The organism is [Leptolyngbya] sp. PCC 7376, from assembly GCF_000316605.1.
GTDB lineage: Bacteria > Cyanobacteriota > Cyanobacteriia > Cyanobacteriales > MRBY01 > MRBY01.
Genome location: NC_019683.1, coordinates 4,552,745 through 4,610,415, shown reverse-complemented (window position 1 = coordinate 4,610,415; position 57,671 = coordinate 4,552,745). Strand labels below are relative to the sequence as shown.

Sequence of the window (57,671 nt, the reverse complement as noted above, 5' to 3'; positions counted from 1 at the left end):
TGCAATCGACTGATCATATCCGAGAAATACTGATTTGTACCCATGGGAATGTTGATGCAGCTTGTTCACGCTTTGGCTATCCACTCTACAAAAAAATCCGTTCTGAGTATGCCATTCAAACTCATCTCTCTACCAAAAAAACACCGGAGCTTAGAGTTTGGCGATGTAGCCATTTTGGAGGACATCGCTTTGCTCCCACTTTGATTGAGCTTCCCAGTGGACAATACTGGGGACATCTCACCAATGACAAAATAGATCAAATTCTTGCCCGTCAAGGTGATGTCACTAAGGTAAAAAATAACTATCGTGGCTGGTCAGGATTAAATAAATTTGAACAAATTGTTGAGCGTGAGCTTTGGCAAAAATATGGTTGGGATTGGCTGACCTACGAACGTTCTGGTAAAACCCTCCGTAAAGGTGGACTAACTGGTATGCAGCGTTTAATTTATCCGATTGCTCGATTTATTCCTTTAAAACCTGTTCAATTGCTATTAGATCAATGGACAAATAAAGCCACTTGGGCAGAAGTCGAAATCAAATTTTCAACTCCAACTCAGACAGATAATAGTACTTACCGTGCTCGTGTTGAACAAAAATCATCTGTAATGACTGCATCTCAATCTCCAAAGGCTGGACAAAAAATTGAACTAAAGTTTTTACCGCAATACTCAACTTATCAATTAGATAAATGAGAAGCTGAAAATATCTATGGATGAACAATCGTTTGTCTGTTCACTCTACGAAGACTTCGTAGAGATGAAAGCTTGTTATTTTTGTCAATGCTGATGTTCTAGTGTCGCTACTTTACGACCCATTGGAATGCAAAGTGGTGTCCCTGCCAAAGGGTCTTTAATAATACGGCAATCTAGACCAAAAACTGTTTTCACTAATCCTTCTGTCATCACATTATGGGGCTCACCTTGAGCATAGACCTTCCCTAATCGCATCGCAATAATATGATCCGCATATCGACAAGCTTGATTGAGTTCATGTAAAACCATAACGACAGTGCGGCCTTCCCGTTGGTTAAGATCATAGAGTAGGTCTAAAACCTCGATTTGGTGGGCTAAATCAAGAAAAGTTGTGGGTTCATCTAGCAATAAAATTCGAGTATTCTGGGCCAGAGTCATCGCAACCCATGCTCGTTGTCTCTGACCTCCTGATAGGCTATCAACGGCACGACCTGCCAACTCTTGTAATTCGGTTTCGGCAAGAGCAAGTTCAACTTGTTTCTCGTCTTCTGCACTCCATTGTTGTATCCAACTCTGATAAGGATAACGACCCTGAGCAACTAACTCTCTAACGGTTAAGCCTTCGGGGGCAGTAGGGCTTTGGGGCAATAAACCCAACTGTTTTGCCACTGCTTTGGTTGGTAATTTGAAAATGGATTTGCTGTCAAGATAAACAACACCGGATTGTGGTTTGAGTAAACGTCCCAGGCCTTTGAGAAGTGTTGATTTTCCGCAACCATTAGGACCCACAAGGATTGTGATTTTTCCTTTGGGAATAGCTAAATCAAGCTCGTCAATAATTATTTTGCTATCGTACGCAATGGTAAGTTTGCGAGTCGTGAGGGCGATCGCCTGTGGCATGTCAGTGAGGGTTGGGGAGTGCATGAAATTTGATGTTTAAAAGTACTTTTTTGATTTTGGATTTGAGGATTAACGCCAGGTACGAATCAGTAAATACAGAAAATAAGGGGCACCAACAATTGCAGTAATGATGCCGCAGGGAAGTTCAATTGGTGCAAAGAGCAAACGTCTGATGAGATCCGCAACCACGACGATTATGCCACCTGTTAATGCAGCTGTCGGTAACAGTCCTTCATGAGATGGCCCTACTAAATGCCTAGCGATATGAGGAGCCATCAAACCTACAAATCCAATGCTACCAGCTGTGGCGATTGCCGCACCAGATAATGCCACGGCATAAAATATAGCAGCGAAGGAGAAGGTTAGGACATAGAACAGAAGGCTATTCTGATGGCATCGAACAAATCCTCAGTCTTCTTGATGAGCTTACTTACCTCCTTCTTTAACCTCCCCCAAAACTTCTCTATCTTGTTCAGGTGTGGTGAGTAGGGTGGCAAAAATATCACTTCACATCCTGCCTTCGCCACCAATGTTTGTATTCTTTCCTTTGGATGAACACTGGCATTATCCAGAATAATAATTTGACCCGGAATCAACTCTGGCACTAAGCAATCCTCTACCCATTGGCAAACTAAGGCGCTGTTGGCATAGCCCTCAAATACCATCGGTGCTATCTGCTCTCCCTCTCGCCATCCTCCAATCACGCTAACTCGTTCTGTACGATGACCTAACTTCTCTGCGATAAACCTCTCTGACTTATGGCAGTAGCCATACCCATAATCTAAGGTATTATCAAATCCACTTTCATCGATATATACGAGTCGTTCTTGGACATACTGCTTCAGTTGTGCCACAAATGCTTTTTCTAATTCTTTATCTCTCTCTTGATATCGATAGGTCTTTTTTTTCGAGTAAATTCAATTTTCCGTAGAGCTTCACGTCTGGATGCATCACTAATAGACTCTGGCCATTTCTCCGCCATTTCCTTCTGGGTTAGATGCCCATATTTCTCTGCAAAAGCACGAAAAGCATCTAGATCATTAATCTTCGGTTGAGGGCCTCGACGGTAATCTGTCTTCGGAGCGACTGAACCGATTTTCTCTCGTCGTTTCAGCCACAGGTCTAGCGTATTTCGGCTAATACCAAAGAAGCGACAGATATCACTTTTTCGTTCACCTTTATCGAAGGCGGCAACAGCTTTTAGGCGTAAATCAAGACTATGGGGAGCAGGCATGGCATCTATGTTTATTGCTTCTATCCTATTCTGTCTTAACCCACTCCTTGCCTGCTATAGTAGCCATCCCCGTTGCCATTCGAGACGAAGGCCTATCGCTAAATTATCACCCAGATTGAGAGCATTGAGTTCGCGACTTAAAACCCAAGACATTAGTCCGAAAACTCCCAACCAAGGCATAAAAGCGGCACTGTCAAGTTAAGTGAAAGGTTTTCACGACAAGGATTTTGTCAGATGAGTCAATGAATCATTGCTACAAAAGACATCGCTATCCCAGCGAGATCATCTGCCATTGCATCTGGCTCTACTACACATTTCCCTTGAGCTACCGCGATGTCCAAAAGATGATGCAATACCGCGGCATTGATATCACTTATGAAACTATCCGCCAATGGTGTCATAAGTTTGCTCAAACCTCTGCCAACCACCTTCGTCGTAAGCGAGCTAAGCCAGCAGATATAGCAGTAGCCATTTAGTTTAATACGTCATGTGAACCTCAATTCTGAGTCTGTCTGCAAAACCATTATGGAGTTTAATCTATCTGGCGACTGCTATAAATGGCATCTATAGCAATGGCCAGTTGGTTGAGGGAGTAGTATGGGAGTTGTGTGAAGTAAAAATGCCAGTTGCTTATAGCGAGGACCTACGTTGTAAAGCTCTTGCTGCCGTGGAGCGAGGTATCCCCAAAAAAGATGTCTGTGAAATGTTCAATATTGGTCGCAATAGTCTTTACCTTTGGAAACAATGTTTAGAAGAAACAGGGAGCTACAGCGCGAAAACAGGGTATCAGAAAGGCTATGGTCATAAAATCACAGACTTGGAAGTATTCAAAAGCTTTGTGCAACAGCATGCAGACAAAACCCAAGCAGAAATGGCAGAGCTGTGGCCTGGTGAAGTGAGTCGTCGTACCATCTCCAGAATGTTGAAGAAGATAGGTTTCACTAGAAAAAAAGAGAGTTTCAAGAGAGTAATGTTAAACGCCAATTGCGCAGTAGCTCAATACTTCCATTCACTCTAAATTTCGCAAACAGTGCCATGCTCAAGTCCACCATGTGTTTTGATTTAGAGACGACCTTCGTCCTGCGATGAAACCGAGCAAACCAATGGCGATTGTCTGAGTTGTTTCTCTCAATTGCTATTGTCTCTTTCTTGCTAATGACATGAAAAGCATCTGGGTGATTCTCTAATAGCTGTTGATAGGGTTTCCAATTATCGGTGCAATAGACAGTGATTTGCCATTGCGAGAACCGCTCTAGTAAATGACCTAAAGTTCGACTATCACGACTTCCCAATTCCCAGTCAATGAGTCGCCCAGTATTACGGTCATATGCTTTCCAGACCCAAAGTTTGTTTTTTTCTCTTGGATAAAATGCCATAGCTCATCTAGCTCCACCACGACAGCAGACTCAGGAGTGGGCTTTTCATAATTGGCTTCACCGAAATCTCTTACCCAATTGAGCACTGATTGAGCTGATACACCGAGAATCTTGGCTGTCGCATTCATGGACATACCACTCATATACATCAATACAGCTTCTAATTTCATCCAGAGAGGCTTGCCCCGCTCTTTAGAAAAGCTTGTAAATTGATAATTGCACTGATTACACTTAAATCGTTGACGATTTTTAGCGAATCCACTTTTGATGATGTCTTGAGCATTACATTGGGGGCAGTGAATTGTCATAGCGAGACTTCCAAGGAAACGACTCACTCCATTTTGCTATAGCATTACTTACTTGAAACTCTCAGAAAATATTGGTGTTGTGCCCCAAGAAAATCTCCTTTACAAAACCCTGAGCTGTGCCGAAAATCTGCGGTTCTTCGCGAAAATCTATGGTCTACGCGGCAAGAACTGTAACAAACGTATGGATTATTGTTTGGAGGCAGTAGAGCTGGGCGATCGCCTCTATTCTCAGCAATCAAGCTATCGAGATGATAAAAGATAAAGCTTCGGATTTTGATTGCCAGATATTTTTCGGTACTGAAACTGATGGGCAAGGTAATTATCACAGAAGGATTTTCAGTAGGGCTTTGATCTTTTAACCTTCAAAAAAAATATTCATGAAACATTCATAAATCATTCAGTATTTTTTCTGAAAAGATATTTCACGATCATAAAGACAAGCTTAAAAATTCAGTGATTTCACTTATGAATTTTGTATCAACATTAGATACTAGGTAGTAGAGAATATCTACCTAGGTGAAATCATGCTTCAACTCAGACTGAACCACCCAGAACAAGAGAGTCCAGCTATTTCTAAAAGCTTGGAATTTCGGGATGAGTTACCTCAATCTTTTACTGAGGATTTAGGGGATGGAGTGAAGCTCGATATGATCCGGATCCCTAAAGGAAGCTTCATGATGGGCAGCTCTGATGCTGGTGTTAATGAATACCCTCAGCATCAGGTTGAGATAACTGAGGCGTTCTATCTCGGTCAATATTTGGTAACCCAGTCGCAATATGAAGCGGTAATGGGCATAAATCCATCCAAATTCAAAAAAGGTGGTTTCCATCCAGTTGAGCGAGTAAGTTGGGATGATGCCCAAGCTTTCTGCCAAAAACTTTCTGAGCAGAGTGGCCGAAAATATCGCCTGTTAAGTGAGGCGGAATGGGAATATGCTTGCCGTGCAGGAGCAGATACTCAATATTCTTTTGGCGATGAACTCACAAAGCAACAGGGGAACTTGATGCAAGGTTATGTAGCTGATGTGGCAATAACAGTCGCTAAATGGCTAATACCTGGGTTGGCTGGAACAACTGAAGTCGGTCAATATCCCCCTAATGATTTTGGGCTGTACGACATGCATGGAAATGTTCAGGAATGGTGTGAAGACAGCTGGGAAGATAACTACGAAACGCCTAGAAATCAAACTCCCGTTACGAATTCTAGTGAGCTAAGAGTTCTACGTGGCGGCGCTTGGGATTTTATTTCCTGGGGCTGTCGGTCTGCTTTCCGTGACACCCATGCTCAGGACGATAAATCCGATGCCATTGGTTTTCGAATTGCCTGCTCGTCCACTGCGATGGCATAGACCAAGTCGATAATCTTAAATTCTGGATGAAGCCGATCGAAAATTAGTCTTCATCGCAACCCCTGCAAGATCTTTTGTAGGGGTTAATTATTTGATGGCGGTTCCAAACTCAAATGAAGGAGCGATAACTCATCGCATGTCTACAGGAATGTCGCTTTTATCGATTGGACTTGGAGGAAATAAGTTGGTTAATGCTTGAAGAGTAGACGCTAGACTAACCGTAGGATCTTCTAGTGAGCATTGATGTTAGAGATTAATAACCTTCAAAAAACCTACGGTAAACGACAGGTCCTCAAAGGCTTAACGCTGCATATCCAAGCCGGAGAGATTTATGGTTTGTTGGGGCCAAATGGTGCAGGGAAAACCACCACAATCAATATTCTCTGCAATTTACTCAAGGGCGATCGCGGTGAAATTCGGATTGCGGGTCAGTCGGTTTCCGAAGCAACAAAAAAAATTATTGGTGTAGCCCCCCAAGAAAATCTCCTATATAAAACTCTGAGTTGTGCCGAAAATCTCCGATTTTTTGCCAAAATCTATGGGATTCGCGGCAAAAATTGTGACAAGCGTATTGATTATTGTTTGGATGCGGTGGGGTTAGGCGATCGCCGCAATTCTCCAGTTGAATCTCTGAGTGGTGGAATGCAACGGCGGATGAATGTGGCTGTGGCATTAGTGCATAATCCGCAACTATTGATCCTTGATGAACCGACCACCGGACTCGATATCGAAACCCGCTATGACATCTGGGCTTTAATCCAACAATTGCGTGCCGACGGTATGACGATTTTGCTGACAACCCATCTTCTGGATGAAGCAGAACGATTATGCCAACGAATCGGAGTCCTGAAAGGTGGTCAAATTGTTGCCGAGGGAACCTTGCCAGAGCTACGCAAAATGATTCCCGCCAAAGAAATTGTGTTGCTTCGCACCGATGCAGAAGATGCGGCGATCACCCGAGGAGAGGCAGCTGGATTTACGAAACGAAATTATGGCGGGGACTTAGCTTTTTGGTTACCCGACCAACTTGAACTCAAAGAAATTCTCGATATTTTTGACGGGATTCCCCTCGACTCTATTTCTCGGCAGCCTGTCCAGCTCGAACATATTTATATCGAAATCACAAAACATTCCGTAGCAACCCCGGCTCCCCCTGAAGTTGTGTAAAACAGTAATAGTCTTTCCTTTAAAAAATGATGTTGAAATCTTTCTTCGCGTCCACGGCGATCGCCCTTTCTGTTTCCCTGGCACCAATTAGCGTCTTTGCCGAATCCGAACCGATTCACCCTGAAACTATCTCGGCGGAAAAATTGGCTTTGATCGATGAATTACGAGTGCTCACCAAACGCGACGAAAATGCGACCCAAGTGCTCGACATTATGATGAGCCAGATGCAAGAACAAGCCAGCGTGATGAGTCAAGGCTTATTTGGAGAAGACGCTGACCCTGCCATGACCGCAGTATTCGATGAAACCTTTGCGCGCATCATGGATCGGATGTATACCTTGATGCAGGAAAAAATTGACTTCGTTGCTGTCCAACAGGAGATTGATCTGAAGCTTTATGACGAATATTTTTCAGAGCCAGAACTCGCTGATTTAATCGCTTTTTATAAAACACCCACTGGCCAGAAAACCGCTGAAATTTATCCGCAGCTGACCCAACGTTCGATGCAGTTGTTTGGTGAAGAAGTCACTCCCACAATGATCGAAATTCAGCAGCAGGTATTGATGGAAGAGTTTGCAGAGTTTGGTTTTATTCAAGGTGGCTCAGCACCACAAAACTTGGAAGAAGACGGCATGACTGAATCGGAAACTGAGGCGACAGATACTGGTTCCGATGAGTCTGCTATGTAGGGCGATCGCCACAGGGGATCGTAAAATAGCTGCACGAAAATAAACTTGAGCGGTTCCCTGCCCTATGAACGACGAAATCACCGATTCCAAACAAGAAGAAATCCCAGAAGTCTTACCCAGTCCCTTACGCTGCTGGACTGGGACAGCCGTTGCCGGCAGCATGTCCTTTGCCGCTTACCTTGTCACACGTAATGTCATTATCAATTTCGCAAATAATCCCCCCACAGGGAATACTGTTGCCATGAGAATTGCCATTACAGTAAGGACACTCCTGATGGGTATTTGTACTATGGCAACGGCTGTATTTGGCATGATTGCCATAGGACTGTTGTTATTAGGGATTAAGTCTTTGCTAGCACCAGATGAAGAAACTGCATCTGGGGAATCGTCCTAAATTTTTTTTCGACTAAAATTAACCAGCCCAAATTGTAAAAATATTTATTAAAAATATTTAAAATTAACGACTATGGAAATTCTAGATATTGCGATGGGTATTTCCGCTTTACTAATCGTTGGCAGCGGTTTGTTTATGCTCTTTCAAGGAACGACCGCGATGAATGCTGATGATGATTGATGCCACAACTTGCAAAAAATAAAGGTAAGCCTCAGGCTCGTAGGGGTTTCACACCTTTAACTAAGTTTTTGGACATGGTGAAAGGTGTCGATTCCCCTAGTAAGCTGCTGGTGAATGTGGGAGCTGCAATCCTATTCCTGCTGAGCATGATGGTGATGGTGGGTTGGTTTGCTCGCTACCCTCGTTTAATTCAGATTAGTCCAGCCTATGTGCCGATGCAGTTTAATACGGCCTTGGGATTTTGCTTGATCAGTCTGTCATTGTGGGCACTCAACTACCAAAAGCAGGCGATCGCCAAAGTTTGTGGCAGCTCAACCTTGCTGCTAGGCTTTTTGACTTTGACCCAATATATTTTTCAGATGGATTTTGGCATCGATGAATTCTTTATCGATCATTACATTGATGTCGCCACCTCCCATCCAGGTCGAATGGCACCCAACACAGCTTTGAATTTTTGCCTGAGTGGTTTATCAATTCTCCTCATTCTTCGCCGTAAACTGACACTGAATTTTGTCTTTTTCGCCTCTACTTTTGGGGCCTCAGTAATGGGTCTAGGCTTTGTTGCCTTGCTTGGCTATTTGTCTGGTGTAAAAACAGCCTACGGTTGGGCACAGTTAACCCATATGGCGCTCCATACATCGATTGGCTTTATCTTGGTGGGGCTATTACTCGTTGTCGTAATCTTGCATATCAGTCTCCGGAGATTGCGTCAGCTCCCATTACTATTTTTGCCGATGGTGGCGGGGGTCTCAGGCATTGTAGTTACTGTCGCTCTCTGGCAAGCACTTGTCGCTGCGGAGTTACAGTTATCAAAATCCTATGGTATTCCTGACCAAAATATTATTGCCGAATTGATCCTCATTTTTGGGATTGCATTGGCATTACTCTTGGCGATCGCCATGTGGTTTTTGGGGAAATTTCGTCAAAAGATTACCCACTTGCAACAAGCCCAACACCGCATTCTACAGCTCAATAATCAGCTCAAAAAACTGTCATACATTGATTCGCTGACGAGTATCCCTAATCGTCGAATGTTTGATCTCACCCTTGAAAAAGAATGGGGCAGAGCCTTGCGGAAGCAAACACCTTTAGCACTCGTTTTTATTGATATTGACCATTTCAAAGCCTATAACGATTTTTATGGTCACTTGCAGGGAGATATTTGTTTGCAACGGATCTCAAAGGTGATTGCTGTTGCGGCACGACGGACAACGGATATGGCGGCAAGATATGGCGGCGAAGAATTTGTATTGCTTCTCCCTGATTCCACTGAGTCCTACGCCCAGGCGATCGCCAATGATCTTGTTGAGGCTATCGAAAATCTTAAACTTCCCCATTCCAAATCACCCACAGCGTCTGTGGTGACCATTAGCGCTGGCGTTGGGATAACTATTCCGACGCAAACGGGTAATTATGAGCAATTAATTGATAATGCTGATCAAGCTCTCTATTCCGCTAAAGCTGCGGGTCGCAATCAGGCGATATTTAAAGATTAATGCTGTACTAATTTTGTTTAGAAGCTGTTGGCAGAGCCGCCACAATTGCATCCAGCACACGACCAACAGGCACTAAATCAATTCCCAAATTCTCCTCAGAAAGTTTTTGTCCCTTTGGGATAATGGCTCGCGTAAACCCTAGTTTTTTTGCTTCTTTGAGACGAGTTTCAAGGTGTGACACCGGACGGACTTGTCCCCCTAAACCCACCTCTCCGACCAAAATTGTTTTTGGATCTACCATGCGATCACGGAAACTTGCGACTAATGCCACTGCCATCCCTAAATCAACGGCGGGCTCTGAGACCGTTAATCCCCCTGCCGCTGCGACATAAGCATCTAATTTTGAAAGGGGAATACCAACCCGCTTTTCGAGGACAGCCAAAATTTGCTGGAGCCGAGAATAGTCCACGCCAGTTGTGGAGCGCCTTGGGGAAGAATAACTGGTGGGACTAACTAATGCCTGCAATTCCACTAATAATGGGCGAGTTCCTTCGCAAGCGACAACCGTTGCAGTGCCAGGGGTTTCTTCTTCGCGATTGCCGAGGAATAATGCTGAAGGATTTAAGACCTCTTCTAAACCTTGCTCGCACATTTCAAAAATGCCGACTTCATGGGTTGCTCCAAAACGATTTTTCACTGACCGTAATAATCGGTGAGAAGCATAGCGATCGCCCTCAAAATAAAGCACCGTATCTACTAAATGCTCTAAAACTCTCGGCCCGGCGATCGCCCCCTCTTTTGTGACGTGACCCACAATAAAGAGCGTAATATTTTCCCGCTTTGCTACCTGCATCAGAGCTGACGTACATTCTCTTACCTGGGACACTGAACCGGGTGCAGAACTGAGGGACGAATAATATAACGTCTGGATACTATCGATCACCGCCACTTGAGGCCGTAGTGTTTCCAGCTCCGACAAAATTGTTTCGAGGCCAGTTTCCGTCAGAATATAGAGATTTTCCTCAGGATTATCCTCCGCTGATTTGAGGCGATCGCCCCGTAATTTTATCTGTTGACCAGATTCCTCTGCCGACACATAGAGAATGCGCGGTAAATTTTCGCTAAGCTGATAAGCAACCTGCAACAACAGCGTTGATTTTCCAATACCCGGGTCACCACCGATTAACACCAGAGAACCCGGCACAATCCCACCACCGAGCACCCGATCCAGCTCCCCATAACCTGAACCAAACCGTAACTGTTGACTCGTATCAATCTGATTAAACTTCAGTGCAACTCGTGGCTTTGGCGTTGCAGATTTCCTTTTGCTCGCTGAAGGTTTATTGTGCCAACTGCGATTTACTCCAGAGGAAGTTGCTTTTTCGCGAATTTCTTCCTGTAGTGATCCATAAACTCCACAGCTCGGACATTTTCCGAACCACTGTCGCGCTTCAGCACCACACTCTCGACAAACATGAACCGTCTTTGCTTTTGCCATGGAATTGTTAAGTTAAATGTAAAAAAAATACGGTGTGATCGCGCTAAAAGTCCGAAAAAAGAGTGACATTCCAAAATAAATCTTAAAAAAACACTTTTTTCCCCGAAAAATGCCCCCTAAGCCCCCATGAAACCTCAGTAAAGCGATATTCTTATAGCAAGAGAACTTTAATTAATAAACTTCAACATCACTTACCTAAAGTCAACAAGGAGCGTGAAAGAATTTGGAAAATCATAAAGAAAGAATTCTCGTCGTTGACGATGAAGCGAGCATTCGACGTATCCTCGAAACTCGTCTTTCCATGATTGGTTACGAGGTAGTCACCGCAGCCGACGGCGAAGAAGCATTAGGAACCTTTACAGACGCAGATCCAGATTTGGTTGTGCTCGATGTCATGATGCCGAAGCTCGATGGCTATGGCGTCTGCCAGGAACTCCGTAAAGAGTCCGATGTCCCTATTATTATGCTCACAGCTCTTGGTGACGTTGCTGATCGAATTACTGGTTTGGAGCTTGGGGCCGACGATTATGTCGTGAAGCCTTTCTCTCCTAAGGAATTAGAAGCAAGGATTCGTTCTGTACTGCGCCGCGTTGACAAGAATGGGATTACTGGTATTCCTAGTTCTGGCGTCATTCACGTCGGTTCTATTCGTATCGATACCAACAAGCGTCAAGTCTATAAAGGTGATGAGCGCATCCGCCTCACAGGTATGGAATTCAGCCTACTTGAGCTATTAGTTAGCCGATCTGGTGAACCTTTCTCCCGTTCAGAAATCCTTCAAGAAGTTTGGGGCTATACCCCTGAACGTCATGTGGATACTCGTGTTGTGGATGTTCACATTTCGCGACTCAGAGCCAAGCTTGAAGATGACCCGAGTAATCCAGAGCTGATTTTGACTGCGCGTGGAACTGGCTATCTTTTCCAACGTATTCTCGAACCAGGTGATGAGTAAAGATTGTCTTAGGACGAGCCTTTATTTCATCAACTTAATTCAGCTAACAAAATAGATCATAGTAGTATGGCAAGAATCATAACTATGGTCTTATTTTTTTATAAACATTCAGTCATCAGTGTTGTTTAAGAGTTCAATTACTAACAATAATGTAAATATCATTGATGACATGATCTGGTGAATTGACACCATGTCATGAAATTGCTGTTCTCACTGGTTGAGTGGGGACAATTTTTTATAGGAAAAACACAATATCTACTAGTAAGGGATCTGGCTTCTTCATGTTTGAAGTTCTGTAGAGCAGATCTGAAATTCTTTATAATTAAATAAGCTTTTGTTTGGCTCGATCTATCGATTTAGTCGTCATGACAGAAACAGTACTGTAAATTCCCGTCCGCGCTGATATGCCCAAACCGATCATTGAAGTTGATAGTCCTCTCCGTGAAGGCGATCGCCGCATTCTTGTATGCCAAAATACATCCTGCGCAGCCAAACAATCAGCTGAGATCTTAGCAAAGTTTCAGGATGAGCCTCTACCGTCAAATTGTCATGCTTATCCAGTAGGCTGCCAAGGACAATGTAGCGTTGCGCCAACTGTTCGAATTGTGCCCGATGAAACTTGGTATTGTCGTCTTACGCCAGAAGATACCTCCGCTATTTGTGATGCTTTGCGCGAAGATACTGTTGTCGAGGAGAAGTTAAATCCCCGTATTCATCGTTATAGCCATTATTAATCGGTTGGATGAGCAGTTTGCAAATATAGGAAAGTGAAGCAAGAAAGGTGATGGGAGAGTATGAAGACTTGATTTGAGGCAATGATCAAAGTTTTTACTCCTTTGTCTTAACGGTCTACTTCCTTGCTGCCTTTTTCAGAAGAATGCTCCAGATCACACGGCATCTCAATTATAAATCTGCTTCCCCCATCGGCCAGTGATTGACAATAAAGAATGCCATCATGTTTCTCTGTGATGATTTGATAACTGATGGACATGCCGATGCCTGTTCCCTTTCCAATAGGTTTAGTCGTGAAGAATGGATCAAAGATTTGTTGGCGAATTGCCTCTGGAATCCCTGGCCCATTGTCATCAATGTAAATCGTCACTCGATCAATCCCAACTCGCTGAGTGTGAATTTTGATAGTACTGGGATTTTGCTCGAGCACTTCTATAGGCCGATCATGATCGCGCTCATCTAAAGCATCTAAGGCATTAACCAAAATATTCATAAATACTTGATTCAATTGCCCTGGATAACATTTCACTAAGGGTAAATCACCATACTCTTTTTCAATTTGAATTCTTGGTCTGTCAGAAGTCGCCTTGATCCGATGTTCTAGTAGCAACAGTGTGTTGTTAAGCCCTTCATGAATATCTACTTCTTTGAACTCTGCCTCATCAATACGAGAGAAGTTTTTGAGGGATATCACAATCTGACGAATGCGTTTTGTCCCTACTGTCATTGAAGTCAGGATCTTTAGAGAGTCCTCCTTCAAAAAGTCCAGATCGATGTCCTCAATTTTCTCTTCAATATCAACGGATGCAGTGGGATAGGTCTCCTGATAAAGTTCAACCAGCTCAATTAAATTTTGGGTGTTCTCAGTCAGTGGATTAATGTTGCCGTGAATAAAGTTCACTGGGTTATTAATCTCATGGGCTATACCTGCAACCAATTGCCCCAGGGAAGACATTTTCTCGCTTTGGATTAGTTCGAGTGTTTGTTCGTCAACCCGCAGTTGCAATTGTTCTTTCTGATCAACCAATGCTGCAGATCGAGACTCAATCTCCCCAGCCATATACTCAAATGATCGGATCAAGTAATCGATTTCCTCGATTTCTGAATGCTTGGGAAATTCAACCATTTTCCCTTGAGCCAGATGGTGTGAGAGTTTAGCTATAGCAGCAAGCGGCTTGACTACCTTGGCATTAATGCTAATAAAACCAAGCAGAAGGACAACGATGACGATGATGAATTCAGAGACATGCCAAATCTGAGCCGTCAACGTTGTCGCTTGGTATTTCGCCTGTCGCTTCGCCAACAGAGAAGACTCTTCTTCAATGAAGTTGTCAAGGATAGGACGCATATCGTCCATAAATTGCTTTCCCACGTCAGTTTTGACGAGCGCCAGAGCTTGATCTTTCTTTCCGCTGTTTGTCAGGTCAATCGTCTCCTGCAATTCCGCAAACTTCTGTTGCATCAATCCCTGGATTGTTTCTAATCGTTGCTGTTGAGCATCGTTGTCACGGGTTAGAAATTTAAGCCGGTTTAATTTTTCTGTTCCTCCTTGCCTGCCTGTATAGTAAGGCTCCAAATATGCCGGCGAATCCGTCAACAGAAATCCTCGCTGCCCGGTTTCTGCGTCCACCAACTGCTTATCTAAATCGGCAGCGGTAGTGATTACCTCATGGGTGTGCGTCACCCAATAGTTATCTTCTGACGCCCGTTTTTGCCCGGCTACGAACACAATTAAATTGATCACACTAATCAGCGTTATAAGCAGGAAAAACGCTTTATAAATGTTCGTAATACTTATTTTTTTTCTTGTTCGGCGCATTTTTATGAAAATTCTATTGATGTAAGGCAAAAGGTTTTTAGATGGAACCAAAGTATTGTTTCGTCTCAGTTCCCAAACCTAAAGAGAAAGTTTATGAACCATGATTACTCAACTGAGCCAACCTTCTCTATCTATTAAGTCAAAAGGATGAATACCAACAAAGTCAAAAGCTGACTAAGTGTTGATTTGAACAACTGAAGAGCGACAAAATGAGTGCTGCATAGCGACGTTTTCATGATTTTGACATCATTAATGTCTGAGACTAAATATCTCGATCATATCGGTAACATCGTCCACCGAATTCTATTATTTAAGGAACCTTATTGCTTAAGTACATGGCGCTTTCTAATAGTGTGATTAGTACATTTTAAGCTGTTGTAATACTTCTTGAAGCATGGTTTCGCGATTATTTCTTACATGAGTGATTTCGCGATCTCCTGAGGAAAGTAATCAAAGTTAGTTTTCTAATCACATCTGAAATGGGACTTGCATAAAAATCAGCTACGTTAAAATTTAAGGCGATGATAATCAGATCGTTGTGGTTTGTCTACATTCCTGGCAAAGAACAAGTTCTGAACTCTTTGGCAAAGGAGGTCGTTCTTCCAGAATGTAAGCTGTGATTTTATGGGTCTATTAGTTGCAGAGCTTGCAGTTGAGCTTTGGCTTTTTGCAAGGACTCAAACCATTCTTTTTCGGGTTCGCTATCGGCAACAATTCCAGCTCCCACCTGTCCATAAACATCTGCTGGGCGATCGCCTTCATTGGGAACCAGCAGCAAAGTCCGAATCAGAATATTCAGATCGAGGTTGCCGCGCTGATCTAGATAGCCACAAGAACCATAAAATAAGCTCCGACGTACTGGTTCTAGCTCTTCGATAATTTCCATGCAGCGAACTTTTGGACAACCTGTGATTGTGCCGCCGGGAAACATGGCGCGAATTAAATCAGCTTCGTCTTGGGCGGGATCGAGTTGACCTTTGACATTACTCACGAGATGGATGACATGGCTATAGTGCTCAAGAATAAATTGTTCATCGACTTCGACTGTGCCCCATTTGCAAGCGCGCCCCAAATCATTACGCTCTAAATCCACTAGCATCGTATGTTCAGCGCGTTCTTTGATATTGCTCGACAATTCTTGACCTAAAGCTTTATCTTCGGCGGGGGTTTGGCCTCTGGGTCGAGTTCCACCAATGGGTCTTGTTTCCACAAGATTGTCTGTTTTTTTTACTAATCTTTCCGGTGAACAACTAATCATTTCTCCCCAGGGCGATCGCCAATAACTGGCGAAGGGTGAGGGATTAATTTCATGGAGTTTTTGGTAAATATCCCAACCACAGGTTTCTGTTTGGGTATGGAATCGCAAGGATAAGTTTGTCTGAAAAATATCTCCAGCTTGAATATATTTTTTCGCTTGGGTAACAGCTGAAGTGTAGGCTTGGCGATCGCTCAAAAATTCGAGAGGAAAAGTTTTTTGCTTGGTGCTATCAGGAATAGAAATATTAGGTTGTTGCAGTTGTTCTTCCAGTTCATCTAAGGATTTTGAATTCATGGCAGCTAACCAAAGAATTTGGTTTTGGTGATCAAGAACGGCAAAGGATGCTGGCTGATACCAATAGGCAACCGGAAATGGCAATTCATCGCGATTCTTGCTGGGTAAAGATTCAATTTCCCACGCTAAGTCATAGCCCAACCACCCCAAATATCCCCCATTAAATGGCAAGTGCTCAACCTCGGTATTTGGCGTTGGTTTTTCGTCCAATAATCCTCGTAAGGTTGGTAAAATCTCACCAAGTTCTGGCGTTAAAATTTCACCTTTTGGTCGTCCCGCACAAATGGAAAATCGAGTGAGTTGCGGAAAGGCTTTGGGGGTTGGGTAAGGACTTTCGAGAAGGGTGGCGATCGCCTCATTCTGAAAAAGCTTGGCAAAAATTTCGGAACCAGTCCGTGCCGCGAGGGGCTGCGATCGCCAGTGCCACATAAATAAAACCTAAAGAAAATCTAAAATGGGTGCTGCTAGGATTTTGACATATTTTTCTTAGACATATCCCTTCGCTGAGCCTGTTGCCATGAATACGCCGAGTCATTACGTTATCAATCTCGCTCTACTGGGGAACACAGTCGCGCCAAATGCCAATGTCGCCATCACCTTAGGAGCTATTGCGCCGGATGCTCCAATTTTCATCTTTTACGCGGTGGCTAAATTTATCTATAGATTGCCTGAACAGCAGATTTGGTCAGAGGCATATTTCTCTGCACCTGTGCAATTTTGGGTAAGTCTCGGTCATTCTTTCCCCGTGGCGATCGCCGGATTACTGCTAAGTATTTATTTCGAATGGCGGCTAGGAGTTGCGTTTTTTGCAAGCATGATTGGTCATTCCTTGCTTGATATTCCGGTGCACCATGATGATGCCCATCGGCATTTTTTTCCGCTCACCGACTACAAATTTATTAGTCCCTTGTCCTACTGGGATATCAATCATCATGCCCGAATAGTCGCTGGATTTGAATTGGCGTTTGTTGCAATTTCTACGCCTTTTGCCCTTGGACTTCTAAAAAATAAATTTACTCAAGGCTTGGTACTGTCAATTGATCTGGTTTACATATTTGCTTATTTTCGTTTTTTTGTATTTCGTTAATTGATTTGATTTTGTGGGCAATGCCACCCTACTTTATGCTGCGATATCGTCGTTATTATCGGTTGGGAAGCTGTGTGTTTTTGACCATTTGGACTCACCAGAGACGACCGATTTTTTGGAATGCAGATAATGTTCATAAACTGCGGTTGGCGATCGCCGTCTCAATTAGTCTTCAGAAGATTTAGTCCATATAGTCTTGGAAATTTTGGCGAGGATTATTAGGTACCACAATTAGTCCTTTGGGTTTACCTTGTTTGTGAGGGCGAATCGGTTTTGATGGGGCTGGATTGGGTTCGGTTTGCTCCTGGGACGGTTGGGTGGCCTCGACGGCAAAGACTTTTGGAGAGGCAAGAGTTCTTTTTTTGTCTTCGACAGGAACTTCAGACTCGCTATAACGAGCTTTAAGGAACAGGATAAAGTCAAGGGCTTCTCGCTGGAGGGGTTCTGGTAAGTTCTCGATTTCCTTAATAATTTGTTCTTTGGGTTGCATGGTGGTTCCTGAATGTTGGTGATGTTGAGCCAGGTTTTCCCCCTATGCTTCTAATAATAATTGTAAGGGCATTGTCAACTTAACTGAAGATTTCAGAAAAATAGTGGCTACATTTCTGAAATCTTCAGTTAAGTGGATTTTGAGCAGGGAGAAGTGAAGCGAATCAGACGCAACAGGAGTCGTGATTCTTTTAAGATGCGATTGGTTATGGTTCATACTTTGAGTTCTCCGGTGATGGCTGGGTGGAGATTCAAGGCGATTCTAGTGCTGTACAGAAAGCGACATTTCTCCATGTATTGACTAAGGTTTCACCAGAAGGGCGACTGAGTGATTCAGCACAGAACCTAAAGATTCTAGACCGCAAAGATCAACTACGAAGTGGCAGAACGAGAATGACTCGTCACGAGCAATCTAAGCTATCATCGAAAATCATCAATACTCTTTACTCAGAATTCAAGCGTCGCTTTTGCTTCTAAAAAAGGGTAAGTCAACTAAGTTAGAGTAAACGGTCTCCATGCACGAAATGGACATGACCAAAGCATTGATCCTTACGATCAAAGATTGGCAAACTTCACAACCCGAACCAGTCACTATCGAAAAAGTCCATCTCATCGTCGGCGAATTCACTTGCGTCGAACCCGTCAGCTTAGAATTTGCATTCACTGCCCAAACAAAAAATACATTCCTGGATGGCGTGGAACTCGTGATTGAGGACATTCCCCTCGTTGCCTACTGTCATCCTTGCCAAAAGGAATATAAACCGGCCATTGGTTTGCAATATGCCTGTCCCGATTGTGCCCAACCGATGGAAGATATTCGCTCTGGACGCGAACTAAAAATCGATCGAATCGAATATTCTGCCACTTCAAAATCTCTGACTTAGATTTTTTCGCAGATCAATATCCACCACACCATATTCATTAGACATTAATAAAAATGCACCAAACCTTCGATGCTGCCCTCGGCGTAAATCTACTCCACGCAAACCAAGATCTCGCTGATCACAACCGTGAACATTTTGATAAATGGGAATTAACCTGCCTCAACATCATGAGCAGTCCCGGTGCAGGCAAAACGGTCTTATTGGAAAAGACCCTCGCTGCATTACAAGAAAAACTAACAATGGCAGTCATTGAAGGGGATATGACCACTGAGCTAGATGCCGATCGCCTGCGTCAATACGGAGTGCCAGTAATTCCGATTAATACAGGTCGTTCCTGCCACCTCGACGCGAAAATGGTGTCTGGTGGTTTGCATCGTCTCGAACATGATTATGAGCCATCAAGTTTTGATTTATTGCTTGTAGAAAATGTGGGAAATCTTGTTTGTCCAGCGGAATTTGAAGTAGGTGAACATGCAAAGGTTGCATTACTTAGTGTAACGGAAGGAGAAGATAAACCGCTGAAATATCCAGTGATGTTTCAAGAGGCAGATTGTCTTTTAGTTACAAAAGTTGACCTCGTGCCTCACCTTAATGTGAAAGTTCAAAATATTATCGACAATGTGCGCCAAATGAATACCCAGGCTACAATTATCCCCGTTTCCGCACAAACAGGAGAAGGTTTAGATGCTTGGTATGACTGGGTTCTAAAAGCTTGCGCGCAAAAAGATGTAGTAAAAGCTACAGCGTAATTGGGTTTAAGAATAGATAAAGGTTCAGCAAGGCGATCGCCCGAAATATTTCTATCTATTCCCCCATGCTAAAACTGCCTAATGTTCTATTGCGTCCTGCATTATTTGTTGCGGGGGCTGCGATTACCCTTGCGGGTTGTCAACCTGCACCAACTCCCGTAGACGAAGAAAGCACTTCAACTCCTGAAGAAACCACCACTGAAACATCTGAAACGACTGAGACAGAAACAGTCACCCTTGGCTTTAGTGCTTGGCCCGGTTGGTTCCCATGGCAAATTGCTGAAGAGAAAGGTCTTTTCGAAGAGAATGGTGTCGATGTCAATCTAACTTGGTTTGATGGTTATCTTGATTCGATTAATGCGTTTGCCGCAGGTCAACTTGATGCCAATACCCAAACACTGAACGACACGATTAGTTCTGTGGCGGCAGGTTCGGATCAAGTGATTGTCCTTGTGAATGACAACTCCACTGGTAATGACCAGATTATTGTCAGCGAAGAAATTAATGCGGTTCTGGATCTTAAAGGGAAGGCGATCGCCATTGAAGAAGGTACGGTTGATCACTTCTTGTTATTGCTTGCCTTAGAAGAAGAAGGCATGGGTTCAGATGATGTGGAGATTAAGCCTTTAGAAACAGGTGCTGCTGCTGCTGCATTTGTGGCGGGTCAAGTGGATGCTGTTGGTGCATTTGCCCCCTTTACTACCCAAGCTCTTGAGCGCGAAGGCAGCAAAACGCTCATTTCTTCGGCTGATTTCCCTGGTGCAATTCCGGATCACCTTGTGGTTAGCCGTGAATTGATTGATGAGAATCCTGAGGCAGTTCAAGGTTTGATTGATACTTGGTTTGCGACCCTTGAGTTTATCGAGGAGAATCCAGACGAGGCTATTGAAATTATGGCTGAGCGCGCCAATGTGACCGTCGAGGAATACAAAGAGTACGACGCCGGCACAACGATTTTCAGCATTGAAGATAACCTTGAGGCTTTTTCTTCAACAGAAGAAAGTATGACTTCCCTCACCTATGCAGCTAATGAAATCAATACTTTTCTGGTTGAAGCGGGCTTAGTGGCAGAAGCCGCAAATTTAGACAATTTATTTGACTCTAGTTTTGTAGAAGCCTACGCCGAGAAGTAATAAAACGGAGCATCTACCGCCCTCCAACTGGAGGGTTTCTTGTTGTTTTAAATCACCTACTGTGCGGCGATCGCCATGATTACTAAATCTCCCCTGGAACCGAAAGTCCAACGTCCGACGCGAATGCTAAAACCTTCCCTGTTTTGGGATATTACCTCTGGCATTCCGAAGCAGCTCCGTTGGTCTTTGATGGCAATTTCGATTGTGTTGCCGTTAATTCTCTGGGGGGTGATCGCCGCGCAGGGTTGGGTGAAACCTTTATTCCTCCCATCTCCCGCTGCCGTCGGTGGGGCGATCGCCGAACTGTGGCAAAGTGGCGATCTCCAAAAAGATATTATCTATAGCGTTTTGCGAGTCTTGGCTGGGTTTACCTTTGCCGTGATTGTCTCAATTCCCCTCGGCATTTCGATGGGAGTGTTTGCCAGTCTGCGCGCCTTATTTGAGCCGATTATTGGCATTGTCCGTTATATGCCAGCACCCGCGTTTATTCCGCTGCTCGTCCTCTATTTTGGCGTCGGCGAAACCCCGAAAGTTTTACTGATTTTTATTGGCACCTTATTTTTCAATACCTTGATGGTGATGGATGCCGTCAAGTTCGTTCCCAAGGAATTAATCGAAGCCACATATACTCTCGGTGGAACAAGGCCACAAGTGGTTTTTCGTGTGATTTTTCCCTATGTTCTCCCGAAAATCATTGATGCTGGTCGGGTCAATATTGCCGCTTCTTGGAACCTCGTGATTGTTTCAGAATTAGTTGCAGCAACAGAGGGATTGGGACGTAGGATTAGCGTTGCTCAACGATTCCTCAATACCGAACAAATTTTTGCTGGTCTAATCGTCATTGGTCTAATCGGTTTAACGATTGATCTGTGTTTTGTCTGGATGCAACGGCTAATGTGTCGCTGGTCTCTTGATTAACTCTCTGACCTGAATTCTGACGATCTTGAAGCAATTTTTACGAGGAAAGCCATGCATTTAGAAGTTAACCAGCTCTACAAATATTTCACGACACGCCACGGCAAAATTACCGCTCTCAAAAACGTTAATCTCCATGTGGAAGATGGCGAATTTACTTGTGTGGTGGGTGCTTCTGGTTCAGGCAAATCAACGTTACTGCGCATTGTTGCTGGACTCGAATCAGCCTCCGAAGGAGAAGTCACCGTCGATGGCCAAAAGATTATTGGGCCCGGTGCAGACCGTGGCATGGTCTTTCAGCGCTATACCCTCTACCCTTGGTTATCGGTCTTAGATAATGTGGCCTTTGGTTTAAAGTTGCAGGGCATTTCAAAACGAGAGCGTCACGAAAAGGCTTTGTATTATCTCAACGTGGTGGGTCTAAATCTGTTTAAAGATGCTCTCCCAAAACAGCTTTCCGGTGGCATGAAACAACGGGTGGCGATCGCCCGTGCTCTGGCATCAGAACCCAAAATTCTGCTCATGGACGAACCTTTTGGTGCGTTGGATATTCTGACCAAAGAAAATATGCAGCAATTCATGTTAGAACTCTGGGAAAAAACAAAAACGACAGTGCTACTCATTACCCACGACGTTGAGGAAGCGGTATTTCTGGGGCAGCGAGTTTATGTGATGACCGCCCACCCCGGACAAGTACGAGAAGAAGTGATTGTTAACCTGCCCACCGACTCTGGCTACAAAATCAAGCGATCGTCGGAGTTTCTTGATTACAAATATCATCTGATGGAATTAATGCGAGGAGATAGTTCAGATAAAGTAGCAACTCCTTAAATGCAAATAAACTTCGCAAATGTGATTGCGCCCCAAACATAACTGTTATCGTGAGTATGCCCGTACTCCAGACCTAGCATTACCATGAGTGATCAACCTGATTTCCGCTCTCCCAGCGAAGCTCAACAAGCTCTCCAAAAAGAAGCTCAGCTTCCACTCACCGGTTGGCAACAAGAAGTTGACCGAGGCTTAGAGTTAGGACTAGAAGCCGCTGCAAGCATCAATGATCGCAGCATTCCTACTTTTTCAAGAGGTGAGTTGCCACACTATGCAGGCATCAATACCTTCCTGAAAGCTCCCTACGTCGAAGATGTTCGCAAAGTTGGGGAATATGACATTGCCATTATGGGTGTCCCCCACGACTCAGGTACGACTTATCGTCCAGGTACGCGCTTTGGCCCCCAAGGTATTCGTCGTATTTCTGCCTTATACACTCCCTACAACTTTGAGCTAGGTATCGATCTGCGCGAACAAATCACCCTTTGTGATGTGGGTGATGTCTTTACCATTCCCGCCAATAACGAAAAATCCTTTGACCAAATCTCTAAGGGTGTTGCCCATGTCTTTAGTTCGGGCGCATTCCCGATTATTCTCGGTGGTGACCATTCTATTGGCTTCCCAACAGTACGCGGCGTTTGTCGTCATTTAGGCGATAAAAAGGTTGGCATTATTCACTTTGACCGTCACGTTGATACTCAGGAAACAGACCTTGATGAACGGATGCATACTTGCCCTTGGTTCCATGCGACCAATATGGCAAATGCCCCAGCGAAAAATTTGGTGCAACTGGGAATTGGTGGGTGGCAAGTGCCGCGCCAAGGGGTAAAGGTTTGTCGGGAGCGGTCAACCAATATTTTGACAGTGACTGATATTACGGAAATGGGGATTGATGCCGCCGCAGAGTTTGCACTCGAACGTGCCCTAGATGGTACTGATTGTGTGTATATCAGTTTTGATATTGATTGCATTGACGCAGGATTTGTCCCCGGTACTGGTTGGCCAGAACCCGGTGGTTTATTGCCCCGTGAAGCGCTCGCTCTCCTTGGCAAGATTGTCCAACGTGCGCCTGTGTGTGGGTTAGAAATCGTGGAAGTTTCACCGCCTTATGATGTCAGCGATATGACTTCTCTTATGGCAACTCGCGTTATTTGCGATACGATGGCGCATCTTGTTTTATCTGGTCAGCTTCCTCGCAAGGAAAAGCCTGCGTATATCCATGAAGAATGCAATATGGATGTGGATGAGGCTTGGACATAAGAGAAGAAAAACTAGAGGCGATCGCCTCTAGTTTAATGCTGCTATTTTTGCGAGTCACTTTTCATTCATTTTGTTAACTCGTATTTAGTGCCAAAGCTGAACTCCCCTAGAGTTAAAAGTAGAGAGTGTGCGACTACCTAGGGATATTAAAATGCTGTGCTTTCATCCTGCTTGTCAAAATATCGACAATGCCCAGGGCAGTCATTTTTGTTCAGCTTGTGGTGCGCCTTTATTTCTAAAAGAACGCTATTGGGCGATCGCCTTGTTAGGGAGTGGTGGCTTTGGTCGCACATTTAAGGGAATTGTACAGCGCAATCCTAATGTTCAGGGGAAAAGTTGTGCGATTAAACAGCTCAATATTCCGACTGTTGCACCGTCTTCTAGACAAAAAATCCTTGAACTTTTTGAGCGAGAAAGTCAGTGGCTATATCAATTAGAAGAACATCCTCAGATCCCAAAGTTTATTGATTACTTTAACGAGGCGGACAATCTTTATCTCATTCAAGAGTTGATTTTAGGAGATACATTAACCTCGAAAATTGAGACGAAATCTGCTCCTATCACAGAGATTGAAATCCTCGATTTTCTTCAAGAAGTTGTTGGGATTCTGAAATATATTCATCAATATAAAATTATTCATCGCGATCTGAAACCCGACAATTTAATTTATCGAGACACTGATAAAAAATGGGTCTTAATTGATTTTGGTGCCTCAAGAATTTTGTCTGAAACAGCACTTTTAGGTGGTGCAACCATCATCGGAACGCCTGAATATATGGCCCCAGAACAACATCGTGGCAAAGTTGTGCAAGCCAGTGATCTCTATAGCCTCGGCGTTATCTGCATCGAACTCATCACAGAGCAAACAACGCTAGAGATGTTCGATTTTCAGCAAAATCAATGGCTATGGACAAAATTCATCCCAACCGAAAAACAACTCAGCAAAGCGTTTGTGTCACTCATTAATGATCTAATTGCGCCATCATTGGGCGATCGCCTCAAGTCTGCAACTCAAGTCGAACAGAGAATTAAACGCATTCGCCGCCGACTGAAAAGTACTGGTTTAGAATCATTTATTCCACCAAATTCTGGTTTTGTCCCAAAGGCCAAATACATTAATCCTGCTCATCAGCCGACGATGCCATTGGAGCAACCAAAAGCGCCTAACTTTAATGGGAAACATAAACTAGCCCAGAAGATTCAGATTCAAGAGCCAGCATCAAAATCGATTCCACAGGAAATTATCCATTACCAACAGCTAGAAAATTATTTAAAGTGGCGACGTTGGCAGGCTGCGGATAATGAAACCTGGAAATTAATCAACAAATCTATCCATAAAAATGAGAAAAAATTTCTTTTTCCCCAGGATCTGCCCCATATCCCCTGTGAAGTATTACTCACCATTGATCAGCTGTGGCTGAAATACAGTAAAGAACGTTTTGGATTTTCGAAACAGCTTGAAATTTACCGACAAGTTAATGGTAAATATCCTCAGTTTTGCCATGAACTTGGATGGGAAATTGTGCCACGTTCACGTAACGTCGTCGCCGATTTCCAATTTAAAACAAAAGCGCCGCTCGGACATTTACCATCGCGCCAAAAAATGGGTGGTTCTTCTCTCTGGAAAAATACAGAGATTTTCTATGAACACTTTGCTCACTGCACGATAGACATAAATTCAGGTGGCACATGATCCGTTAGCCAAACGCCATTATTACTGAGGAAAAATTCATGGCCTTTCATATGCATTGTCCGAGCCGTAATACCTAAGACTACAACTTTGCCATGGCGCTGACCAACGGCTTCGGCGATCGCCAAAGTTGGAGAGAGATGGACATGATGCCGCTGCATTTTTTTGAGGCCTTCTGCTTGGATTGCCTCTAAAAATCGTTGTGCTGTACCGTGATACAAAATTTGTGGTGGCAGCTGTGACTCCAAAGCTAAATCAATATCAATCGAATGACCTTGATTTGCGCGAATTTTCTGACCATCAGCACTGAAAGCGAACCGTTGTTTGTCATTGGTAAAAACAACTTCTTGCAAAAGCTCTAGGGAAATATTCCGGCCAGATTGCTGAATAGCCAACAATAATTTATCGACGTTAATCCAACCCTGTTTGTCCAGAGTGATACCGATTGCCGCCGGATGATGACGCAAGACATAGCTTAAAAATTTACTAGTTGCGACTAAATCTGACTGCATGGCGATCGCTTTTTTCTTGTCTGTATTTTGAATGTATAGGCTCAAAAATTAACGATAGACGCTTACAGTAATCTGAGGTTAAAGGGGTAGCGATACATTTGCCCTTCCTTTGCTTTCATCGCCGCATTAACGACAACAACGACTTGGAAAACGGCGATCGCCACCAAAGCAATGATTGCTGCAAAGAGGCCGATTCCTGTCGCCAAACTGATAATCACCGCAAAGAAATTACCGTCTGTTGCTCCGGCAATAAACATGAAAAAGACGAGAACAGCGACAATTAGCGCCAGAACAATACCGGCTACTGCGCCATAAATTGACATTGAGATCTGGAAATTTAGCGACTCTTTTCCATGCTCATCAATTAATTTAGATTCATCTTTTTTGAGATACCAGATGCCTGCTGGGGCCAGAATATTTAAAAATGGAATAGCTCCAATCCCGATCAAGGATAAGGGAATCCACGCCAAACTCGCCACATGACAGGCGATCGCCCAATTCTTTTCCTGTTCTGCATCCATCATCGATAATGTCCTGCCAACGCTTCACTTCAACTATAAGAGCAAATAAAAAAACTCTCCATCCCAAAACAGAGACAGAGAGACAAAACATTATCAATTTGAATAATGACCAAATTCGAGACTAATATCTAAGCTGCAAATTTAATCTTGAGGAAATCATCTTCCATCTTCGCGCCAGAAGGCTGGAGAGCCGCTAAAGCCTGAGGCAAAACTAAATTTCGACGGTGGTTACCAATACGAACATTCAGCTCATCCCCAGTTTTATTAAGTTGGATTTGCTCCTTCGGAATACCTGGTAGATACAACTCTAGGCTATAGGTTTTATCATTTTGAACCATCCGCATCGTATCTTCCTTGTGATAAACCTGCGTTGGATCTTCGTCACCATAAAGCGTTGTCTTAAGACGTTCAAGCGCCGCTAAACCACACAATTCTTCAGTGTAGAGAGGCACCTCTTTCACAGGCAAAGGATGGAAATTGTCGTGGATTTCTTTTTTATAAATCTTTTGATTTTCCTTCCACTGAGCAAAGAACGGATCATTGACGCTGTCAGGAATAATGCGGTTGGCCACTACCATATCCGTCGAGACATTATAGAGACTCAAATAAGCATGGGCGCGCAGGGATTCTTTGATCACCATGCGTTCAGGGTTCGTCACCAAGCGTACAGAAGTGACAGTGTTGTCCGTTAAAACTTTTTCGAGCGCTTCAATCTGCTCATAGAACTCATAGGGCGCATCCATGACTTCTTTATCAGGTAGAGAAAAACCAACCAATGGTTTCCAAATAGGCTCTACGAGGGGACGGAGTGCGACAGACATGCCTTGCAATGGCTTATAGAAACGACGCATATACCAGCCACCTACTTCTGGCAAACTGAGGAGGCGTAATGCTGTTCCTGTCGGTGCTGAGTCAATGATGAGAACATCATAGGTGCCTTCGTCATAGTGACGCTTCATTCGCACCAAACCAAAAATTTCGTCCATGCCAGGTAGGATTGCCAGCTCTTCTGCTTGCACACCATCTAGACCTCTAGCCTGAAGGACTTCGGTGATATAGCGTTTTACTGCGCCCCAGTTACCTTCGAGTTCTCTGAGGGCATCAAGTTCGGCTCCCCATAGGTTGGGCTTAACTTCGATTGGATCATGACCCAACTCAATGTCATAACTATCAGCGAGAGAGTGGGCGGGGTCAGTACTCAGGACAAGGGTTTTGTAACCAAGCTCCGCACAACGCAGACCTGTAGCTGCTGCAACAGAGGTCTTACCGACACCTCCCTTTCCTGTCATTAAGATTACGCGCATGGTGCGTTTGTCCTTTATTAAAATCGTTTTTACATTTCTTTACTAATTATCCCCCACGAGCTTTACTTTTCGCTATCGGTAAAGGGATAGACTGCGAAAACCTACTGGTGACTTCATTTAGACATCAGTTTGAGTTCGACTAAGATCAGGAGGAGAATTTATCACCGAAACAAATCTGAAATGACTTCGTTTACGATGGATACGTAAGTGTCTACCTCGATGATCAAAAGCTACTGCCTAAGAACAGATATAGGTTGACTCTTTATGAAGCGATCGCCTCTATTGCGAAAAGCCCGATTTTTACTACAGCGCCTTCTCTCCCAGAAAATCATTTTGGTACTGACGCTGTTATTTTGCGTAGGCACGACCTTGACTATTTTTAGTGTGTGGCAGCTGTCAGAGCATTTAATTCAATCACAAGCCTTACAAAATGCGGAGGTCTCAGTCGAGAATCTCAAAACTGCACGAACGCTCTACAGTGACAGTGTTGTGGCTCGCATGAGAGAGCAACCGGGAATCACAATCACTCATGATTATCACAACATGGATGGGGGGATTCCGCTTCCGGCTACCTATTTTATTGAGTTGGGGGAGGAGATTAGTAATTCTCAAAAGGGCAGTGGCGTTCGTCTTTTTAGTAATCATCCTTTCCCATGGCGTCAAGAAACAGGTGGAGCAAGGGATGATTTTGAGCGGGAGGCGATCGCCTTTTTAGAGACTAACCCCGAAGCTGCCTTCTCTAATATTGAAACGGTAACGAATCGCTTATCTTTGCGCTATGCTGTTGCCGATGTGATGAAACCGAGCTGTATCGCTTGCCATAACAGTCATCCCGATTCCCCAAAAAGAGACTGGAAGGTGGGTGATGTGCGCGGCATTATTGAGGTGGTTCAACCGCTCGATGGTCTGATTAGTCAGACCCAGTTTGATTTATTCAAACTAGTCGCCTTCCTAATCAGTCTTTTTGTGCTGGGTCTCTCTGGTTTAGTGATTGCTATTCGTCGTCTCAATAAAATCACTGAAAACCTTGAACTTGAGGTGATTGAGAGGACTGCGGATCTTGTGGATGCAAATCAACAACTCCTTGTCGAGCAAGAAAAGTCAGATAATCTCTTACTCAATATTCTGCCACCACAGATTGCAACCCAGCTAAAAAATGGCAGTGAACCTGTTGCAGATGGTTTTGGGGATGTCACGATTTTGTTTGCTGATATTGTTGGGTTTACCAAGATGTCAGAGAGTTATCCTCCCCATGAGTTGGTCGCTTTATTGAACGAAATTTTCTCTGCTTTTGATACGCTCTGTGAAGGTTTGAGACTGGAAAAAATCAAGACTATCGGGGATGCCTATATGGTTGCTTCGGGTTTGCCAGAACGAAGACCCGATCATGCCGTGGCGATCGCCGAGATGGCATTAATGATGCAACAGGAATTGCAACGTATTAATGCTGAAAAAAATATCAACATTCGCCTCCGGATTGGCATCAACAGTGGCCCGGTCGTTGCAGGGGTGATCGGCAAGAAAAAATTTATTTATGATCTTTGGGGAGATGCCGTCAATACCGCGAGTCGTATGGAATCCCATAGTTTGCCAGGCAAAATACAGGTGACGGCTTCCACCTATGAACTTCTCAAGAATCGCTTTGAATTTCAGGCTCGTGGTGAAATTGAAATTAAAGGCAAAGGAAAAATGAAGACCTATTTTCTCGAATCTTCTCCAGTGCCAATGCTCTAGGCTAAGCGGTTCCGGTTTTTTCGATGTCGTTTCTCAGGCGATCGCCCGTTATCTATTCACACTCGATAGAATCGAAGAGTGCATTTCGATTTATGTGTAATTATCTCCAATTGCCAAAATTTTACGGAAGCTGATTTCCACGGAGAGAATACATCAGCATTTGACGACCGTCTTAATAACCTCCTCAATGTCCCAGACGCATCACGGACAAATTTTTTATGCAGCGATCGCCTAGCCTTCGTAAAATCCGACTCACGTTGCAGCGTTTTCTCTCCGAAAAAATCGTCTTAGCATTAACGCTGTTATTTTGTGTGGGGGCGACCTTAACGGTCGTAAGTGTTCGGCAATTGTCGAGTGAACTCATCGAATCCCAAGCCAGTCAGAATGCCGCTATTTCTCTTCACAATATTCAAGTAGCACGCACACTTTACAGTGACGATGTTGTTAGGCGTATTCGGGATATCCCTGGGATCACTGTTGCCCACAACTATAAAGATATTGAAGGTGGTATCCCCGTACCCGCTACTTATTTTATTGAGTTGGGAGAAAAAATTAGTGAAAACGAACAAGGCGTCAATGTAAGAGTTTATAGTGACTATCCCTTTCCCGGGCGTGAAGAAACTGGGGGTGCGCGCGATAAATTTGAACGGGAGGCGATCGCCTTTCTAGAGAAAAATCCCGACAAAGTTTTTTCAAATATCGAGTCCTTTGCAGATCGTTGGTCTCTCCGCTATGCCGAAGCCGACATAATGAAAGCGAGTTGTGTCGAGTGCCACAATAGCCATCCAGAGTCTCCCAGAAAAGATTGGAAAGTGGGTGACGTGCGGGGCATTGTCGAAATTGTTCAGCCTCTCGATACTTTAGTCCGTCAAACGCGCTTGAATCTGGCTAGTTTGGCGATACTGCTAGTGAGTTTGTTTGTGTTGGGGTTAACCGGCCTAGTTATTGCCATTCGTCGCCTCAACAATGTTTCAAAGAATTTGGAGTTACAGGTTATCGAACGCACTGGAGACCTGATCGATGCCAATCAAAAACTCCAGCTTGAACAAGAAAAATCTGAGAATCTGCTGTTGAATATTTTGCCGCCAACAATTGCGAGACAGCTTAAGGATGGCAGTAAACCTGTGGCCGATGGTTTTGGTGATGTAACCATTCTCTTTGCTGATATTGTTGGCTTCACTCAATTGTCTGAAAACTATCCTCCTCGGGTATTAGTTGATTTACTCAACGAAATTTTTTCTGCTTTTGACAATCTCTGTGAAAGTCTTCATTTAGAAAAAATCAAGACTATTGGCGATGCATATATGGTTGCTGCCGGGTTGCCAGAACCTCGCGAAGACCATGCTGTGGCGATCGCCGAAATGGCATTAGCAATGCAACGAGCCGTCAAAAAAATCAATGAAAGAAGAGGGATGAACCTGAACATCCGCATTGGAATTAATAGTGGCCCAGTTGTTGCGGGAGTAATTGGCAAGAAAAAATTCATCTATGACTTGTGGGGAGATGCTGTCAATACCGCCAGTCGGATGGAATCCCATGGTTTACCGGGCAAAATTCAAGTGACAGCCGCCACCTATGAACGCATCAAAGGACGTTATCAATTTGAGGAGCGTGGTGAAATCGATATCAAAGGCAAAGGAAAAATGCACACCTATTTTCTCGAACCCTCTCCAATCCCTATATCCTAAATTCGGCTTAAGCTAGACGATTTAGACTCTTTTCAGTGATCGCCCATAGCCTTCTCTGGGATAATTTGCCCTGGCAGAAAAACCGAACAGATTTATTGTTGACTTATTCCTAAATAAGAATTATTCTGGTTTACAGAAAGCAAATATCTTTCACTGTTATCAAACTATTAAAAGAGGTCAACATGGCTAAAGTACCTGACGTAGTTTTCAAAACCCGCGTACGCGACGAATCAGTAGAGGGTCCTAACCCTTACCGTTGGGAAGACAAAACTACTGCTGACATTTTCGGCGGCAAGAAAGTTGTTGTATTCTCTCTTCCTGGTGCTTTCACACCTACTTGCTCTTCTAACCACCTCCCCCGTTACGAAGAACTCTACAGCGAATTCGCAGCTAATGGCGTTGACGAAATCATTTGTGTATCTGTAAACGATGCATTCGTCATGTTCAAGTGGGGCAAGGAAATCGGTGCTGATAAAGTATTCCTTCTTCCCGATGGTAACGGTGAGTTCACTCGTAAGATGGGTATGCTCGTTGACAAGGCAAACCTCGGTTTCGGTATGCGTTCTTGGCGCTACTCTATGCTCGTTAATGACGGCGAAATTGAGAAGATGTTTGTTGAGCCTGACTTCGCTGACAACTGCCCCACAGATCCTTTCGAGGTTTCTGACGCAGACACAATGCTTGCCCATGTTAAGGGTGAGTCTGCTCCTGGCGTTTCTGCTCCCGTTAAAGAATTTGTTGGCTAGTTTTCCACACTGACAGTCACTGATTAAAGTTCTTTAGACTTAAGGGCAGGAGGGTATAGGAAAAGCCTTCCTGCTTTTTTAGTAGATGGCGATCGCCGATATTATTCGGTTTTCGTGCATTTACGAGACAATCATCTCTACTTTCTATCTATTTTTGTTTATTTCGCGGGGATATGTGCGATGAAGCTCTCCAGTAAAAATCTAGAATCACGCCTTGATACCGTTTATGACGCCATCGTTGTTGGTGGTGGAATGGGAGGCTTATCCGCAGCTATCTACCTCGCGAGGTATGGTCTAAAATGTCTGGTCATCGAAAAAGGCCGTGGGCGATCGCTCTGGATGCAGGATCTCCGAAATTATGTCGGACTTGATCCCGAAACACCTGGCCGTGACATTATCAGACAAAGTAAAAAAGATGCTCTTCACTGGGGTGCAGATACCCTCAATGGTTACGTAGAAGATGTAACCGATGAAGGAGAGACTTTTGCCGTCAAGGTCAAAGTTGGTCGTAAGGACAGCACCTATCCAGTCTTCCGCAGTAAATATGTCATTGCAGCCTCAGGCATTATGGATAATTTGCCGAAGACTGATGATATGCAGAATGTCTATGATTATGCAGGCTACACGCTTCATGTGTGCATGATCTGTGATGGCTATGATATGTGGGATCAGAAGGCCGTTGTCATTGCCGGTACAGAAGGCCAGATTAATGCGGCTTTCGTTCTGAATTGGTTCACACCTTATCTCTCTGTGATAACCCACGGTTTAGTCGATGTGAGCGATGAGATGAAGGCAAAACTCGCAGCCCATGGCTATCCTCTCTACGAGCAAAAAATCACGAAATTCCATGGCGAAAACCACAAAATGAGTGGTGTGGAATTAGAAGATGGCACAATTGTTGAAGCGACAACGGGCTTAATTAATATGGGTTCGATTTACCACAACCATTATCTCAAAGGCATTGATGGCTTGGAGTGGAATGGTGAAAATCTTGTCACGAACGATATGTGCAAAACAACTCACGATCGGATTTTTGCGCTGGGAGATCTGAAGCAAGGTTTAAATCAGGTTTCTATCGCTGTTGCTGATGGCACTCTCGCAGCGACACAAATTTGGCGTAATATTCGCCGTGCTGCAAAGCCTCGCAAATGGGAAGAAAATATTTCTGCCTAATTGTTACCGCTGCAATGCAATCTGAACTTTGAATTAGATAAAGTCAGAAAAAAGATGAACCTCTTCCGAACCGGGAGAGGTTTTTATTTGGAATAATCAGGAATTTTGGTGGGCAATACTGAGGTATCGAAGGCGATCGCCGTGGAAATTTATCGTGTCATCCTAAAATTAGGCATTAAAAAGCCCCAAAAACCTAAATATAGAGACATTGGGACTTGAGCAACAATTTCTTTCTCGCTAGTAAATCTATCAAATTTTTTTTGGATACACCACAGTGATAATACTTAATTGATCAGTGACAAAATGATCATCGATGTGAGTTTGTTCCAATTATCTTTGGTGATTTGTCTTAGACGAGAGCGTTTAAAAAGTCGTCATCCAGCTCATAGCCAAGCATTTGGGCGATCGCCTTAACACGAGATTGAGGCTGAATCCCAAAATTAGGGAGAGTCTCACTCAGGGAAAATACTTTGTTCATCACAAAGATTTCAAGGGCTTCGGGATTAAATTGGATGCCTTCGGTGCGGTGAAACTGATGAGGCACTAACATCGCGGTGTAACGAGCAAGTTCACCTTCTTTCCAGTTCAGCAGAAATAAAAACCAAGGTAAGAGCGCATCGAGACGGACGAACCAAAGGCGTACTTCTGGAATTTCTGAGAGTTCGCGGGGATCGTTTTCATCTAAGGGGAAATCGATGAGGAGGCGATAGTTTTGTTCGGAATCAGCGAGTTGCTCTTCCAGCAAAATGGATTTCACCAAGATTTGGATCGGCTCAAGGTTGAGCGCAAGGATATCTTTTTTTGGGATTCGGATGTCTGCCATGTCTGCTGTGGTCAACAATTTTTATATTGTAAAGCTTGCAGATGATCACTTAGTTCGCCAAGGCTATGGAAATTGTTAGTGCGATCGCCATTTTTGAGAGACCAGCACTCAGGATTTAGATGAATGTCTAACGCTAAATCAGTTGGTTCTGTCGTCACGGCATAGCCTAACCGTTCTAAGGCACGAATTGTCCATGTGGCAACTAAACCTTCTCCGTGCAATTGGATAGGCGATCGCCGTTGATAGTTGAGTTGAAATTGGCCACTTTCTTGATTGAACTCAAATGTGTCGCTGCTAAACGTCTCACCCAGATCGCCGCGTAATACTAATTCCTCTGGTGTGCCAACAATTAAATTTCCTGACTCGGTGATTAACCACAGTTGATCCGCGCTGCGTAGTGCCAAATCTAAATCATGGGTAGACATTAAAACCGCTCGTCCTTCTGCATGGGATAGCGATCGCAATAGTTGCATGACCTCTACCCGTCGTGGCAAATCGAGATAGGCCGTCGGTTCATCTAGGATTAATAGTTTTGTCTGCTGAGCTAAGGCACGAGCAATCATCGCTTTTTGCCGTTCACCATCGCTAATTTGTGTAATTGATTTCTGACTGAGCTTGCTTAAACCAACTGCGGCGATCGCCTGTTGCACAATTTCATGATCACCCTTCCCTAAACGTCCTTGCCAATTAGTGTAAGGATGCCGTCCCAAACCGACGAGTTCTTCGATAGATAACCAATCGAGTTCAAGACGATCTGTAAGGACTAAACTTAACTGCTTAGCCCGCTGCTCTGGCGACAGCTCATGTAGATTTTGACCCTGTAATTGAACGGAGCCAACTATAGGCTCCCGCAATCCTGATAGCGTTTTTAAGAGGGTGGATTTCCCTGCCCCATTTGCGCCGATCAAACAAACAAAAGAGTTTGATCGCAAACATAACGATAAAGACTCAAATAGTAATCGCCGTCCGTAACCCACCGCTAAATCTTGGGTGACCAATAACGGCGATCGCATTACACTTTTTCCTTTTCCTGAGCCTTTCTCTTAATCTCTTCCTGCGCTTTCACCCTAGAACACATCCAATCATGGGGTAACGCTGAAGGCCAACCCATAAGACGCGCTTCCGGACAAATGGTGGTAATGGTCAGTTGACAATCGATCAGCTCAAACCCTTGTTGCTGACATTGTTCAATACTGTGCTTATTAATTGAGACATCTTCAAATTCCACCGTCTTATTACATTGCACACAGACTAAGTGGTGGTGATGCTCTTGAGATTGATTTAGCTCATAGTGCTTATGGCCTTCCGCCAACTCTAGCTCTCGTAAAATTCCCATGCGTGTCATGAGTTTGACACTGCGATACACAGTAGACAAACTGATCTTTTCCCCCTGCTCCAAGAGCCTCATATGCAGATCCTCTGCGCTGAGATGGTTTCCCTGGATCAAATTTAGAAACGTATTAAGGATTTTTTCTCGTTGTGGCGTAAGTCGCCATCCTTTGGAATTTAGCTCAGCTTTTAGCGCACTAACATCGTAGGAAGGTACCAGCATATTTTTTCAACAAGTTCTGCTTATTGACAATAATACTTGCCCTTCTTGATTTTGGCAATAACTACTCCTTATTGAGAATAATTCTTTTTCTCTATGTTCTTTAGGAGAAAAAAGGCATAGATAGAATATAGGTGATGATGAGCTGAACACCTTTTATTCAAGGTGTTTTAGCCGGTTTTGTGGTTCGTTAATAGTTTTGTGAATACTTGATAGGATGCTAAAGATTAACAAGTGATTCTGAGATAGTTTAGCTATTGTCTAGGTTTAGAGCTTCGCAATAACATTTCTATCGCTTAATCTCCATATTTTTTTTATGATGAGAATCCAGAAAAAATGAATGGACTCCGTCCAAATATTGTTGGCGATAACAGCGAGTAATCATTACCATTAGCCTCGAAAAACCATTTATAGAGTAGCTATTTGGTGTTATTTGATGACAAAGCTGATCTCCGGGCGATCGCCACTATACAATCAGTGATATAACCGATAAAACCGACGCATACAGAATCAGGAAAGCCCATGGCAACCCAACGTCCAGTCCTCCGTCGTGGAAGTGGCATCGACAACCGACAAGATCGCGATGATGTGAAATATCTCCAGTCTTTTCTGAAGGAAGCAGGCTTTTTACCCTCCACAGCGCAAGTTGACGGTCTATTTGGTATGAGTACCGAATCCGCCGTTAAAGCCTACCAACTTTCTAATAAACTCACCAATGACGGTATTGTTGGCGCGACGACATGGGAATCTATCGAAACTTATCGGCGTCTCTTTCTCGAACAAAAACCAACCTTACGTTCTGGCGATGGCTTCGGTTCCGTTGCCCTGCGTGATGATGTCCAAGTTTTGCAAACCCTCTTAATTAAGGCTGGATTTCTTCCTCCCGAAACAGCAGTTGATGGATTTTTTGGCTTGCAGACAGAACGAGCTGTTGAAGCATTTCAGAAAGATCAAAAATTGACGGTAGATGGTATCGTCGGCGCAAAAACATGGGATACCCTCGAAGATATCGTTCAACAAAACTCAACCAATTCACCATCACCGGGCAATGACCCTAGCTTTGTCATTGATCCACCTTCTCCAGAACCCACCCCAACACCGAGTCCTACTCCGGTCCCAGTACCTGTTGCGACTCCAGAGCCGACTCCTGAACATGTCCCCGTAACTCAAAATCCTGTATTGCGATTAGGCGATGGGATGAATTCCCCAGATAAGCAACCAGCCGTAAAGCGATTACAGTTATTACTGCAACAGGCTCGTTACTATTCTCGTAATGCTGAAGTCGATGGTCAATTTGATGCCGATGTTGATACTTCAGTAAAGGCCTTCCAAAGGGACTCTGCCTTATTTATGGATGGTATTGTTGGCCCCAATACTTGGCAAGAATTGGAAGATCTTGCCCGTGATATGGGAGAAGTGGTTCCGCCACCAGTTACTCCTAGTCCAACGCCGACTCCAACCCCAACACCCACTCCGACTCCGAATAGCGATTATCCAGTTCTTAAGTATCGCGATGGTATTGACAGTCCAGAAAAGAAAGAGGATGTCCGTCGTTTGCAGACATTGTTGCAGGAAGCACGTTTCCTCTCGATTGAGGAAACCATTGATGGTGAGTTTGATCAAAATGTCAGAACATCCGTAAAGGCTCTCCAAAACTTTGTTGATCAAGAAGTTGATGGCATTGTTGGTGTCGAGACTTGGCAAATATTAGAGCAGTTGGCGGCGGAGCAAAAGCGCAAGCAGCCTGTTTTGCAATACCGGGATGGTATTGATTCTCAGGAATATATTGATGAGGTCAAGCAACTCCAAACGTTATTGATTCAGGCGAGATTTTTACCGGAAACTAGTGTCGTTGATGGTCTGTTTGGCAAAGGCACAGAAAATGCGGTCAAGGCAGTGCAGCGACAATATGATTTGTTGGCGACTGGGGTTGTGGATGAGTCAACTTGGAAAGCTATTCGTAAGGCGATCGCCGCCACTGATGACGGCCCAGTTGTAGCCCCCACTCCTACGCCAACTCCCTCACCGACACCGACTCCCACCACTCCTCCCCCTGTTACTCAGATTAATCCCAATATTCCGAAGCCTCTTTTGCAACGAGGAGCTGGTATTGAAACGACGCAACTACGCGAAACAGTGAGTTATTTGCAAACATTGTTACAGCGAGGTCTATTTATTCCTGCGGGAGCAGTGATTGATGGTCAGTTTGGACGTCAGACAGAAAATGGTGTGAAATTTTTCCAGGTTCGTCAAAAGCTTGTAGCTGACGGTATTGTTGGTCCTTCCACTTGGCGCGCCCTCGAAGAATTTATTACAAAACTCGAAGCCACTGCAGCCCAATGGTCGGTCACGATTCCCCCCGACGAACCGGCGAGTATCCCCTCCAACCCCAGTAGTCGCAGTTATCCAACGTTGCAAAAAGGAGATGGTATTTCTGCACCTAATTTGAGACAGGATGTCAAACTCTTGCAATTGTTGTTGCAACGGGCTGGGATTTTACCGTCGAATGCCGTAATTGATGGCTTTTTTGGTTCAGGAACAGAACAAGCGGTGCGTACATTGCAACAGCAGCGTAATTTAATTGTTGATGGCTTGGTTGGTCAGCAATCTTGGATGAGTCTGTTTCAGCAGTGGGTCAGTGTGTATCAACCGCCTCGCCCTCTACTTTTCTACAGCGATCGCCTGATTGCATCTTTACCAGATAGTGGGATGCGCCGTTTCGCTGCATCATCTATTCCCCTCATTCTCGAAGAATGTCAACGGGATGGGGTCGTTGATTTAGGACAAATTGCCTATATACTTGCCACTGCTCGCCATGAGTCCCGACTGGGACAGTGGATGCTCGAATTTGCCAGTGGCACAGCCTATGAAGGACGTCGTGATCTTGGCAATACTCAACCCGGTGATGGTGTTCGCTACAAAGGACGCGGCTTTGTGCAAATTACGGGCCGACTAAACTATACGCGCTGGACTGATCGCTCTGGACTGAACCTCCTAGGAGATCCCAAGCTCACCGAAGAGTATAATATCGCTGCTATAATCTTGGTTCTGGGAATGCGGGATGGTTCCTTTACTGGACACAAGCTTGACGACTATATTTCCGGCGATCGCCGAGACTTTGTGAATGCCCGCCGTATCGTGAACGGTATGGATAAGGCCCAACTCATTGCCGGATATGCTAGAGATTTCTTTAAGGTGATGTATTGAGAGAGCTATTAAAACGACTCCTGCCCGAGAAAAAAGCCCAAACAGGTCTTCCCCGTCGCCGTAAAAAAAGTAAAGTCAAAATCAAAACGGCTGAAGAAATCGCCATCATGCGCCAGTCGTCACGGATTGTGGCGACTGTTCTTAAAGAAGTTAGCGAAATTATTAAACCTGGCATGACCACTATGGACGTGGATGCCTATGCGGAAAAACGTATCCGAGAAATGGGCGCAACTCCTAGCTTTAAAGGCTACTATGGCTTTCCCGCATCAATTTGTATCTCTGTTAATGATGAAGTTGTCCATGGCATTCCGCGCGAAGATAAGCGCATTCACAAAGGCGATATTGTCAAGGTAGATACTGGCGCATTTTTTGAAGGCTATCACGGCGACTCTTGTATCACTGTCGGCGTTGGCAAAAAAATAAAACCTGCTGCCAAGCGACTCATGAAAGCGGCGGAAGAAGCTCTTTATAAAGGGATCGAACAAGTTAAACCTGGTAATTCTCTGCTTGATATTGCAGGTGCTGTTGAAGACCTTGTGATGGAATATGGCTATTATGTCGTCGAAGATTTTACTGGGCATGGCGTTGGCCAAGCTCTCCATGAAGAACCTTCGGTCTTTAACTTCAGAACCCGTCAACTACCAAATGTCATTCTAGAACCTGGCATGGTTTTGGCCATTGAACCGATTGTCAATGCCGCGACGAAAGAAACGATTACTCTAGACGATAAATGGACAGTGATTACGCCTGATAAATCACTTTCAGCACAATATGAACATACAGTGCTGGTGACGAAAGATGGCTATGATATTTTGACTGATCGCAATCTCGTCTAAATTTGAGTTTTGAAAACTCCTCATACAGCTTGTTATATACAGCGAGTGTATGCGTCGAGGTAAATCTGCACAATAAAAAAGCGGGTATAGTGCCCAATGGGCTACCCACTTTTAACGCCACGAATCAAAAGCTATCTTTCTGAAGAAATTTGTCTACAGATTATTTACCAGCTCACGCATTGGTGTGCGCTGTTTTGTTGAACGCTGTTGTGGCGATCGCTGATTACTTGGCTCTAATCCAGTAGAGTGTCTACCGCTAAAGTCATTATTGGCAGAAGGATTAACGACATCAGGATTAAAGCGATAACCGACATTCCGAACCGTTTGAATCAGGCTAGGTTGCCGTGGGTCACGTTCAATTTTTTTTCGCAATGACAAGACATGGGTGTCAATAGTCCGGGGGTTATCAATAGCATCTGGCCATGCCCTTTGCAGGAGTTCGGAACGGCTGAGGGGTTCACCATCTGCTTGTGCCAAAACATAAAGCAAGCTAAATTCCTGCGGAGTTAGGTCAATATAAGTACTCCGGAGTAAAACCCGTCTTTGAACTAAGTCAATCCGTAATTCACCATAATCGAGCTGGAGCGGAGCATTAGTTGCATGGATACGACGGGTTAATGCTTCAACCCTCGCGAGGAGTTCCTGCATCCCGAAAGGCTTAGTGAGGTAGTCATCAGCGCCTGCTTTGAGGCCTCTGACAATGTCTTTCTCTGTATTCTTTGCGGAGAGAACTAAGATAATGACTTGGGTGTTTTGCCTTAGCCAACGACATAGTTCGAGGCCATCACCATCAGGTAAATCTGAATCCAATAAGACCAAAGAAGGCATGTGCTGCTCAAAAATCCGACGGGATTGTTGAAGGTTTGCAGCTTGATAAATGGCATAGTCAGCTTGTTGTAAATGCCAGCCTAATAATGACCTCAGGTGAGGATTTCCTTCGATAATAGCAACAGAGATTAAAGTCACGATAAATTTGACTTCCATGCGATTTGTAGGACAACTCTAACAAACTTAATGCTATGTGACTGTAACAGTGGTTACGTCTCTAGCTTTTCAAGGAAGTTATTTAAGTAGATGGTTTGGTATAGGTGTGTGATCACCCCTAAAAAGTCTTAACCGTGGGATTTTCTCCTGTTAATCTAGCGACTTAATTCAATAGATATTTTTGGGCTAGATCTTTAAAGGTTAAAGGAAGTGAAAGATAAAGGGATATTTGTAGGATTTGTCTTCGTCTTTCAGCACAGCAAGAATTGCAATGATTGGGAGAATAAAGCTTGCAAGAGCAGCTAATCCAATAATTAGAAAGCCAATCAGGATAAAGGTTGTAACCCCACCAATGGCGAAGATAATCCACATATTGAAGTGGAAATTTAGGGCTTCACGAGCATTGGCTTTAACGACGGGATCATCTGTGGTTAATAAGATACCAATCGGGATCGCAATAGATAAGCCTGTGTAGTTGATAAATGTGGCACCATGGCAAAGAGCCGAGAGCAATTTTCTTTTGTCTGGATCGAAGTTCATTATTAGATTTGTTGATGTATAGAAATAAATTTATTGTGTAGTCGAAGTGTCAACACTTCCCTCAATTTTAGCGATTAATTATCAAGTCGATAGATGATTTTTCCGTCACTGGTACGATTATCGATCTGTAAAAATTCAGACCGAACTAAGTGTTCAAGGCGAGCTTCTAAGATACTTCTGGGGACATTTTCAATTTCGATAAAGCAGTCTAATAGAGTGATTTCTCCCTTGTTTAGACAGAGTTTTAGGATGCGACGATCAATTTTTTCTGCGGCGATCGCCTCGTATTGGGTGTTTGGAGAAATTGGAGAATTGGAGGTTGAACGATTTTTATCTCGATATTCGGTGGATACGGCTTGTTCACCATTGATATTGACAATGACTTGAGGAACATCACCAGGATTATTCGTTAGGTGTCGGGATTCGTAGCCAATAAGGGTTTTGCTGTTGTATTTTTTGTCGAAGTCAGCCTGGGGCATACTCAGCAGTAATAAGGCTTCTACGAGACCTGCAAGGGTAGGAATATAGGTCCAGAAAAAAATAGCATAGACGATTCCCCAGCCTGTTTCGCCTAGGTAGAATTTGTGGACTCCAACCCCACCAAGGAAAAAGGACAGGATCGCTGCTGAGTTCTTATTTTTCATGAATTATGGAGAGTCAAATCTTTGTGGAAGCGATCGCCGAGCATCACTCCCACTTTCTATTTTAGAACTGACTTAAAAAAGTTTAGAACTGACTCAAAAAACGCATATCACTATTGTAAAGGTGGCGAATGTCATCGAGTTTATGCAAGACCATCGCAATTCGTTCTGCACCGAAGCCCGCTGCAAACCCAGAATAAACTTCCGGATCATAGCCAACCGCCTTCAGAACATTAGGATCAACCATGCCACAGCCGCCCATTTCAAGCCATTTACCGCGCCATTTCACATCAAATTCGGCGGAAGGTTCTGTGAAAGGAAAGTAGCTGGCACGTAATAAAACGTCAGTGTCTTCGCCCATGAGCTCTTGGAAAAATGCTTTGAGAGTACCTTTAAGATCGCCAAAGTTAATCTTTTTATCGATAGCTAAAATTTCGATTTGGTGGAAAACGGCAGAGTGAGTCGCATCGACTGTGTCACGACGGTATACACGGCCGGGAGCAACAATGCGAATGGGTGGCTCGTTGTTTTCCATATGGCGGATTTGAACAGAAGAAGTATGAGTCCGCAGGAGGCGATCGCCAGGAAGATAAAACGTATCCTGCATATCGCGGGCAGGGTGATCGGGAGGAGTGTTAAGCGCTTCGAAATTGTAATAATCCGATTCCACTTGAGGGCCTTCCGCAACGGTGTAGCCTAGCCCCACAAAAATATCGAGCACGCGATCAATTGCGCTTTGTAGTGGATGTTTGTGACCAAGGGGACGACCAACACCAGGCATTGTGACATCTAGGGTCTCAGCTTTAAGTTGTGCCGCAATTTTTGCTTGCTGGAGTTCGTTGAGTTTGCCTTCCAGCTGACCTTGTAAACCTTCTTTGACTTGGTTCGCTACTGCACCAACTTTGGGACGTTCTTCTGCAGATAGTTTTCCCATACCTCGCAAGATTTGTGAGAGCTTCCCTTTTTTGCCTAAAAAGCTGACGCGTAATTTATCGAGTTCATCTAAATCTCCGACAGTGGCGATCGCCTCCTCTGCCTCTTGTTGTAGCGTTTGTAGATCAGATTCAATTTGGGTCAAAGTGGAAGTGGTCATGCCAGCAGGATTTATGACTAAACTCAATTAATATTTTTAAGACCCTAACAGTGTAAACCTTCCCTGATAATAAATAACAGGTCAAATTCTGCTTGTTTAAAGTCCATGCCATCAGTGTCTTCCGCCGCGCAACAACAATTCAATATTTTAGTTAGTAATGATGATGGTATTTCTGCCCTCGGGATCCGTATCCTCGCCAATACCCTCGCTGCGGCAGGCCATCGGGTGACGGTGGTTTGTCCTGATCGTGAGCGATCTGCCACAGGCCATGGTTTAACCCTCCATCGCCCCATCCGCGCAGAACTTGTGGAAGGTATTTTTGAGCCAGCAGTAACAGCTTGGTCTTGTTCTGGAACGCCTTCTGATTGTGTAAAATTTGCCCTGAGTGCAGTGGTTACGGGAGATGAAAAACCTGATTTTGTTTTATCGGGAATTAATCATGGCTCCAATCTCGGCACAGATGTGTTGTATTCAGGCACGGTATCGGCAGCAATGGAAGGTTTACTGGAAGGGATTCCAAGCATTGCATTTAGTCTGTCCAGCCATACAAGTCATAATTTTCAACCTGCTGCGGATTTTGCTTGCCGTTTACTTCAGCAGCTTCCTCAACAGGCGATCACCCCAGCCGTTTTATTGAATGTCAATGTGCCAGCTGTACCGAGTGATGAGATTAAAGGTGCAAAAATTACGCGACAAGGACTACGCCGTTACATCGAGCAATTTCAAAAACGCCATGATCCCAGAGGTAATGTTTACTACTGGTTAGCTGGAGAAGTGATTGAAGAATTGCCCCAGCCAGATGTGTGCAATAACAATGTGTCCGGAGATATTCCTTCGGATGTGGAGGCGATCGCCGATGGATTTATTACCATCACGCCACTGCAATACATCATGAATGATCTACAAACGATTCAGTCGTTGTCCAGCGTGGATTTATTTGGCTAATGGTTAGAGATCATTAAAAAGACGGCGATTACCATCCCAACGTTTCAATTGAATTTGGTTATTTTGATCTTGGAAAACCAAAGCTGCAGTGCCACCATCCTGTAGGTCGGCGATCGCCCGGAGCTTAATTGGTTTTGTTTCATTCAGCTCGCTATAGAGCAGGTCGCCAGTATCTGCAAAAACTAAGTTATAGGCGGTTAAAGGGTCATTTTGATTGGCCACTTGAAGTACGTTTGGAGTTGCCAACTTGCCCTTTGAATCTAGGTGGATGGTCAAACGAGCTTCAGCATGGTTATTACCAGTGAGTTCTATTGGAGAAACTTGTAAAGCACCAAACTCAGCTTTCAGAGTGGCGAGATCTGGCAAAGTTGATTCAGAACGTAAATTGTCAGCGCGAAGATGCCGCCACAGATTGGCAACAATTAGGTCTACCCAAGCGGGTTCAATCGCCCCTAAATCTCTGATGCTGAGGGTATTCGGCGTCAGCCAACGGAGGGTCGTCGGACTATAGGCAAAAGCCTGACGAGCAGCTTGAGTTTGAGTGCCTTCAACCAGGAGTTGGAGTTTGCCATTTTGGAATTTTGCACCTCGTACTTGCCCAAAAGCTTGGCTAATAGGCTGCCGGAGATCAGCTTGCCCAATGTGAAGCGTCGTATTGTTATTGAGACCCAAGCTTTGCCAGAGGGATTGACCTGGGACAAAGTTGGAGAGGTCGAGATTGAAAGGAGCCTGCTGCCATTGCTGGCCATCAAAAAAGCGATTGACGTCGAGAATATGCCAGTTGCGATTTTGGTCGAGGGCGATCGCCTCAGTTTCAGGTTGCAGCCATTGATTCGGCTGAATATTCCGCACAGCCCGCAGTTGACCCATCACTTTACTGTCAGCACTGAGGGCACGAGGCTGTCGACTGAGGGCTGTTTCAACATGGTCGAGGGTCGTTTTAATTTTGGCTTGCAGCTTTTCGTCAAGCTGTTGGTGCTCCTGTAGGGAGGCGAGCGCCTCTTGTGAGCCATTTTGAGCCGTGAGAGAAAGGAATTGCCAAATAGTTACGGCATCACGGAAAGGGTTAATGGCATGGAGGGCATCAAGACGCGGTTGAAGATCTTTGCCATTCGCTTCGAGGAACGCCACCACCGTACTGACAACTAGGGGATCATCAAAATTATTTTGTAATAAACGGAGCGCCTCATTCACATCCCCCGCTCGCAGACAATGGCCAATTGTTTGACCAATATTGAGAGTAGTGGATTCGCATTTTTCTGTGAGTTGCTTCGCGTGATAAGCGACGAGCTGGAGTTGGGTTTCTGCTGCGGTTGTCCATTGCTCCGGCTTAACGGTTTGCTTGATTTCGACTAACTGCTGCTGAGCAACAACCCATAGTTTTAAACGAGCTAAGGCGATCGCCTCTTCATAAACCGGTAAATCTAGGGCGACTGTTTCGATACTGATTGGGCTCAGAATCGGTTCTTTGTAGCTGGGTTCGACACGAAAAATCTCAAATTCTGGCTCAAGGTTGCGGCTTTGATCCACCACAAATTCTTGATCCCGATCAATAAAAACCTGTTGCCATTGGGGACTATTACCCGCGGCACTCTGCCAAGGGAGAACGCTAATCAGTCGTTTTTCGTAAGGGTTGTAATGGAGCAAGACTCCGTAGCGATCGCCTGAGGTGATTTCTGTCCCTGCACTGACACCTTCGAGAGATAACCATTGGCTATCATCTCCCTCTCGCGGCAATAGTTTGAATTCAGAAAAATGATTAAGTGTGGACTTTCCAAGGCGCACTTCACTGAGCAAACTGTAGCGTTCTTCGCCGAGGACATCCCCTTCGACAAAATACACCCGCAGGGCGGCGATCGCCTCACATTGAGTGTCGCAGTCTGCAACCGTCCGCCAGACTGGCACCAGCATCTCTTCATCGAGAAAAATTGGTGCGCCAAGACTCAACTGCTCTTCTTGTAACTCGGCTTCGATTTCTGCCAAGTTTTGCAGAGGATTACTGAGGGCAATCGGCACATGACTCCACTCTGGCAAAAAGCGATTGAGCCATAAAATTGAGTTCGGGTCGAGCAATAACATTAAACCCAGCCATAACCCCACAAAAATGCTACTACCAGCGCCAATTAGCACGGCGATTGCTCCAAACTTAGGCCAACCGAGAGATGGTCGAGAAGGGAGCTGGAGTTCCGGCAATGTGTTGTTGGATTTGGCAGAAATCATAAAAAACGCTTAGTCGAAGTCGAAGGTCAGCAAATGCCATGTTTTAACCAATGTAGCCGCATTTTCGGGGAACTGTAACGATATTTAAGTTTCTTTGTTCTGTTGGTTAAAATCCCAGTCCAAAAGTACCAAAAAAATTTGCGATTACTACGGTTTTGATGCTGTTTCTGTGAATAAAGAACTGATCGAGGTTTGCCATCTTCAGGAGTTGTACCAGTGATAAATGTTTTTTCGGCAAAAAAAAGAGTTGTCCTTTCATTATTTTTGACATTAGGTATTCCTTTAATCTCTGGCAGATGTCTCGCCGAATCAGAATCACCATACTATTCACCCGCACAGTTCACCGAAAACCAGGTTCCTTCCAGTACTAATCAGTCATTTCAATGGCAACCGGCAATAAACCAAGACCAGCTCAATTCCGTTTTTATTCCACCCCCTCGCTCATCTCAGCAAAGCTCAACCTACGTTAACTATCGTTATACAACCACTCCAGCTCCAGAACGTGGCGATCGCCCCCAACTCCGAGAAATTATGCGTCTTACCCCAGCAGTTTTACCTTATTTTGTTACTGAAAATTGAAAAAGCAATCCAGTTCAAACTAATCGCTAAAATTAATGGCTTACAGTTCCATCAAATTGGTATTTGTTTTCGCGGCCTCAAGCTTCAATAAAATTTTGCCCTTAAGTCCCTCATAGGCTTCCTTCAGCCTTTGTTTACTGGCGGATGGGTTCGAACCTTTCAATTGTTGTCCGTGGTCAGCCCAGCGAATGAGTTGCTGTCGTTGTCTGGTGGCGATCGTTGCTTTGGTCAAATGATGATATTGTTCAGGTTTCCCGAGGGCGAAGAGCAAAATACAATAATCACCTTTCTGCGCCAACGTGCGGGCGATTTGTTGGCCAACAGTCGTTTTTAGATCTAGATAGCAAGGCAGCCATTTTGCCCCAAACTCACTGTTATAAAGTGCCGTAATCCACAGCAACATCGGATGAGGTACTTCGATACAAAGGAACTGGTTATAACGACTATTTCTAGATCTTTTGAGCAGCTCCTCTTCATCCAGCATTCCCCATAAACTAGGAATCGCGCGGTTCTCCTCATTAATCACATGAGGAAAGACAATTTTTTGTTGAGGTTTATCCGCTGGCCAAGATAACTTCTTGCAAATATCGATAGTCGCTATCGTGACATCGTTACTTCTATTGGCACTGAGATCTGGGGAATAGGATTCTGGTGCGAGGGGTGTAGTGGCAGAGATGATGCGCGTATCTTCATCTGGTTCTGCAACGGATTCATCTGTGACACTAATAGGGGTCAGGGCGATCGCCGTATCTGGCTTAGATGAAACTTTTGGTAGAGGACGGCCAAACTGCTCCACTAACGGTTCCATTGCCCGCCAAATATCATTCGCGCTTTGGGGACGCTCCTCTCGATTTTTTGCCATGCATTGCATGATGATCGAAGCAATGGGCTCTGGGATATCTAGATTTGGATCAAAAGGAATGGGTGGTGTGTCGTGGTGTGCCCGATACCAACCGCCAAAAGAATTTGTTTCCGGCATCACAGGCATATCGCCAGTCAGCATCTCGTACATCATGATGCCGAAACTATAGATATCAGAGCGAAAATCAAGTTCTTTGCCTTCCATTTGTTCGGGTGAACAGTAGGCAAGGGTTCCCATAAATGAGTGGGTCTGATCGGCACCAGCTTGGTTTAGTTTTGCAATACCAAAATCCAGTACTTTTACAAGTTCACCGAGGGAGGCATCTTCGAGGACAAGAATATTACTGGGTTTGATATCCCGGTGGATGATAGATGACTGTTCGCCGTGAAACTTGATCCCTTCGTGAGCCGCTTCCATCCCGAGACAAATCTGCCGAACAATCGTGAAAAAGCGAGGGATAGGAATAACTGATTGCGCAATGACATCATTCAGGCTATCCCCTTGGAGATATTCCATTACATAGAATGGAATGCCCCGCTCATCGACGCCATAATCCCGCACTCGCACGATATGGATGCTTTTTTCACTGAGTAGGGCACAGATTGTTGCTTCTCGCTCGAAGCGTTCGCGCATTTTATCGTTGAGCAGCGTCTGGGATAAAAATTTGACTGCAACAGTGACACCACCAAGGGTCGTATCTTCGCCACGGTAAACTCGCCCCATTGCTCCTTGCCCGACAAGATCAATGAGACGGTATCGCTCTGCCAGTATGCGATTAATGTTGGGATCTGTGCTCATGAGGTGGGGAAAAGGTCTTTTTCTGTGTCGGGTTATTTATCGAGAGAGTAAAGAGGAAAGAGGAAAGAGTAAAGAGGAAAGAGAAAAAAGGAAAGAGAAAAAAGGAAAGAGAAAAAAGGAAAGAGAAAAAAGGAAAGAGAAAAAAGGAAAGAGAAAAAAGGAAAGAGAAAAAAGGAAAGGAAAGAAGAAAAAAAGGTTATTTGCAATGCTGTCGCGCAATGGCACGATTCTTAGGTTTGTCTTCGCAGTGTTCCTTCGATTGTACTCGTGAGATAGTGTCCCGCAAGTATACCGGCTGAGTATTGATATTGATCAGCATCGACTTGGTAAAAGGTTTCAAAGCCGCTACGGCGTTGGCGATCGCCGAGCACCCAGTAGCGCTGAATAATCGATTCGAGACCAACCCAACCTTCTCCTTCAACCCGACCCAGAATACTCTGTTGGAGGACATAGGTATATTGGCGTTCGCCGCTATCGAGGCGACCTTTATATTGATAAGAAATTTCTGGGCGATCAGCATCAGGAAAGATAAGCTTCGTGACCATTGTGAACCAATTGTTCTGCCCCCAAGCAACAATCGTTTTCCCCTTAACGGTGGTCGGCATTTGATTACGCTCTATCCACGTACCAGTGAGAGTCCAACGACCTGCTTCTAACAAAAAACTATGGGTCACCGTCTTGTTCTACTCCTTGCCATTGCTTGCTTTTGTCCGAGCTTGCCAATGCTTATCTTGCCCAAGTTGATCCCAAAACGATCAGGTGTCTATGACTAGATTGCCACAAAGTATTTGGGACGACACTACGATGAGCTGATCCAACATATCCATTGTAAGGAGTTCTGACGGCTTCGGTGAAATTTCTTCGGTGAAATTTTCCGCGCCATGATGCCTATCACAAAGGGATACCTTACTAATGTATTTTCGGCTAATTTTGCTCTTCCTCCTTTCGGAGGCGATCGCCTAATTTCCGCAAAGTTCAAGGGTTGGCAATCGGTAAATACAGTGGGTATCCCAGAAAAATAAGGCGGTGGGAGTTTGGACAAGATGCAAGCCTGCTTCAAAATCGACTGCTGGTATTTTCAAATCATGAAATTCTAGCTTGTCACCATTCACCGTCAATAGTTTTAAGCCAGCATCCGTAGCAATGTACAATCCGTCTTCGGTGGCACAATGGCCATCTAGGTAAGGCAAAGTTGTGGGCGAGAAAACTTGGTGCGATCGCCGTTTACCTTGAGAATCTAGGACAATGACATGTTGCTCGATTTGCCCAGCATTTTGGAGACTAATCAGCAACCAAATATCTTGTTTGATATAGCAGTGAGTTTCAATGATTTCACCACGGAGAGGCGGTAAAATACTTTGGTCATTGATACCTTGTCGGTGAGGCTGAAACGTAAATCCACTCAGCCAATGACCCGCTTGATATAGACCAAATCCTAGATGATTTGTCACCCAGAAATGGCTTTGATTTTCTAACACATCTCCAATAAATCCACGTCCAAGAGAACGATCACCCCACAGTTTTCCTTGATGGAGCCAGTATCGTTTTCCAGCTTGGGCAAAGAAACAAGGCTGTTGCTTATATTGATCTACGGGCAAAGTTAAATCCGATTTAAATTCTGATCTGACAAAACATAAAATCGTGCCATTTTTGCCGATATAGGTGTGATCGCCATCGATCCAAAATTTCAAATCTGGACTGCGATCACCTTTGAAAATTACTGCACCGGTTTCCCGTTTAAATTCACCATCTTCCCAGTAGAGATAATGTGTTTTTGTGGGCGTAAATTGTGTTGTGATGATCGTGCCTTTGGTCTGAAAGATTAATTGTTTGCCTACAAATGTCGGTTGGGTAATTGCAATAGGTTGAATTTTACAAATGGGACAAGATTTTTGACTATGAATTTGTCCACAACTCGAACAGGTTTGCCATACGAGATTTGTCAGTAAATCAACAGGAAATATGCCTCGCTTATCTTTCTCTGATAAGTCTCTAAAATACTGAATTAGATCATCATTCAAAATGCTGTAAGGCAATGATGGTTTCGGATATTTTATTTTAGGATTAAAAACAGTAATGCGATGGAGTGACCTAGAAATTTGAGGAATTGTTTTATCTGGATAAATGCCACCATATAAATCAACGTAAAGCAAGCATCTAAATAGTAATAGACTATAGGCATACCAATCAGATTCCTTATTATGAGTATGACTTAAGTCTGGATAACTTAGATTGGCATCACAGAGAATCGGATCCACAAATCTAGGCGTAAATACTTTGCAGAGAAAAGTATCAAACTGCCAAGAATCTGTATCAATAAAATAAGGTGTTTTTTGCTGAACTAAAATATTTAGATCGTTAAAATCTCCAACAACAATATGTTTATTATGTAATGTTTTTAGGGTCTTGTGTAGTTGAATAAATAGATTAGTAATTTGCTGATGACTAATGCCATTTTGCTCACGAAAGCGACGATCGCCATATCGATATAAAGGCTGAGCATCCTTAAGGTATGACATGGTATAGCCGACAATCTTGTTGCTTTTGTCAGTGACTAAATCTTTGAGAGCAAGGACATTTTCTGGTAAACCTTTAGGAAACTGAATGAGTTTTTGTTGATGTTGAAGGATACGCTCTTTTGCCGCAGTTTGTGCATTTGTATCATTGGTAAAACTTGGATGTTGAGGCGATTTGAAGAGTTTGACAACTTCAGTAGAACTCAATGTATAAACTTCAGCTTCACCTCCTTGTCCAATGATTTGTTGAGGAGATAGTTTAATTTGTTTTTTTTGAATAAAATATTTCATTGTTTAATCCACAGATAATTGATGACGAAGTGTAATCAAAGTCGTGTCGTCTTTTGATAAAGATTCTTTTTTCTGGGCGATCGCCAAAGTACGGCGTATTTGATCAGGATTTTTGAAGTATTTATCAGACTGCCAGAATTCGCTTAATTCTTTTTGTTGAATCCATTCCTCAATACCATCTGTCCCAATGAATAATGAATTCAAATCTTCTGTGGAAATTTCTGCATATATCTCTAGTTTTGTTTCTGGATAAATTAGATATGGAGGAGCATTATCTTCATAAGAAATCTGTTTTATTTCATCATTAATGGCATATATTCCATCACCACATCCGAAGATCACGCTTTGCTCCTCTGTCACCACAAAGCCGAGTAAGGTAAACAAATAATAGTTTTGGAAATTTGGGAGCGCTGGGAAATTTTGTAGAAGATTTTGTCCAAACTCCTCAATCTTTTGTTTCGTTAAAGGCTGAGGTAAGTGGGTAGCGATCGCCTCAGCTAATAGCTCTACTGCTAACCATGCACCGACTTCACTATGGGCTTTACTGCCGCAACCATCTGCAACGATGCCAATGGCATAATCAGTCGCTGATTTTATGGCGATCGCATCTTGATTATTTTTGTTGACCCGTCGATGTTCTTTCCCAATAACGGAGCCTGCTGCCCACTCAAAACCATCCATAAAACAATCAACCTCAAAATACACTTACTATTATAGTGTGTTTTTTACACAATTGATGCGGGTGAGGGGGACCTTTCGAGAAGAGTTGAGTTTGCTTGCGGGCGAGTACCTGCACGTAAGCTTTCTGAAATAAAGATTTTGATGATGAATTTTATGAACTAAAAGATTCTTTATTTATCAAAAAAATAAGCGAGGAATAGCCGAAATGTACGCGTGAAAAATTTAGTTTGACAGATCTTGAAATCCTGCATATGATGACCGTGCTCATAACAAAGACTTATCAAGTTCATGAGTTTTGTGAATAAGTTGCTGAAAGAAAGTTGTCTTCAAACTTTTCTCTTCATTACGAATTGAAAAGCTTGAATTTACTGTTTTTCGCCTCATTTCTTTTAGATTGTTTCCTCCTGTGATTAAGCCATGGAAAGTATCGATTCGAATTTGAATGGTCTAGGTTTTGGTGCTGGCGATCCCAGTATTCTGCCAAAACAATCAGATGACTTAGAGCTATCAAGTTTCGACAATCAGAGCGATAAACCGTCATCCCTCACGGAGCTTGAGACTTTAGAAAGTTTGCCATTAGCAACTTCTTTATTAAGCTCAATTAACACGATTTTTCCGATAGGAACTACAGCTTTAAATAGCGAGCAAGAGGCTGAATTTGATGGATTGATTCGTTCTAGTGAACTATTGACAGGAGTCACTGTTTTAGCAGGAGCAGATGTCCATTTAGATTTTGATGAGACCTCTGGAAATACTGCAGAAGATAATCAAATAGAAGAAGGAAATCAGTTTGGTACTTTAATCAATGGGGCTTCATTTCAGGTAGAGTCTGATTTCTTGGGTGGAGCTGTTGTTTTTGATGGGATTGATGATTATGTGGCGATCGTCGATTCAGAATCAATCAATATTGGCAGACATGCTACTCGCTCGTTAGGTTTGTGGTTTAAGCTAAACAGCTTGGATGATGAACACCAGATTATCTATGAGGAAGGAGGGCAGAATCGAGGGCTCAATATTTATGTTGCGGATAGTCAACTCTATGTTGGCGGATGGAGCCTGCCAAATGATAAATGGCAAGGTACATATCTTTCTACGGGCGATATTAGTGTCGATACATGGCATCATGTCGCTTTGGTTTTAGATACAGAGTCAGGAAATAGAACAGTTCAACCTGACTCTTTCTCTGGTTATTTAGATGGCATACAGTTTGGCTCCGGAGATGGAGTTGAGCTATTTGCTCATGGCAACGACATTGGCCTAGGAGCACGTAACGGTAAAACGCTCTTCCACGATGGGGTTGGACGACGACCAGGAAATTATGCACTGGATGGGGCGATCGCCGATTTCCAGCTATACAATCGAGCACTTAGTTCAGAAGAAGTAGCGTTGTTGGCAGCTCAAGATAGTGCACCGCAACTAGATATTGCTATTCAATTGGTGAATGATACTTCTACATCAGGGGCACCAAATGATGATGGTATTACTCGTATTCCTGATGTGACAGCTCAAGTTGAAACGACGCTGACGGATTATCGTCTTCTGGCTTCTTTTGCTGGTCAAGCAATAGCAACGGATATTACCCAGTTTGTGGATGTTAATGGTGAAATCAATCTGACTCAGCAAGAGCTGGAAAATGTATTTGGGTCAACTCTCATTGATGGCGACTATAGCTTGACGCTACAAGCACTCGATGCAGAAGGCACTGAACTGACATCACAGTCTTTAGCTTTTACGTTAGATCAAACTGCGCCAACCATACGGTTAGAGAGTCCGATTGTTGAAGGTATCCATAGTCCAGAAGGGCGCTTAGTGGGTTCACTTACTGATGATTCAGAGATTGCGATCGCCACTTATCAGCTAGATGGTGGGACGGCAGAAACGATTACTGTCGATGCGGATGGTCGTTTTAATTTGCCACTCTCAGTCACAGAAGGATTGCATCAATTGCAGGTGAGTGTGACAGATACAGCCGGAAACCAAACAACGCAAACATTAGATTTCTCGGCGGCGGCAGATACTGGTGTCACTCAGCCGGATGGTAGCCAAGGTTGGTATGGCACAACTGCAACATCGGTGGTTTTAGGGGAAGAAAATAGTCTGGTTAGTGAAGCCTATTTACCTGTAACCCTTGGACAAGAAGAAGGGAGTCGCACTCTATCATTCGATGTTCAATCTATTTTTGATCGGTCAAGTGATGGGGCATTAGGCGATCGCCTGTTGGTCTATCTCGTTGATGATGCCAACCCTGACCAAACCTTATTGGATATGGGGGTTGCTGGGACTCCTCTATTTGTTTTGGGAGAAACAGGAGCAGAATTCCAGCCAGGGTTAGTTCGTTACAACGGCACAACAGTTGAAATCGATACCACTTCCATCGCTGATGCAACTGAGGGAAGATTAGTCTTCCAATTACTCAACTTTGATGGCGATACAGGTAGTGTTATTCGGGTCGATGATCTGGAAAACAATGTAGATCCAGAAGGTCAAGCGAGTCCGATATTTCCCATGAATCGCACTGTTGTCCAGGCAGGAGAGGCGATCGCCCTAGATGACTTAAATATTTCAAATGATCTAAAAGCTGTCTTTAAACAAGTTCGTTTTGATGCTGCTACTGGAACTTATCGCGCTGACTTACAAATCACAAATACAGGTCAAGATAATCTCAGTCGTCGCACCGTAATTCGCTTTGGAAACCTTCCTGATGGTGTTGAAATTCTGGGAGTCTCTGGCGTTGATGCAGAGGGTAATCCTTACATCAATTTAGAAGAGGCAATCTCAACAGGTGGCTTGAAGCCTAATGCGACATCCGCTGTTCTTGAAATCGTTGTTGAAAATCCCGATTTCGTACCCATTGACTGGCAGCTAGATGTCTTCAATGCTGGTATTAATCAAGGACCTATTCTCGAAACAATTCCTGAATTGACTGTCAAACCGGGAACGCCATTCGAATTTACTTTTGCTGCTAGTGATAGCGATGGCGATTCTATCCAATACTTCCTTCGCACTGATACAGCTTTACCCACAGGATTGTTGCGAGGTGATGGTACTCTCGCGCTTGATGCAACCCCGGAAGAAGTTGGTACTTATACCTTTGATGTCGTTGCAACTGATGGCGTTAATGAAACAACTCAGACTGTGAGCCTCACTGTTGCCGAAGACCCCATTAAAACAACAAGAATTTCCGGCACTTTAGAAAATATTGCAGAGGAACCTCTAGCTGGCGTTCTGGTAACTATTGGCTCACTGGAGACAATGACTGAAACTGATGGTTCATTCTTCTTTGAAATCCCAGAAGGTGACACCTTACCAAGTGACACCTTAAAAATCTATGCCGATGCTTTAACTGGCGATGAAGTTTATCCGTTCCTTGCTGAAAAATTGCCTTTGACCTTGGGTCATGAGCCATTCCTAGGTGTAGAGAATGTGATTGAGCGCCCGATTTATCTACCTCCTCTAGATGTTACTAACGGTCAAACCATAGATCCAGCTGTAACAAGTACCGTCACAACTGATGCAATACCTGGTGCTGCTGTCACTGTGGCTGCTGGTAGCCTCATGGATCAATCTGGCCAACCATTCACTGAAACGCTCAGCATTACGGAAGTTCCTCTTGACCTCACACCTCTGACATTACCACCCAACTTATCCCCCGACATGGTGGTAACTATTCAGCCAGGCGAGATGGTCTTTGATATTCCCGCTCCTTTATCTCTCCCAAATCTGGCAGGATATGGCCCTGGTTTACAGATGGACTTATGGTCGATCAATCCAGAAACCGGTGATTTCGATAAAGTAGGCGTCGGTCAAGTGAGTGCTGATGGCTCGGTTATAGAAACGATTGAAGGTGGCATTCTAAATAGCAGCTGGCATTTCTTTGCGCCACAACCGATTCCTCTTGCCCCGATTGCTGGTTCGGTAGCTGTTGGGTCAGCAGTGGGAGGAAGTGATGCTGCGAGATATCAGGAACATACTTGTCCACAACACATAAGCTCAACCGTTGATTTAAGTTCAGGGGCCGTCGTTGAATCCCATGACTTAGTTACATATCAATCTTTGGGAACTAGTCGTGGTGTGCAGTTACGGTATGACTCACTGAGAGCTGATCCTCGGCCAATAGTACAGTTTGGCTACAGTGACTTTGACCCTCGTGCTCAGAATCCTACTTTCACAGATCAATTACGGTTGATGGCTGACTTGACCATCCATGGTGATGGTTTTGACTATCAAGTCCCTGGTTTTACCGGAGGTGAATTTGGTCTTAATGGTGGTGAGCACTTCTGGTCAATGACTAGTGAAGTTGGGGATGTAAATGCTTCACTTCAAGCAGATTTGAGCGAGTTTGAATCTGGTATTTATAACTACTCCCTGAATACAGGTATTCGACTGTTTAATGCTGGCCGCTTTTTGGGAACTTCCGAAGCGACTCAAGGCGAAATTATTCATATCAATGAGCGTGATAGTTTTTTTGGAGCAGGTTGGGGAATTGTTGGTGTCCAGAAACTGATTGAGGCTTCTGATGGATCGATACTACTCATTGATGGCGATGGTCGTGAACTAGTATTTGATCCTCCTACAAATGATGTTTATGGCTCTCCTCCAGGAGATTTCTCAACCTTAGAAAAGTTGGCTGATGGGACGTTCCGCCGAACAATGAAAGACCAAATAGTCTACCAGTTTGATGCTCAAAACCATCTTGTTTCAGTTACTGACCGGAATGGAAATCAGACGCAACATATCTATGAAAATAACTTATTAACCAAGATTGTTGACCCGGTTGGATTGGAAACTATTTTTGGTTATACCGATGGCAAGGTCACCAGCATTACTGACCCAGCTAATCGAACAACTCAACTGGTTTATGATGCTGCTGGAAATCTAATTCGCATTACTGATCCTGACCAATCAGAACGGACATTTGGATATGATGACCAGCATCATATGACGTCTGAGATTGATAAGCGCGGCAATATAGAGCGGACGATCTATGATTTTGCAGGACGCGCAGTTCAAGGGGTTCAGAAGGATAGCTCGACTATTCAGGTAGAAATAGCTCAGACAAAAGGCTTATATGAGGCTGAATTCACAGCGTCGCCTTTCAATTCGCCCTTAGCTTATCGAGAAGACCAAAATTCATCTTTATATTCTGATCAAGATGGTAATACTTCTGAAACAGTTCTCGATAGTGCTGGACAAAATGTTTCCTCAACAGATGAAAATGGTAATACAGGCTCAGTGGAGCGGGATGAAAACAATCTAATCGCTCGACGCGTCGATTCAAGAGGAAATATCATCAATTTCACCTACGATAATTTAGGTAATCTTATTGAATCATCTGATCGAATTTCTGATTTACCATCAACGATTAACTTAAATAATTTAGATGGAACCAATGGGTTCAAAATTGAAGGTATAGAGCAAGGTAGTCGGCTTGGATATTCTGTTAGCAAAGCAGGGGATGTTAATAGCGATGGTATCTCCGATATTATTCTTGGCTCTCCTGGTAGTAGCGATGGTAAAGGTAAAAGTTACATTATTTTTGGCCAAGAAAATAATATTTTCGATGCAAACTTTGACTTATCTACTCTCGACGGCAATAACGGTTTTGCGTTCCATGGTGGTAACGCAGGGGAAAATGCGGGTTGGTCTGTAAGCAATGCAGGAGATATTAATAATGATGGTATTGATGACGTTATTATCGGAGCACCTATTGATATTCCTGCGAATATTGTTGGGGCAGGAATTGGAGAAGCATATGTTCTTTTTGGCAATTCAGTAACTGCTGATGTCTATTCTGAGTTTTTTATTGAAAGCTTAGCTCCAATCTTTGGCTTCACTGTTAATGGCTCTCAAGAAATTGATACTTTAGGTATTTCAGTAAGCGGATTGGGAGATGTCAATGATGATGGAATCGATGATATTGCTATAGCTATACCTTTTGCTACAGGAGTGAGTGGCGTTGTTGAGCGAAGAGTATTGGTAATCTTCGGTTCGACGGATGGTTTTCCTAATAGTTTTACTGAAGCTTCTTTAGATGGTAGCAATGGTTTTGTTCTTATTGGGAATCAAGACGGATTGGGACTCCCTGGAGCTATTGATGTTAGTGGGGCTGGAGACA

General features: G+C 44.0%; 51 protein-coding genes and 2 pseudogenes (2 of these 53 running past the window's edge). 30 read left to right on the top strand and 23 right to left on the bottom strand.

Translation table 11 applies throughout. From position 1 onward, the window contains the following. On the top strand, positions 1-692 hold the 3' portion of the coding sequence (locus LEPTO7376_RS20690) for a sucrase ferredoxin (RefSeq protein ID WP_015135988.1). Its footprint begins 436 nt before the window's first position; only the last 692 of its 1,128 coding nucleotides appear in the window; its start codon lies off the left edge, out of view; it ends in the stop codon at positions 690-692. 84 nt (positions 693-776) lie between these two features. Here LEPTO7376_RS20690 and LEPTO7376_RS20685 read toward each other — a convergent pair whose 3' ends face one another. The 3 genes and pseudogenes from LEPTO7376_RS20685 to LEPTO7376_RS29310 all read right to left on the bottom strand — a co-directional run bounded on the left by LEPTO7376_RS20685 (position 777) and on the right by LEPTO7376_RS29310 (position 2,826). Further along, a complete protein-coding gene (locus tag LEPTO7376_RS20685) occupies positions 777-1,616 on the bottom strand; it encodes an ABC transporter ATP-binding protein (protein ID WP_015135987.1) in 840 nt (279 codons plus the stop codon). Between the two features lie 45 nt (positions 1,617-1,661). Continuing rightward, the gene (locus tag LEPTO7376_RS20680; RefSeq protein ID WP_264309039.1) at positions 1,662-1,970 is read right to left on the bottom strand and encodes an iron chelate uptake ABC transporter family permease subunit; all 309 of its coding nucleotides are present in this window, start codon (positions 1,968-1,970) and stop codon (positions 1,662-1,664) included. Further along, positions 1,955-2,826, bottom strand: a pseudogene (locus LEPTO7376_RS29310) (IS630 family transposase). The gene LEPTO7376_RS20680 and the pseudogene LEPTO7376_RS29310 overlap by 16 nt, the downstream one beginning before the upstream one ends. Positions 2,827-3,068: 242 nt before the next feature. Here LEPTO7376_RS29310 and LEPTO7376_RS26665 point away from each other — a divergent pair. Beyond that, positions 3,069-3,302 carry a hypothetical protein gene (locus LEPTO7376_RS26665; RefSeq protein ID WP_216700264.1) on the top strand — a complete coding sequence of 78 codons (234 nt, stop codon included), beginning with the start codon at positions 3,069-3,071 and terminating at the stop codon, positions 3,300-3,302. A gap of 143 nt (positions 3,303-3,445) precedes the next feature. Then, positions 3,446-3,844, top strand: a complete 399-nt coding sequence (locus LEPTO7376_RS20665; protein WP_173391199.1) for an IS630 transposase-related protein — start codon at positions 3,446-3,448, stop codon at positions 3,842-3,844. Here LEPTO7376_RS20665 and LEPTO7376_RS26055 read toward each other — a convergent pair. After that, a protein-coding gene (locus LEPTO7376_RS26055; RefSeq protein WP_315861544.1) for an IS1 family transposase occupies positions 3,786-4,510 on the bottom strand; the annotation gives its coding sequence in 2 pieces (ribosomal slippage) (positions 3,786-4,186 and positions 4,186-4,510; 726 coding nt in all). The genes LEPTO7376_RS20665 and LEPTO7376_RS26055 overlap by 59 nt on opposite strands. A 52-nt stretch (positions 4,511-4,562) precedes the next feature. Between LEPTO7376_RS26055 and LEPTO7376_RS29305 the strand changes: the two genes are divergently transcribed. The 7 genes and pseudogenes from LEPTO7376_RS29305 to LEPTO7376_RS24000 all read left to right on the top strand — a co-directional run bounded on the left by LEPTO7376_RS29305 (position 4,563) and on the right by LEPTO7376_RS24000 (position 9,785). Then, entirely contained in the window at positions 4,563-4,772 is a 210-nt protein-coding gene (locus LEPTO7376_RS29305) for a hypothetical protein (protein ID WP_041764255.1), read from the top strand. A 262-nt stretch (positions 4,773-5,034) separates the two neighbouring features. Continuing rightward, complete coding sequence (locus LEPTO7376_RS20650; RefSeq protein ID WP_015135985.1) at positions 5,035-5,859, top strand: formylglycine-generating enzyme family protein; 825 nt, start codon at positions 5,035-5,037, stop codon at positions 5,857-5,859. A gap of 243 nt (positions 5,860-6,102) precedes the next feature. Further along, entirely contained in the window at positions 6,103-7,026 is a 924-nt protein-coding gene (locus LEPTO7376_RS20645; RefSeq protein ID WP_015135984.1) for an ABC transporter ATP-binding protein, read from the top strand. A gap of 26 nt (positions 7,027-7,052) precedes the next feature. Then, positions 7,053-7,715 (top strand): DUF2059 domain-containing protein, encoded by a 663-nt coding sequence (locus LEPTO7376_RS20640; RefSeq protein WP_160148536.1) that lies wholly within the window; start codon positions 7,053-7,055, stop codon positions 7,713-7,715. A gap of 45 nt (positions 7,716-7,760) precedes the next feature. Next, positions 7,761-7,835: pseudogene (locus tag LEPTO7376_RS29300) on the top strand (hypothetical protein); the annotation flags it as partial. Beyond that, a complete protein-coding gene (locus tag LEPTO7376_RS20635; protein ID WP_398339592.1) occupies positions 7,816-8,109 on the top strand; it encodes a DUF3082 domain-containing protein in 294 nt (97 codons plus the stop codon). The pseudogene LEPTO7376_RS29300 and the gene LEPTO7376_RS20635, both read left to right, overlap by 20 nt. A gap of 179 nt (positions 8,110-8,288) precedes the next feature. Continuing rightward, positions 8,289-9,785 (top strand): diguanylate cyclase, encoded by a 1,497-nt coding sequence (locus LEPTO7376_RS24000; protein ID WP_015135980.1) that lies wholly within the window; start codon positions 8,289-8,291, stop codon positions 9,783-9,785. A 7-nt stretch (positions 9,786-9,792) separates the two neighbouring features. Here LEPTO7376_RS24000 and radA read toward each other — a convergent pair whose 3' ends face one another. Continuing rightward, positions 9,793-11,223: a DNA repair protein RadA gene (gene radA, locus LEPTO7376_RS20625; protein ID WP_015135979.1), complete on the bottom strand. Its 1,431-nt coding sequence runs from the start codon at positions 11,221-11,223 to the stop codon at positions 9,793-9,795. Between the two features lie 223 nt (positions 11,224-11,446). Between radA and rpaB the strand changes: the two genes are divergently transcribed. After that, on the top strand, positions 11,447-12,175 hold the full coding sequence (gene rpaB, locus LEPTO7376_RS20620; protein ID WP_015135978.1) for a response regulator transcription factor RpaB: 729 nt from the start codon (positions 11,447-11,449) through the stop codon (positions 12,173-12,175). A 404-nt stretch (positions 12,176-12,579) separates the two neighbouring features. Then, a complete protein-coding gene (locus LEPTO7376_RS20615) occupies positions 12,580-12,909 on the top strand; it encodes a ferredoxin (protein ID WP_015135977.1) in 330 nt (109 codons plus the stop codon). 107 nt (positions 12,910-13,016) lie between these two features. On the opposite strand, the gene LEPTO7376_RS23995 is transcribed toward LEPTO7376_RS20615, so the two are convergent. Together LEPTO7376_RS23995 and LEPTO7376_RS20605 are read right to left on the bottom strand one after the other, a co-directional pair. Continuing rightward, positions 13,017-14,777, bottom strand: a complete 1,761-nt coding sequence (locus tag LEPTO7376_RS23995; RefSeq protein WP_225901140.1) for a CHASE3 domain-containing protein — start codon at positions 14,775-14,777, stop codon at positions 13,017-13,019. A 571-nt stretch (positions 14,778-15,348) separates the two neighbouring features. After that, complete coding sequence (locus LEPTO7376_RS20605; RefSeq protein WP_015135975.1) at positions 15,349-16,707, bottom strand: anthranilate synthase component I; 1,359 nt, start codon at positions 16,705-16,707, stop codon at positions 15,349-15,351. A gap of 88 nt (positions 16,708-16,795) precedes the next feature. Here LEPTO7376_RS20605 and LEPTO7376_RS20600 point away from each other — a divergent pair, with 88 nt between their 5' ends. Next, complete coding sequence (locus tag LEPTO7376_RS20600; protein WP_015135974.1) at positions 16,796-17,365, top strand: hypothetical protein; 570 nt, start codon at positions 16,796-16,798, stop codon at positions 17,363-17,365. A gap of 20 nt (positions 17,366-17,385) precedes the next feature. Then, positions 17,386-17,550, top strand: a complete 165-nt coding sequence (locus LEPTO7376_RS26660; protein WP_160148535.1) for a hypothetical protein — start codon at positions 17,386-17,388, stop codon at positions 17,548-17,550. On the opposite strand, the gene LEPTO7376_RS20595 is transcribed toward LEPTO7376_RS26660, so the two are convergent. Continuing rightward, a complete protein-coding gene (locus LEPTO7376_RS20595; protein ID WP_015135973.1) occupies positions 17,547-17,855 on the bottom strand; it encodes a DUF2281 domain-containing protein in 309 nt (102 codons plus the stop codon). The two genes, LEPTO7376_RS26660 and LEPTO7376_RS20595, sit on opposite strands and share 4 nt — an antisense overlap. A 514-nt stretch (positions 17,856-18,369) precedes the next feature. Between LEPTO7376_RS20595 and hypA the strand changes: the two genes are divergently transcribed. The 7 genes from hypA (at position 18,370) to LEPTO7376_RS20560 (ending at position 25,316) form a co-directional block, all read left to right on the top strand. Then, entirely contained in the window at positions 18,370-18,738 is a 369-nt protein-coding gene (gene hypA / locus LEPTO7376_RS20590) for a hydrogenase maturation nickel metallochaperone HypA (protein WP_015135972.1), read from the top strand. Positions 18,739-18,791: 53 nt separating this feature from the next. Next, a complete protein-coding gene (gene hypB, locus LEPTO7376_RS20585) occupies positions 18,792-19,487 on the top strand; it encodes a hydrogenase nickel incorporation protein HypB (protein WP_015135971.1) in 696 nt (231 codons plus the stop codon). A gap of 65 nt (positions 19,488-19,552) precedes the next feature. Beyond that, on the top strand, positions 19,553-20,620 hold the full coding sequence (locus LEPTO7376_RS20580) for an ABC transporter substrate-binding protein (protein ID WP_015135970.1): 1,068 nt from the start codon (positions 19,553-19,555) through the stop codon (positions 20,618-20,620). Between the two features lie 75 nt (positions 20,621-20,695). Next, the gene (locus LEPTO7376_RS20575) at positions 20,696-21,538 is read left to right on the top strand and encodes an ABC transporter permease (RefSeq protein WP_015135969.1); all 843 of its coding nucleotides are present in this window, start codon (positions 20,696-20,698) and stop codon (positions 21,536-21,538) included. Positions 21,539-21,589: 51 nt separating this feature from the next. After that, the gene (locus LEPTO7376_RS20570) at positions 21,590-22,366 is read left to right on the top strand and encodes an ABC transporter ATP-binding protein (RefSeq protein WP_015135968.1); all 777 of its coding nucleotides are present in this window, start codon (positions 21,590-21,592) and stop codon (positions 22,364-22,366) included. An 84-nt stretch (positions 22,367-22,450) separates the two neighbouring features. Then, the gene (locus LEPTO7376_RS20565; protein ID WP_015135967.1) at positions 22,451-23,623 is read left to right on the top strand and encodes an agmatinase family protein; all 1,173 of its coding nucleotides are present in this window, start codon (positions 22,451-22,453) and stop codon (positions 23,621-23,623) included. A 151-nt stretch (positions 23,624-23,774) separates the two neighbouring features. Beyond that, positions 23,775-25,316 (top strand): serine/threonine-protein kinase, encoded by a 1,542-nt coding sequence (locus LEPTO7376_RS20560; protein WP_015135966.1) that lies wholly within the window; start codon positions 23,775-23,777, stop codon positions 25,314-25,316. Here the strand turns inward: LEPTO7376_RS20560 and LEPTO7376_RS20555 are convergent. The 3 genes from LEPTO7376_RS20555 to LEPTO7376_RS20545 all read right to left on the bottom strand — a co-directional run bounded on the left by LEPTO7376_RS20555 (position 25,280) and on the right by LEPTO7376_RS20545 (position 27,650). Continuing rightward, on the bottom strand, positions 25,280-25,870 hold the full coding sequence (locus LEPTO7376_RS20555; RefSeq protein ID WP_264308924.1) for an RNA 2'-phosphotransferase: 591 nt from the start codon (positions 25,868-25,870) through the stop codon (positions 25,280-25,282). The two genes, LEPTO7376_RS20560 and LEPTO7376_RS20555, sit on opposite strands and share 37 nt — an antisense overlap. A 17-nt stretch (positions 25,871-25,887) precedes the next feature. After that, positions 25,888-26,349: a DUF4870 domain-containing protein gene (locus LEPTO7376_RS20550; RefSeq protein WP_015135964.1), complete on the bottom strand. Its 462-nt coding sequence runs from the start codon at positions 26,347-26,349 to the stop codon at positions 25,888-25,890. Between the two features lie 125 nt (positions 26,350-26,474). Continuing rightward, complete coding sequence (locus LEPTO7376_RS20545) at positions 26,475-27,650, bottom strand: TRC40/GET3/ArsA family transport-energizing ATPase (RefSeq protein ID WP_015135963.1); 1,176 nt, start codon at positions 27,648-27,650, stop codon at positions 26,475-26,477. Between the two features lie 369 nt (positions 27,651-28,019). Here LEPTO7376_RS20545 and LEPTO7376_RS20540 point away from each other — a divergent pair, with 369 nt between their 5' ends. The 4 genes from LEPTO7376_RS20540 (at position 28,020) to LEPTO7376_RS20525 (ending at position 32,991) form a co-directional block, all read left to right on the top strand. Continuing rightward, positions 28,020-29,384, top strand: coding sequence for an adenylate/guanylate cyclase domain-containing protein (locus tag LEPTO7376_RS20540; RefSeq protein ID WP_315861543.1), 1,365 nt, complete (start codon positions 28,020-28,022; stop codon positions 29,382-29,384). A gap of 218 nt (positions 29,385-29,602) precedes the next feature. Further along, positions 29,603-31,072: an adenylate/guanylate cyclase domain-containing protein gene (locus LEPTO7376_RS20535; protein ID WP_015135961.1), complete on the top strand. Its 1,470-nt coding sequence runs from the start codon at positions 29,603-29,605 to the stop codon at positions 31,070-31,072. Between the two features lie 182 nt (positions 31,073-31,254). Beyond that, positions 31,255-31,818 (top strand): peroxiredoxin, encoded by a 564-nt coding sequence (locus LEPTO7376_RS20530; RefSeq protein WP_015135960.1) that lies wholly within the window; start codon positions 31,255-31,257, stop codon positions 31,816-31,818. A 180-nt stretch (positions 31,819-31,998) separates the two neighbouring features. Next, on the top strand, positions 31,999-32,991 hold the full coding sequence (locus LEPTO7376_RS20525) for an NAD(P)/FAD-dependent oxidoreductase (protein ID WP_015135959.1): 993 nt from the start codon (positions 31,999-32,001) through the stop codon (positions 32,989-32,991). Positions 32,992-33,340: 349 nt separating this feature from the next. Here LEPTO7376_RS20525 and LEPTO7376_RS20520 read toward each other — a convergent pair whose 3' ends face one another. The 3 genes from LEPTO7376_RS20520 to LEPTO7376_RS20510 are packed head-to-tail and all read right to left on the bottom strand — an operon-like array spanning position 33,341 to position 35,366. Further along, on the bottom strand, positions 33,341-33,814 hold the full coding sequence (locus tag LEPTO7376_RS20520; RefSeq protein WP_015135958.1) for a CRR6 family NdhI maturation factor: 474 nt from the start codon (positions 33,812-33,814) through the stop codon (positions 33,341-33,343). A gap of 11 nt (positions 33,815-33,825) precedes the next feature. After that, complete coding sequence (locus LEPTO7376_RS20515; RefSeq protein WP_015135957.1) at positions 33,826-34,827, bottom strand: ABC transporter ATP-binding protein; 1,002 nt, start codon at positions 34,825-34,827, stop codon at positions 33,826-33,828. Continuing rightward, complete coding sequence (locus LEPTO7376_RS20510) at positions 34,827-35,366, bottom strand: Fur family transcriptional regulator (RefSeq protein ID WP_015135956.1); 540 nt, start codon at positions 35,364-35,366, stop codon at positions 34,827-34,829. Before LEPTO7376_RS20510 ends, LEPTO7376_RS20515 begins: the two co-directional genes overlap by 1 nt. 519 nt (positions 35,367-35,885) lie before the next feature. On the opposite strand from LEPTO7376_RS20510, the gene LEPTO7376_RS23990 reads away from it, so the two are divergent. Beyond that, positions 35,886-38,570: a peptidoglycan-binding protein gene (locus LEPTO7376_RS23990; protein ID WP_015135955.1), complete on the top strand. Its 2,685-nt coding sequence runs from the start codon at positions 35,886-35,888 to the stop codon at positions 38,568-38,570. Continuing rightward, positions 38,567-39,406, top strand: coding sequence for a type I methionyl aminopeptidase (gene map, locus LEPTO7376_RS20500; RefSeq protein ID WP_015135954.1), 840 nt, complete (start codon positions 38,567-38,569; stop codon positions 39,404-39,406). Before LEPTO7376_RS23990 ends, map begins: the two co-directional genes overlap by 4 nt. A gap of 153 nt (positions 39,407-39,559) precedes the next feature. On the opposite strand, the gene LEPTO7376_RS20495 is transcribed toward map, so the two are convergent. The 4 genes from LEPTO7376_RS20495 to LEPTO7376_RS20480 all read right to left on the bottom strand — a co-directional run bounded on the left by LEPTO7376_RS20495 (position 39,560) and on the right by LEPTO7376_RS20480 (position 42,664). Next, positions 39,560-40,390, bottom strand: a complete 831-nt coding sequence (locus tag LEPTO7376_RS20495) for a response regulator transcription factor (RefSeq protein ID WP_015135953.1) — start codon at positions 40,388-40,390, stop codon at positions 39,560-39,562. A 201-nt stretch (positions 40,391-40,591) separates the two neighbouring features. Next, positions 40,592-40,930 (bottom strand): DUF4870 domain-containing protein, encoded by a 339-nt coding sequence (locus LEPTO7376_RS20490; protein ID WP_015135952.1) that lies wholly within the window; start codon positions 40,928-40,930, stop codon positions 40,592-40,594. A 74-nt stretch (positions 40,931-41,004) separates the two neighbouring features. Next, complete coding sequence (locus LEPTO7376_RS20485) at positions 41,005-41,574, bottom strand: TM2 domain-containing protein (RefSeq protein WP_015135951.1); 570 nt, start codon at positions 41,572-41,574, stop codon at positions 41,005-41,007. An 82-nt stretch (positions 41,575-41,656) separates the two neighbouring features. Next, positions 41,657-42,664: a phenylalanine--tRNA ligase subunit alpha gene (locus tag LEPTO7376_RS20480; protein WP_015135950.1), complete on the bottom strand. Its 1,008-nt coding sequence runs from the start codon at positions 42,662-42,664 to the stop codon at positions 41,657-41,659. A 105-nt stretch (positions 42,665-42,769) separates the two neighbouring features. Between LEPTO7376_RS20480 and surE the strand changes: the two genes are divergently transcribed. Next, positions 42,770-43,609, top strand: a complete 840-nt coding sequence (surE, locus tag LEPTO7376_RS20475) for a 5'/3'-nucleotidase SurE (protein ID WP_015135949.1) — start codon at positions 42,770-42,772, stop codon at positions 43,607-43,609. A gap of 3 nt (positions 43,610-43,612) precedes the next feature. On the opposite strand, the gene LEPTO7376_RS20470 is transcribed toward surE, so the two are convergent. After that, positions 43,613-45,829 carry a hypothetical protein gene (locus LEPTO7376_RS20470; RefSeq protein ID WP_015135948.1) on the bottom strand — a complete coding sequence of 739 codons (2,217 nt, stop codon included), beginning with the start codon at positions 45,827-45,829 and terminating at the stop codon, positions 43,613-43,615. 216 nt (positions 45,830-46,045) lie between these two features. Here LEPTO7376_RS20470 and LEPTO7376_RS20465 point away from each other — a divergent pair, with 216 nt between their 5' ends. Further along, a complete protein-coding gene (locus tag LEPTO7376_RS20465; protein ID WP_015135947.1) occupies positions 46,046-46,408 on the top strand; it encodes a hypothetical protein in 363 nt (120 codons plus the stop codon). 40 nt (positions 46,409-46,448) lie between these two features. Here LEPTO7376_RS20465 and LEPTO7376_RS20460 read toward each other — a convergent pair whose 3' ends face one another. The 4 genes from LEPTO7376_RS20460 to LEPTO7376_RS20440 form a co-directional block, all read right to left on the bottom strand. Next, on the bottom strand, positions 46,449-48,068 hold the full coding sequence (locus LEPTO7376_RS20460; RefSeq protein WP_015135946.1) for a serine/threonine-protein kinase: 1,620 nt from the start codon (positions 48,066-48,068) through the stop codon (positions 46,449-46,451). Positions 48,069-48,298: 230 nt separating this feature from the next. Beyond that, positions 48,299-48,742, bottom strand: a complete 444-nt coding sequence (locus LEPTO7376_RS20450; protein WP_015135945.1) for a hypothetical protein — start codon at positions 48,740-48,742, stop codon at positions 48,299-48,301. Between the two features lie 285 nt (positions 48,743-49,027). Then, positions 49,028-50,875 (bottom strand): hypothetical protein, encoded by a 1,848-nt coding sequence (locus tag LEPTO7376_RS20445; protein WP_015135944.1) that lies wholly within the window; start codon positions 50,873-50,875, stop codon positions 49,028-49,030. Between the two features lie 3 nt (positions 50,876-50,878). Continuing rightward, a complete protein-coding gene (locus tag LEPTO7376_RS20440) occupies positions 50,879-51,556 on the bottom strand; it encodes a protein phosphatase 2C domain-containing protein (protein WP_015135943.1) in 678 nt (225 codons plus the stop codon). A 417-nt stretch (positions 51,557-51,973) separates the two neighbouring features. Between LEPTO7376_RS20440 and LEPTO7376_RS20435 the strand changes: the two genes are divergently transcribed. Continuing rightward, on the top strand, positions 51,974-57,671 hold the 5' portion of the coding sequence (locus LEPTO7376_RS20435) for an RHS repeat-associated core domain-containing protein (protein ID WP_015135942.1). Its footprint extends 4,709 nt past the window's final position; only the first 5,698 of its 10,407 coding nucleotides appear in the window; its start codon is at positions 51,974-51,976; the stop codon falls past the right edge of the window.

What these genes read in the sequence shown, in the direction of transcription:
- LEPTO7376_RS20685 (WP_015135987.1), bottom strand. Translation starts at nt 1,616, where the DNA reads ATGCACTCCCCAACCCTCACTGACATGCCACAGGCGATCGCCCTCACG.
- LEPTO7376_RS26665 (WP_216700264.1), top strand. Translation starts at nt 3,069, where the DNA reads ATGAATCATTGCTACAAAAGACATCGCTATCCCAGCGAGATCATCTGC.
- LEPTO7376_RS20665 (WP_173391199.1), top strand. Translation starts at nt 3,446, where the DNA reads ATGCCAGTTGCTTATAGCGAGGACCTACGTTGTAAAGCTCTTGCTGCC.
- LEPTO7376_RS20650 (WP_015135985.1), top strand. Translation starts at nt 5,035, where the DNA reads ATGCTTCAACTCAGACTGAACCACCCAGAACAAGAGAGTCCAGCTATT.
- LEPTO7376_RS20645 (WP_015135984.1), top strand. Translation starts at nt 6,103, where the DNA reads ATGTTAGAGATTAATAACCTTCAAAAAACCTACGGTAAACGACAGGTC.
- LEPTO7376_RS20640 (WP_160148536.1), top strand. Translation starts at nt 7,053, where the DNA reads ATGATGTTGAAATCTTTCTTCGCGTCCACGGCGATCGCCCTTTCTGTT.
- LEPTO7376_RS24000 (WP_015135980.1), top strand. Translation starts at nt 8,289, where the DNA reads ATGCCACAACTTGCAAAAAATAAAGGTAAGCCTCAGGCTCGTAGGGGT.
- radA (WP_015135979.1), bottom strand. Translation starts at nt 11,223, where the DNA reads ATGGCAAAAGCAAAGACGGTTCATGTTTGTCGAGAGTGTGGTGCTGAA.
- LEPTO7376_RS20615 (WP_015135977.1), top strand. Translation starts at nt 12,580, where the DNA reads ATGCCCAAACCGATCATTGAAGTTGATAGTCCTCTCCGTGAAGGCGAT.
- LEPTO7376_RS20605 (WP_015135975.1), bottom strand. Translation starts at nt 16,707, where the DNA reads ATGTGGCACTGGCGATCGCAGCCCCTCGCGGCACGGACTGGTTCCGAA.
- LEPTO7376_RS20600 (WP_015135974.1), top strand. Translation starts at nt 16,796, where the DNA reads ATGAATACGCCGAGTCATTACGTTATCAATCTCGCTCTACTGGGGAAC.
- LEPTO7376_RS26660 (WP_160148535.1), top strand. Translation starts at nt 17,386, where the DNA reads ATGCCACCCTACTTTATGCTGCGATATCGTCGTTATTATCGGTTGGGA.
- LEPTO7376_RS20595 (WP_015135973.1), bottom strand. Translation starts at nt 17,855, where the DNA reads ATGCAACCCAAAGAACAAATTATTAAGGAAATCGAGAACTTACCAGAA.
- hypA (WP_015135972.1), top strand. Translation starts at nt 18,370, where the DNA reads ATGCACGAAATGGACATGACCAAAGCATTGATCCTTACGATCAAAGAT.
- hypB (WP_015135971.1), top strand. Translation starts at nt 18,792, where the DNA reads ATGCACCAAACCTTCGATGCTGCCCTCGGCGTAAATCTACTCCACGCA.
- LEPTO7376_RS20580 (WP_015135970.1), top strand. Translation starts at nt 19,553, where the DNA reads ATGCTAAAACTGCCTAATGTTCTATTGCGTCCTGCATTATTTGTTGCG.
- LEPTO7376_RS20575 (WP_015135969.1), top strand. Translation starts at nt 20,696, where the DNA reads ATGATTACTAAATCTCCCCTGGAACCGAAAGTCCAACGTCCGACGCGA.
- LEPTO7376_RS20570 (WP_015135968.1), top strand. Translation starts at nt 21,590, where the DNA reads ATGCATTTAGAAGTTAACCAGCTCTACAAATATTTCACGACACGCCAC.
- LEPTO7376_RS20565 (WP_015135967.1), top strand. Translation starts at nt 22,451, where the DNA reads ATGAGTGATCAACCTGATTTCCGCTCTCCCAGCGAAGCTCAACAAGCT.
- LEPTO7376_RS20560 (WP_015135966.1), top strand. Translation starts at nt 23,775, where the DNA reads ATGCTGTGCTTTCATCCTGCTTGTCAAAATATCGACAATGCCCAGGGC.
- LEPTO7376_RS20550 (WP_015135964.1), bottom strand. Translation starts at nt 26,349, where the DNA reads ATGATGGATGCAGAACAGGAAAAGAATTGGGCGATCGCCTGTCATGTG.
- LEPTO7376_RS20545 (WP_015135963.1), bottom strand. Translation starts at nt 27,650, where the DNA reads ATGCGCGTAATCTTAATGACAGGAAAGGGAGGTGTCGGTAAGACCTCT.
- LEPTO7376_RS20535 (WP_015135961.1), top strand. Translation starts at nt 29,603, where the DNA reads ATGCAGCGATCGCCTAGCCTTCGTAAAATCCGACTCACGTTGCAGCGT.
- LEPTO7376_RS20530 (WP_015135960.1), top strand. Translation starts at nt 31,255, where the DNA reads ATGGCTAAAGTACCTGACGTAGTTTTCAAAACCCGCGTACGCGACGAA.
- LEPTO7376_RS20525 (WP_015135959.1), top strand. Translation starts at nt 31,999, where the DNA reads ATGAAGCTCTCCAGTAAAAATCTAGAATCACGCCTTGATACCGTTTAT.
- LEPTO7376_RS20520 (WP_015135958.1), bottom strand. Translation starts at nt 33,814, where the DNA reads ATGGCAGACATCCGAATCCCAAAAAAAGATATCCTTGCGCTCAACCTT.
- LEPTO7376_RS20515 (WP_015135957.1), bottom strand. Translation starts at nt 34,827, where the DNA reads ATGCGATCGCCGTTATTGGTCACCCAAGATTTAGCGGTGGGTTACGGA.
- LEPTO7376_RS20510 (WP_015135956.1), bottom strand. Translation starts at nt 35,366, where the DNA reads ATGCTGGTACCTTCCTACGATGTTAGTGCGCTAAAAGCTGAGCTAAAT.
- LEPTO7376_RS23990 (WP_015135955.1), top strand. Translation starts at nt 35,886, where the DNA reads ATGGCAACCCAACGTCCAGTCCTCCGTCGTGGAAGTGGCATCGACAAC.
- LEPTO7376_RS20495 (WP_015135953.1), bottom strand. Translation starts at nt 40,390, where the DNA reads ATGGAAGTCAAATTTATCGTGACTTTAATCTCTGTTGCTATTATCGAA.
- LEPTO7376_RS20490 (WP_015135952.1), bottom strand. Translation starts at nt 40,930, where the DNA reads ATGAACTTCGATCCAGACAAAAGAAAATTGCTCTCGGCTCTTTGCCAT.
- LEPTO7376_RS20485 (WP_015135951.1), bottom strand. Translation starts at nt 41,574, where the DNA reads ATGAAAAATAAGAACTCAGCAGCGATCCTGTCCTTTTTCCTTGGTGGG.
- LEPTO7376_RS20480 (WP_015135950.1), bottom strand. Translation starts at nt 42,664, where the DNA reads ATGACCACTTCCACTTTGACCCAAATTGAATCTGATCTACAAACGCTA.
- surE (WP_015135949.1), top strand. Translation starts at nt 42,770, where the DNA reads ATGCCATCAGTGTCTTCCGCCGCGCAACAACAATTCAATATTTTAGTT.
- LEPTO7376_RS20470 (WP_015135948.1), bottom strand. Translation starts at nt 45,829, where the DNA reads ATGATTTCTGCCAAATCCAACAACACATTGCCGGAACTCCAGCTCCCT.
- LEPTO7376_RS20460 (WP_015135946.1), bottom strand. Translation starts at nt 48,068, where the DNA reads ATGAGCACAGATCCCAACATTAATCGCATACTGGCAGAGCGATACCGT.
- LEPTO7376_RS20445 (WP_015135944.1), bottom strand. Translation starts at nt 50,875, where the DNA reads ATGAAATATTTTATTCAAAAAAAACAAATTAAACTATCTCCTCAACAA.
- LEPTO7376_RS20440 (WP_015135943.1), bottom strand. Translation starts at nt 51,556, where the DNA reads ATGGATGGTTTTGAGTGGGCAGCAGGCTCCGTTATTGGGAAAGAACAT.